This is a genomic window from Pseudoalteromonas apostichopi (assembly GCF_030297135.1).
Taxonomy (GTDB): domain Bacteria; phylum Pseudomonadota; class Gammaproteobacteria; order Enterobacterales; family Alteromonadaceae; genus Pseudoalteromonas; species Pseudoalteromonas apostichopi.
Genome location: NZ_AP028065.1, coordinates 2,324,330 through 2,382,000 on the forward strand (window position 1 = coordinate 2,324,330; position 57,671 = coordinate 2,382,000).

General features: G+C 41.8%; 53 protein-coding genes and 3 rRNA genes (2 of these 56 running past the window's edge). 29 read left to right on the forward strand and 27 right to left on the reverse strand.

Annotated features, from left to right (window positions below):
* The 3 genes from rpoZ to QUE86_RS10495 form a co-directional block, all read right to left on the reverse strand.
* A protein-coding gene (gene rpoZ, locus QUE86_RS10485) for a DNA-directed RNA polymerase subunit omega (RefSeq protein WP_054554225.1) crosses the window boundary here: on the reverse strand, positions 1-170 show its 5' portion. 106 nt of this gene lie to the left of the window's left edge; only the first 170 of its 276 coding nucleotides appear in the window; its start codon is at positions 168-170; the stop codon falls past the left edge of the window.
* 101 nt (positions 171-271) lie between these two features.
* Positions 272-892 carry a guanylate kinase gene (gene gmk, locus QUE86_RS10490; protein WP_130049727.1) on the reverse strand — a complete coding sequence of 207 codons (621 nt, stop codon included), beginning with the start codon at positions 890-892 and terminating at the stop codon, positions 272-274.
* A 168-nt stretch (positions 893-1,060) separates the two neighbouring features.
* The gene (locus QUE86_RS10495; protein WP_286257082.1) at positions 1,061-1,921 is read right to left on the reverse strand and encodes a YicC/YloC family endoribonuclease; all 861 of its coding nucleotides are present in this window, start codon (positions 1,919-1,921) and stop codon (positions 1,061-1,063) included.
* Between the two features lie 181 nt (positions 1,922-2,102).
* Here QUE86_RS10495 and rph point away from each other — a divergent pair, with 181 nt between their 5' ends.
* From rph to rrf, 5 genes are all read left to right on the forward strand, one after another.
* Entirely contained in the window at positions 2,103-2,816 is a 714-nt protein-coding gene (rph, locus tag QUE86_RS10500) for a ribonuclease PH (RefSeq protein WP_130049721.1), read from the forward strand.
* A gap of 22 nt (positions 2,817-2,838) precedes the next feature.
* Positions 2,839-3,483, forward strand: coding sequence for an orotate phosphoribosyltransferase (gene pyrE / locus QUE86_RS10505; RefSeq protein WP_054554229.1), 645 nt, complete (start codon positions 2,839-2,841; stop codon positions 3,481-3,483).
* 609 nt (positions 3,484-4,092) lie between these two features.
* Positions 4,093-5,633 (forward strand): 16S ribosomal RNA (locus tag QUE86_RS10510).
* A 277-nt stretch (positions 5,634-5,910) separates the two neighbouring features.
* Positions 5,911-8,793, forward strand: a 23S ribosomal RNA gene (locus QUE86_RS10515).
* A gap of 124 nt (positions 8,794-8,917) precedes the next feature.
* Positions 8,918-9,032, forward strand: a 5S ribosomal RNA gene (gene rrf, locus QUE86_RS10520).
* Together the 16S, 23S and 5S rRNA genes form the textbook arrangement of a ribosomal RNA operon.
* Positions 9,033-9,316: 284 nt before the next feature.
* Here rrf and QUE86_RS10525 read toward each other — a convergent pair.
* The 4 genes from QUE86_RS10525 to gpmM are packed head-to-tail and all read right to left on the reverse strand — an operon-like array spanning position 9,317 to position 14,102.
* Positions 9,317-10,075 (reverse strand): divergent polysaccharide deacetylase family protein, encoded by a 759-nt coding sequence (locus QUE86_RS10525; protein ID WP_167658225.1) that lies wholly within the window; start codon positions 10,073-10,075, stop codon positions 9,317-9,319.
* A 35-nt stretch (positions 10,076-10,110) separates the two neighbouring features.
* Positions 10,111-11,379 carry a S41 family peptidase gene (locus tag QUE86_RS10530; protein ID WP_286257088.1) on the reverse strand — a complete coding sequence of 423 codons (1,269 nt, stop codon included), beginning with the start codon at positions 11,377-11,379 and terminating at the stop codon, positions 10,111-10,113.
* Positions 11,380-11,414: 35 nt separating this feature from the next.
* On the reverse strand, positions 11,415-12,554 hold the full coding sequence (locus QUE86_RS10535; RefSeq protein ID WP_130049718.1) for a murein hydrolase activator EnvC family protein: 1,140 nt from the start codon (positions 12,552-12,554) through the stop codon (positions 11,415-11,417).
* A gap of 3 nt (positions 12,555-12,557) precedes the next feature.
* The gene (gene gpmM, locus QUE86_RS10540) at positions 12,558-14,102 is read right to left on the reverse strand and encodes a 2,3-bisphosphoglycerate-independent phosphoglycerate mutase (protein WP_286257090.1); all 1,545 of its coding nucleotides are present in this window, start codon (positions 14,100-14,102) and stop codon (positions 12,558-12,560) included.
* Positions 14,103-14,294: 192 nt separating this feature from the next.
* On the opposite strand from gpmM, the gene QUE86_RS10545 reads away from it, so the two are divergent.
* Genes QUE86_RS10545 through gpsA form a run of 4 tightly spaced genes read left to right on the forward strand, consistent with a single transcriptional unit; the run spans position 14,295 to position 16,559 of the window.
* Entirely contained in the window at positions 14,295-14,726 is a 432-nt protein-coding gene (locus tag QUE86_RS10545; RefSeq protein WP_130049716.1) for a rhodanese-like domain-containing protein, read from the forward strand.
* 34 nt (positions 14,727-14,760) lie between these two features.
* The gene (grxC, locus tag QUE86_RS10550) at positions 14,761-15,018 is read left to right on the forward strand and encodes a glutaredoxin 3 (protein ID WP_130049715.1); all 258 of its coding nucleotides are present in this window, start codon (positions 14,761-14,763) and stop codon (positions 15,016-15,018) included.
* Between the two features lie 41 nt (positions 15,019-15,059).
* Positions 15,060-15,548, forward strand: coding sequence for a protein-export chaperone SecB (gene secB, locus QUE86_RS10555; protein ID WP_058586639.1), 489 nt, complete (start codon positions 15,060-15,062; stop codon positions 15,546-15,548).
* Between the two features lie 3 nt (positions 15,549-15,551).
* On the forward strand, positions 15,552-16,559 hold the full coding sequence (gene gpsA / locus QUE86_RS10560) for an NAD(P)H-dependent glycerol-3-phosphate dehydrogenase (RefSeq protein ID WP_130049714.1): 1,008 nt from the start codon (positions 15,552-15,554) through the stop codon (positions 16,557-16,559).
* Between the two features lie 82 nt (positions 16,560-16,641).
* On the opposite strand, the gene QUE86_RS10565 is transcribed toward gpsA, so the two are convergent.
* Complete coding sequence (locus tag QUE86_RS10565) at positions 16,642-18,339, reverse strand: putative bifunctional diguanylate cyclase/phosphodiesterase (RefSeq protein WP_167658222.1); 1,698 nt, start codon at positions 18,337-18,339, stop codon at positions 16,642-16,644.
* Positions 18,340-18,630: 291 nt separating this feature from the next.
* Positions 18,631-19,095: a tRNA (uridine(34)/cytosine(34)/5-carboxymethylaminomethyluridine(34)-2'-O)-methyltransferase TrmL gene (gene trmL, locus QUE86_RS10570; protein ID WP_054550977.1), complete on the reverse strand. Its 465-nt coding sequence runs from the start codon at positions 19,093-19,095 to the stop codon at positions 18,631-18,633.
* Between the two features lie 102 nt (positions 19,096-19,197).
* Between trmL and QUE86_RS10575 the strand changes: the two genes are divergently transcribed.
* Positions 19,198-20,106: a cation diffusion facilitator family transporter gene (locus QUE86_RS10575; protein ID WP_130049712.1), complete on the forward strand. Its 909-nt coding sequence runs from the start codon at positions 19,198-19,200 to the stop codon at positions 20,104-20,106.
* Here QUE86_RS10575 and QUE86_RS10580 read toward each other — a convergent pair.
* Genes QUE86_RS10580 through QUE86_RS10590 form a run of 3 tightly spaced genes read right to left on the reverse strand, consistent with a single transcriptional unit; the run spans position 20,085 to position 23,103 of the window.
* The gene (locus QUE86_RS10580) at positions 20,085-21,026 is read right to left on the reverse strand and encodes an alpha/beta fold hydrolase (protein WP_130049711.1); all 942 of its coding nucleotides are present in this window, start codon (positions 21,024-21,026) and stop codon (positions 20,085-20,087) included. The genes QUE86_RS10575 and QUE86_RS10580 overlap by 22 nt on opposite strands.
* The gene (locus QUE86_RS10585) at positions 21,027-22,412 is read right to left on the reverse strand and encodes an ATP-binding protein (RefSeq protein ID WP_130049710.1); all 1,386 of its coding nucleotides are present in this window, start codon (positions 22,410-22,412) and stop codon (positions 21,027-21,029) included. It lies immediately after the preceding gene.
* 1 nt (position 22,413) lies between these two features.
* Positions 22,414-23,103 carry a response regulator gene (locus QUE86_RS10590; RefSeq protein ID WP_130049709.1) on the reverse strand — a complete coding sequence of 230 codons (690 nt, stop codon included), beginning with the start codon at positions 23,101-23,103 and terminating at the stop codon, positions 22,414-22,416.
* A gap of 171 nt (positions 23,104-23,274) precedes the next feature.
* Here QUE86_RS10590 and QUE86_RS10595 point away from each other — a divergent pair, with 171 nt between their 5' ends.
* The gene (locus QUE86_RS10595; RefSeq protein ID WP_286257108.1) at positions 23,275-23,793 is read left to right on the forward strand and encodes a Spy/CpxP family protein refolding chaperone; all 519 of its coding nucleotides are present in this window, start codon (positions 23,275-23,277) and stop codon (positions 23,791-23,793) included.
* Between the two features lie 62 nt (positions 23,794-23,855).
* On the opposite strand, the gene yacG is transcribed toward QUE86_RS10595, so the two are convergent.
* The 5 genes from yacG to QUE86_RS10620 form a co-directional block, all read right to left on the reverse strand.
* The gene (gene yacG, locus QUE86_RS10600) at positions 23,856-24,089 is read right to left on the reverse strand and encodes a DNA gyrase inhibitor YacG (RefSeq protein WP_130049707.1); all 234 of its coding nucleotides are present in this window, start codon (positions 24,087-24,089) and stop codon (positions 23,856-23,858) included.
* A gap of 74 nt (positions 24,090-24,163) precedes the next feature.
* A complete protein-coding gene (gene pilB / locus QUE86_RS10605) occupies positions 24,164-25,840 on the reverse strand; it encodes a type IV-A pilus assembly ATPase PilB (protein WP_130049706.1) in 1,677 nt (558 codons plus the stop codon).
* A 195-nt stretch (positions 25,841-26,035) separates the two neighbouring features.
* The gene (gene coaE / locus QUE86_RS10610) at positions 26,036-26,635 is read right to left on the reverse strand and encodes a dephospho-CoA kinase (protein WP_286257111.1); all 600 of its coding nucleotides are present in this window, start codon (positions 26,633-26,635) and stop codon (positions 26,036-26,038) included.
* Between the two features lie 2 nt (positions 26,636-26,637).
* Positions 26,638-27,534 carry a prepilin peptidase gene (locus QUE86_RS10615; RefSeq protein WP_130049704.1) on the reverse strand — a complete coding sequence of 299 codons (897 nt, stop codon included), beginning with the start codon at positions 27,532-27,534 and terminating at the stop codon, positions 26,638-26,640.
* 123 nt (positions 27,535-27,657) lie between these two features.
* Positions 27,658-28,884: a type II secretion system F family protein gene (locus QUE86_RS10620; RefSeq protein ID WP_286257113.1), complete on the reverse strand. Its 1,227-nt coding sequence runs from the start codon at positions 28,882-28,884 to the stop codon at positions 27,658-27,660.
* A 128-nt stretch (positions 28,885-29,012) separates the two neighbouring features.
* On the opposite strand from QUE86_RS10620, the gene QUE86_RS10625 reads away from it, so the two are divergent.
* A complete protein-coding gene (locus tag QUE86_RS10625; RefSeq protein WP_286257115.1) occupies positions 29,013-29,621 on the forward strand; it encodes a fimbrial assembly protein in 609 nt (202 codons plus the stop codon).
* On the opposite strand, the gene QUE86_RS10630 is transcribed toward QUE86_RS10625, so the two are convergent.
* The 3 genes from QUE86_RS10630 to nadC form a co-directional block, all read right to left on the reverse strand.
* Positions 29,618-30,043 carry a pilin gene (locus tag QUE86_RS10630; protein WP_286257118.1) on the reverse strand — a complete coding sequence of 142 codons (426 nt, stop codon included), beginning with the start codon at positions 30,041-30,043 and terminating at the stop codon, positions 29,618-29,620. The two genes, QUE86_RS10625 and QUE86_RS10630, sit on opposite strands and share 4 nt — an antisense overlap.
* 11 nt (positions 30,044-30,054) lie before the next feature.
* Positions 30,055-30,474 (reverse strand): pilin, encoded by a 420-nt coding sequence (locus tag QUE86_RS10635; protein WP_286257120.1) that lies wholly within the window; start codon positions 30,472-30,474, stop codon positions 30,055-30,057.
* Between the two features lie 493 nt (positions 30,475-30,967).
* Positions 30,968-31,816, reverse strand: a complete 849-nt coding sequence (gene nadC / locus QUE86_RS10640; RefSeq protein WP_286257121.1) for a carboxylating nicotinate-nucleotide diphosphorylase — start codon at positions 31,814-31,816, stop codon at positions 30,968-30,970.
* Positions 31,817-32,003: 187 nt separating this feature from the next.
* On the opposite strand from nadC, the gene ampD reads away from it, so the two are divergent.
* From ampD to QUE86_RS10695, 11 genes are all read left to right on the forward strand, one after another.
* Entirely contained in the window at positions 32,004-32,546 is a 543-nt protein-coding gene (gene ampD, locus QUE86_RS10645; RefSeq protein WP_130049700.1) for a 1,6-anhydro-N-acetylmuramyl-L-alanine amidase AmpD, read from the forward strand.
* A gap of 22 nt (positions 32,547-32,568) precedes the next feature.
* Positions 32,569-33,420: a beta-lactamase regulator AmpE gene (ampE, locus tag QUE86_RS10650; protein WP_178926591.1), complete on the forward strand. Its 852-nt coding sequence runs from the start codon at positions 32,569-32,571 to the stop codon at positions 33,418-33,420.
* A 378-nt stretch (positions 33,421-33,798) separates the two neighbouring features.
* On the forward strand, positions 33,799-34,548 hold the full coding sequence (pdhR, locus tag QUE86_RS10655; protein ID WP_130049698.1) for a pyruvate dehydrogenase complex transcriptional repressor PdhR: 750 nt from the start codon (positions 33,799-33,801) through the stop codon (positions 34,546-34,548).
* Positions 34,549-34,633: 85 nt separating this feature from the next.
* Positions 34,634-37,300 (forward strand): pyruvate dehydrogenase (acetyl-transferring), homodimeric type, encoded by a 2,667-nt coding sequence (gene aceE, locus QUE86_RS10660; RefSeq protein ID WP_239977179.1) that lies wholly within the window; start codon positions 34,634-34,636, stop codon positions 37,298-37,300.
* Between the two features lie 9 nt (positions 37,301-37,309).
* Entirely contained in the window at positions 37,310-39,184 is a 1,875-nt protein-coding gene (gene aceF, locus QUE86_RS10665) for a pyruvate dehydrogenase complex dihydrolipoyllysine-residue acetyltransferase (protein ID WP_286257125.1), read from the forward strand.
* 188 nt (positions 39,185-39,372) lie between these two features.
* Positions 39,373-40,797, forward strand: coding sequence for a dihydrolipoyl dehydrogenase (gene lpdA / locus QUE86_RS10670; protein WP_054562783.1), 1,425 nt, complete (start codon positions 39,373-39,375; stop codon positions 40,795-40,797).
* A gap of 190 nt (positions 40,798-40,987) precedes the next feature.
* A complete protein-coding gene (locus QUE86_RS10675) occupies positions 40,988-41,629 on the forward strand; it encodes a tRNA-uridine aminocarboxypropyltransferase (protein WP_130052202.1) in 642 nt (213 codons plus the stop codon).
* Between the two features lie 782 nt (positions 41,630-42,411).
* Positions 42,412-43,416: a Fe(3+) ABC transporter substrate-binding protein gene (locus QUE86_RS10680; protein ID WP_130049695.1), complete on the forward strand. Its 1,005-nt coding sequence runs from the start codon at positions 42,412-42,414 to the stop codon at positions 43,414-43,416.
* Positions 43,417-43,485: 69 nt separating this feature from the next.
* A complete protein-coding gene (locus QUE86_RS10685) occupies positions 43,486-45,120 on the forward strand; it encodes an ABC transporter permease (protein WP_239977181.1) in 1,635 nt (544 codons plus the stop codon).
* Positions 45,117-46,160 (forward strand): ABC transporter ATP-binding protein, encoded by a 1,044-nt coding sequence (locus QUE86_RS10690; RefSeq protein ID WP_130049693.1) that lies wholly within the window; start codon positions 45,117-45,119, stop codon positions 46,158-46,160. Before QUE86_RS10685 ends, QUE86_RS10690 begins: the two co-directional genes overlap by 4 nt.
* Positions 46,161-46,212: 52 nt before the next feature.
* Entirely contained in the window at positions 46,213-47,112 is a 900-nt protein-coding gene (locus tag QUE86_RS10695; RefSeq protein ID WP_130049692.1) for a Dyp-type peroxidase, read from the forward strand.
* Here QUE86_RS10695 and argR read toward each other — a convergent pair.
* Positions 47,109-47,576, reverse strand: a complete 468-nt coding sequence (gene argR / locus QUE86_RS10700) for a transcriptional regulator ArgR (protein ID WP_054551012.1) — start codon at positions 47,574-47,576, stop codon at positions 47,109-47,111. The genes QUE86_RS10695 and argR overlap by 4 nt on opposite strands.
* Positions 47,577-47,801: 225 nt before the next feature.
* On the opposite strand from argR, the gene mdh reads away from it, so the two are divergent.
* A complete protein-coding gene (gene mdh, locus QUE86_RS10705; RefSeq protein WP_248529290.1) occupies positions 47,802-48,737 on the forward strand; it encodes a malate dehydrogenase in 936 nt (311 codons plus the stop codon).
* A gap of 106 nt (positions 48,738-48,843) precedes the next feature.
* Here mdh and ispB read toward each other — a convergent pair whose 3' ends face one another.
* On the reverse strand, positions 48,844-49,815 hold the full coding sequence (ispB, locus tag QUE86_RS10710; RefSeq protein WP_054562777.1) for an octaprenyl diphosphate synthase: 972 nt from the start codon (positions 49,813-49,815) through the stop codon (positions 48,844-48,846).
* A 410-nt stretch (positions 49,816-50,225) separates the two neighbouring features.
* Here ispB and rplU point away from each other — a divergent pair, with 410 nt between their 5' ends.
* From rplU to QUE86_RS10735, 5 genes are all read left to right on the forward strand, one after another.
* The gene (rplU, locus tag QUE86_RS10715) at positions 50,226-50,537 is read left to right on the forward strand and encodes a 50S ribosomal protein L21 (RefSeq protein ID WP_036965957.1); all 312 of its coding nucleotides are present in this window, start codon (positions 50,226-50,228) and stop codon (positions 50,535-50,537) included.
* A 16-nt stretch (positions 50,538-50,553) separates the two neighbouring features.
* Entirely contained in the window at positions 50,554-50,811 is a 258-nt protein-coding gene (gene rpmA, locus QUE86_RS10720) for a 50S ribosomal protein L27 (RefSeq protein WP_054551015.1), read from the forward strand.
* Positions 50,812-50,973: 162 nt separating this feature from the next.
* A complete protein-coding gene (gene cgtA, locus QUE86_RS10725; RefSeq protein WP_130049689.1) occupies positions 50,974-52,128 on the forward strand; it encodes an Obg family GTPase CgtA in 1,155 nt (384 codons plus the stop codon).
* Between the two features lie 79 nt (positions 52,129-52,207).
* The gene (folA, locus tag QUE86_RS10730) at positions 52,208-52,687 is read left to right on the forward strand and encodes a type 3 dihydrofolate reductase (RefSeq protein WP_130052201.1); all 480 of its coding nucleotides are present in this window, start codon (positions 52,208-52,210) and stop codon (positions 52,685-52,687) included.
* Positions 52,688-52,766: 79 nt separating this feature from the next.
* Positions 52,767-53,144: a DUF3718 domain-containing protein gene (locus QUE86_RS10735; RefSeq protein WP_130049688.1), complete on the forward strand. Its 378-nt coding sequence runs from the start codon at positions 52,767-52,769 to the stop codon at positions 53,142-53,144.
* A gap of 260 nt (positions 53,145-53,404) precedes the next feature.
* Here the strand turns inward: QUE86_RS10735 and QUE86_RS10740 are convergent, their stop codons facing one another.
* From QUE86_RS10740 to pdxA, 5 genes are all read right to left on the reverse strand, one after another.
* Positions 53,405-55,420 carry a methyl-accepting chemotaxis protein gene (locus QUE86_RS10740; RefSeq protein WP_256855012.1) on the reverse strand — a complete coding sequence of 672 codons (2,016 nt, stop codon included), beginning with the start codon at positions 55,418-55,420 and terminating at the stop codon, positions 53,405-53,407.
* A gap of 141 nt (positions 55,421-55,561) precedes the next feature.
* Positions 55,562-56,377, reverse strand: coding sequence for a symmetrical bis(5'-nucleosyl)-tetraphosphatase (locus tag QUE86_RS10745; protein WP_130049686.1), 816 nt, complete (start codon positions 56,375-56,377; stop codon positions 55,562-55,564).
* A gap of 6 nt (positions 56,378-56,383) precedes the next feature.
* A complete protein-coding gene (gene apaG, locus QUE86_RS10750; protein ID WP_130049685.1) occupies positions 56,384-56,773 on the reverse strand; it encodes a Co2+/Mg2+ efflux protein ApaG in 390 nt (129 codons plus the stop codon).
* Positions 56,757-57,563 carry a 16S rRNA (adenine(1518)-N(6)/adenine(1519)-N(6))-dimethyltransferase RsmA gene (rsmA, locus tag QUE86_RS10755; RefSeq protein ID WP_130049684.1) on the reverse strand — a complete coding sequence of 269 codons (807 nt, stop codon included), beginning with the start codon at positions 57,561-57,563 and terminating at the stop codon, positions 56,757-56,759. The genes apaG and rsmA overlap by 17 nt, the downstream gene beginning before the upstream one ends.
* Positions 57,560-57,671 carry the 3' portion of a 4-hydroxythreonine-4-phosphate dehydrogenase PdxA gene (gene pdxA / locus QUE86_RS10760; protein ID WP_130049683.1) on the reverse strand. It continues 881 nt past the right edge of the window, so only the last 112 of its 993 coding nucleotides appear in the window; its start codon lies off the right edge, out of view; its stop codon occupies positions 57,560-57,562. Before pdxA ends, rsmA begins: the two co-directional genes overlap by 4 nt.

Consider the following 57,671-nt stretch of genomic DNA (forward strand, 5'->3'; position numbering starts at 1 on the left):
CCTTTCTCAATTTCACGTAAAGCAATAACCGTTGGTTTGTCATTTTCAGCATCAACGAGTGGATCTTTACCACCAACCGCGATTTGGCGGGCACGACGAGCCGCAACTAAAATTAAGTCAAAACGATTACCAATTGCATCTACTGCATCTTCAACAGTTACGCGAGCCATCTCAGCACTCCAAATAAATTCTTAAGCAAAGGCGTAGTTTACTGTACCAAGTTAAATTCGCCAATAGCTTGTGGTTAATTTTTATCTTATTCTTAAAAGTATTATTTAAGTAAGTTCTCTAATAACGCCTGATGGCGCAAAGTTTGGCTTTTTAACGATAAACGTTTAGCCATGACAATGGTTTCGATTTCAGCAAGCGCAGTATCAAAGTCATCGTTCACAACAACATAGTCATACTCATTATAGTGTGATGTTTCTGATTGTGCTTTCGCCATTCTTCCTGCGATTACCTCAGCAGAGTCTTGACCACGGTTATTTAAACGTGATTCTAGTTCTTCTTTTGATGGTGGAAGTATGAAGATAGTCTCAACATCATCTACTAATTTACGAATTTGCTGAGCACCTTGCCAATCAATATCTAAAAATACATCAATACCTGCAGCAAGTTGGCTTTCGATTGCTTGCTTAGACGTACCATAGTAGTTATCAAAAACTTGCGCCCATTCAAAAAAGTCATTTTTCTCAATTAGCGCTTTGAAGTCATCCACAGAAACAAAATGATAGTGCACACCGTTTTCTTCACCCGGACGAGGTGAGCGAGTGGTGTGCGAAACCGATACTTTCATATCGCCGTGTTTCTTTAATAAAGCACCAATTAAGCTTGATTTACCAGCCCCTGATGGAGCTGACAAGATAAATAAATTTCCGCGAGTTTGCGCCATGATTTGTCTCTAATAAAAAATAAACAGGCTCGGACTATCACTAATCCAAGCCTTTAATTCATCTATTGTACTTTATTTCGCTAAAAGTGCTCAAGTTTGCCTGCTTTTAGCCTCATGAAAAAAAAGACCCAGCAGGTGCTGGGTCTTATAAAAAGCTATATCACGCGTTTATTCTATATTCTGAATTTGTTCGCGCATCTGCTCAATTAACACTTTTAGCTCTACTGCAGCGTTAGTGATGTCACTGTTGATAGATTTTGATGCTAACGTGTTTGCTTCACGGTTAAACTCTTGCATCATGAAATCAAGACGTCGACCACATGCGCCGCCTTTAGTTAAGATTTTTTTGGTTTCTTTAACATGCGACTTTAATCGGTCAAGTTCTTCAGCAACATCTTGTTTTTGTGCAAGGTAAATAAGTTCTTGCTCAAGGCGAGATTCGTCGATGTCTGTTTTTAGTTCTTCAAGCTTTAGGTTTAGTTTTTCACGTTGCCATTTAGCGATTTCTGGTAAGTGGCTTTCAACAATAGCAACCTGCTCTAAAATTGCATCAAGGCGAGTCGCAATCATTTCTTGTAAGTTCGCACCTTCATCGCCGCGAGCTTGTTTGAAATCTTCAATGACTTCATCGAACCCAGCAATCAGTGCTGTATTTACGCTATCCATATCTAGCTCTTCGGCTTCCATAACGCCAGGCCAACGTAAAATATCAACAGGGTTGATGTCACCGTTACTTTGGCTTTGCACCCATTGTGCGCTTTTAATTAATTGCTCTGCGAGTGATTCGTTAATCGTTAACTCACCAACATGCGCTGGATTTGCAGCAAACTTTAAGAAAACTTCAACTTTACCGCGCTGTAAATGTTTACGTAAACGCTCTCGAATAACTGGCTCCATGCCACGAAATTGCTCAGGTGCGCGGATAAAAGTCTCAAGGTAACGTTGGTTAACTGAACGAATTTCCCAAGTGCCAGTGCCCCATTCGCCTTTAATTTCGCGGCGCGCATAAGCTGTCATGCTGTGGATCATGGATGATTTCCTAGTGTTATTGAATTTACAAAGTTGACTGATTATACCGAATCAGCTTTTAACCTCTAGCGTAAATTTTCTGAAATGTGTTTTTCTGATGTAGTTAATTATGTAAATGAACATGGCATCTAGCACCACATCGACTTATAATGTGGCAAATTCAGAATTAAGGGGATCGTTAATGCGTCCAAGCGAAAGAACACCTAACCAAATTAGACCGGTTACATTTACACGTAATTACACTATGCATGCTGAAGGTTCAGTATTAGTAGAGTTTGGAAACACTAAAGTTTTGTGTACAGCAACTGTTGAAGCAGGTGTACCACGCTTTATGAAAGGCCAAGGTAAAGGTTGGGTTACGGCTGAATACGGTATGTTACCTCGTTCAACACATACTCGTAATGGTCGTGAGGCAGCGCGCGGTAAGCAGGGCGGTCGTACTATGGAAATTCAACGCTTAATCGCACGTGCACTGCGTGCAGCGGTTGACTTAAAAGCGTTAGGCGAAAATACCATTACTATCGATTGTGATGTGATTCAAGCTGATGGTGGTACGCGCACAGCATCAATCAGTGGCGCGTGCGTTGCATTAGTTGATGCGCTAACTTATATGCGTAGTAAAGGTATGATCAATTCAAACCCACTTAAGCATATGATTGCTGCAATCTCTGTAGGTGTATATAAAGGCCAGCCAATTAGTGACCTTGAGTATCTAGAAGATTCTGAAGCCGAAACAGATATGAACGTGATTTTGACTGAAACTGGCAAAATCATCGAAATCCAAGGTACAGCTGAAGGCGAACCTTTCTCATTCGAGGAACTAGATGAGCTACTTACATTAGCTAAGCACTCAATTCGTGAAATTATCGACGTTCAAAAGCAAGCATTAGCATAATAAAGAAGTAGGTTTATTAGTTATGAAAGATTATCAAAAAGAGTTTATTGAATTCGCACTTGAAAAGCAGGTGCTTAAGTTTGGTGAGTTTACTTTAAAGTCTGGTCGCACTAGTCCTTATTTCTTCAACGCTGGTTTATTTAATACAGGTCGTGACCTTGCACGTTTAGGTCGCTTCTATGCAGCTGCACTTGAAGATGCAGGTATTGATTACGATGTGTTATTTGGCCCTGCTTATAAAGGTATTCCAATTGCGACGACTACAGCCGTGGCTTTAGCTGATCACCACGACAAAGATGTACCTTACTGTTTCAACCGTAAAGAGAAAAAAGCACACGGTGAAGGTGGCACATTAGTAGGTTCTGAACTTAAAGGTAAGATCATGTTAGTCGATGATGTGATCACTGCGGGTACAGCTATTCGTGAGTCTATGGAAATTATTGCAGATAATGGTGCAGACTTAAGTGGTGTTTTAATTGCACTTGACCGTCAAGAGAAAGGTAAAGCTGAGTTATCTGCTATTCAAGAAGTAGAGCGTGACTTCGGCACTAAAGTTATCTCGATTGTAAAACTAGCTGACTTAATTAGTTACCTAGAAGCGAAAGGCACAATGGATGAGCATTTAGCCGCAGTAAAAGCATACCGTGATCAATACGGCATTGCATAACAGCTAAAAATGCAAACTATATAAAAAGCCCTGCTATGTTGCTGGGCTTTTTTGTTTTTGGACATTTGTGCTTTTATAGCCTTAAATACGGCTAAAAAGTTACTGAAGCGTTAATAAAGTTTCTCTTTTGTGCTGTTTAGATTAAAAAGAACTCAAAAGGTAGTTTTTTTAAAGTTTTCTCAAAAAAGTGCTTGCGTTAATTCGCCGTATCCCTATAATGCGCATCCACCGACACGGCGGACTGCTTACAAAAAAGCAAAACGACGAGTTGGTTGAGTCAAGTAAAACTGAGTTTTGAAAAAATAAACTTTTCTCAAAATTAAGTGTTGACAAAAATAACGGCTTGCGTAGAATGCACAGCCCTTGAGACGCGAAAGTATCTCAAACGTTCTTTAACAATATAAAGCAATCATCTGTGTGGGCACTCGTACAGATTGAGTTCTAACAGCAGATTCTAGTTCGCTAGATGACGCAAACAAATTTAGAGTCTCAATTGAACTGAGTGACCAACGGAAACAAGTTTACTTGTTTCAGCACAGTCAATTCGATATCGAAAGATATCAAAATTCAGAATTCATTGAGCATGTCCTTCGGGACAGAAAAAACTTTTAATTGAAGAGTTTGATCATGGCTCAGATTGAACGCTGGCGGCAGGCCTAACACATGCAAGTCGAGCGGAAACGAAGAGGTGCTTGCACCTCTGGCGTCGAGCGGCGGACGGGTGAGTAATGCTTGGGAATATGCCTTATGGTGGGGGACAACAGTTGGAAACGACTGCTAATACCGCATGATGTCTACGGACCAAAGTGGGGGACCTTCGGGCCTCACGCCATAAGATTAGCCCAAGTGGGATTAGCTAGTTGGTGAGGTAATGGCTCACCAAGGCGACGATCCCTAGCTGGTTTGAGAGGATGATCAGCCACACTGGGACTGAGACACGGCCCAGACTCCTACGGGAGGCAGCAGTGGGGAATATTGCACAATGGGCGCAAGCCTGATGCAGCCATGCCGCGTGTGTGAAGAAGGCCTTCGGGTTGTAAAGCACTTTCAGTAAGGAGGAAAGGTTAAGTGTTAATAGCACTTAGCTGTGACGTTACTTACAGAAGAAGCACCGGCTAACTCCGTGCCAGCAGCCGCGGTAATACGGAGGGTGCGAGCGTTAATCGGAATTACTGGGCGTAAAGCGTACGCAGGCGGTTTGTTAAGCGAGATGTGAAAGCCCCGGGCTCAACCTGGGAACTGCATTTCGAACTGGCAAACTAGAGTGTGATAGAGGGTGGTAGAATTTCAGGTGTAGCGGTGAAATGCGTAGAGATCTGAAGGAATACCGATGGCGAAGGCAGCCACCTGGGTCAACACTGACGCTCATGTACGAAAGCGTGGGGAGCAAACAGGATTAGATACCCTGGTAGTCCACGCCGTAAACGATGTCTACTAGAAGCTCGGGTCTTCGGACTTGTTTTTCAAAGCTAACGCATTAAGTAGACCGCCTGGGGAGTACGGCCGCAAGGTTAAAACTCAAATGAATTGACGGGGGCCCGCACAAGCGGTGGAGCATGTGGTTTAATTCGATGCAACGCGAAGAACCTTACCTACACTTGACATACAGAGAACTTACCAGAGATGGTTTGGTGCCTTCGGGAACTCTGATACAGGTGCTGCATGGCTGTCGTCAGCTCGTGTTGTGAGATGTTGGGTTAAGTCCCGCAACGAGCGCAACCCCTATCCTTAGTTGCCAGCGATTCGGTCGGGAACTCTAAGGAGACTGCCGGTGATAAACCGGAGGAAGGTGGGGACGACGTCAAGTCATCATGGCCCTTACGTGTAGGGCTACACACGTGCTACAATGGCGCATACAGAGTGCTGCGAACCTGCGAGGGTAAGCGAATCACTTAAAGTGCGTCGTAGTCCGGATTGGAGTCTGCAACTCGACTCCATGAAGTCGGAATCGCTAGTAATCGCATATCAGAATGATGCGGTGAATACGTTCCCGGGCCTTGTACACACCGCCCGTCACACCATGGGAGTGGGTTGCTCCAGAAGTGGATAGTCTAACCTTCGGGAGGACGTTCACCACGGAGTGATTCATGACTGGGGTGAAGTCGTAACAAGGTAGCCCTAGGGGAACCTGGGGCTGGATCACCTCCTTATACGATTTAGAACTTATTTGTTCGTAGTGTCCACACAGATGATTGTTAGTTAGCTAAACCACTTGGTTTAACTAATTAATATGCTCTTTAAAAATTTGGAAAGCTGATATTAAAATTCTTATAGATATTCGTATCTATAAAGAGTTTTCAAAAGTAAAAATATGCCATTAATCGAAAGATTAATTGGTATCTACTTTAGTATTCTCATCATTATTTGATGAATTAACTTCTGGCGAAGTTAACAGCTGTCACTAACAAAGACCCGTTTGGGTTGTATGGTTAAGTGACTAAGCGTACACGGTGGATGCCTTGGCAGTTGGAGGCGATGAAGGACGTATTAACTTGCGATAAGCCTAGTCAAGCTAGTAAAAAGCGCTTGAGACTAGGATTTCCGAATGGGGAAACCCACCTGCTTGCAGGTATCGTTAACTGAATACATAGGTTAACGAGGCGAACGCGGAGAACTGAAACATCTAAGTACCCGTAGGAACAGAAATCAACCGAGATTCCGGAAGTAGCGGCGAGCGAAACCGGACCAGCCCTTAAGCTTATTATGTGTTAGTGAAACATTCTGGAAAGTTTGACGATACAGGGTGATAGTCCCGTACACGAAAATGCATCTTAAGTGAAATCGAGTAGGTCGGAGCACGTGAAACTTTGACTGAATATAGGTGGACCATCATCTAAGGCTAAATACTCCCAACTGACCGATAGTGAACCAGTACCGTGAGGGAAAGGCGAAAAGAACCCCTGTGAGGGGAGTGAAATAGAACCTGAAACCGTGTACGTACAAGCAGTAGGAGCCCCTCGAGGGTGACTGCGTACCTTTTGTATAATGGGTCAGCGACTTATATTTTGTAGCGAGGTTAACCGATTAGGGTAGCCGTAGTGAAAGCGAGCGTTAACTGCGCGTTTAGTTGCAAGGTATAGACCCGAAACCCGGTGATCTAGCCATGGGCAGGTTGAAGGTTGAGTAACATCAACTGGAGGACCGAACCCACTAACGTTGAAAAGTTAGGGGATGACCTGTGGCTAGGAGTGAAAGGCTAATCAAACCGGGAGATAGCTGGTTCTCCCCGAAATCTATTTAGGTAGAGCCTCGGACGAATACTTACGGGGGTAGAGCACTGTTAAGGCTAGGGGGTCATCCCGACTTACCAACCCTTTGCAAACTCCGAATACCGTAAAGTACTATCCGGGAGACACACGGCGGGTGCTAACGTCCGTCGTGAAGAGGGAAACAACCCAGACCGCCAGCTAAGGTCCCAAAGTCATAGTTAAGTGGGAAACGATGTGGAAAGGCCCAGACAGCCAGGAGGTTGGCTTAGAAGCAGCCATCCTTTAAAGAAAGCGTAATAGCTCACTGGTCGAGTCGGTCTGCGCGGAAGATGTAACGGGGCTAAACTATGCACCGAAGCTGCGGATTCAAACTTTGTTTGAGTGGTAGGGGAGCGTTCTGTAAGCCGTTGAAGGTGTACCGGGAGGTATGCTGGAGGTATCAGAAGTGCGAATGCTGACATGAGTAACGATAATGCGGGTGAAAAACCCGCACGCCGGAAGACCAAGGGTTCCTATCCCATGTTAATCAGGGTAGGGTAAGTCGACCCCTAAGGCGAGGCCGAAAGGCGTAGTCGATGGGAAACGGGTTAATATTCCCGTACTTGGTATAATTGCGATGGGGGGACGGAGCAGGCTAAACAAGCATGGCGTTGGTTGTCCATGTGAAAGTGAGTAGGTTGAGAGTTTAGGAAAATCCGGACTCTTAAGACTGAGACACGAGACGAGCACCCAAGGGTGTGAAGTTGTTGATGCCATACTTCCAGGAAAAGCCTCTAAGCTTCAGATTATACCGAATCGTACCCCAAACCGACACAGGTGGTCAGGTAGAGAATACTAAGGCGCTTGAGAGAACTCGGGTGAAGGAACTAGGCAAAATCGTACCGTAACTTCGGGAGAAGGTACGCTCCTATCTGTGATGAGACTTGCTCTTTAAGCGGACGGGAGCCGCAGTGACCAGGTGGCTGGGACTGTTTATTAAAAACACAGCACTGTGCAAAATCGCAAGATGACGTATACGGTGTGACACCTGCCCGGTGCCGGAAGGTTAATTGATGGGGTTAGTTTTCGGACGAAGCTCTTGATCGAAGCCCCGGTAAACGGCGGCCGTAACTATAACGGTCCTAAGGTAGCGAAATTCCTTGTCGGGTAAGTTCCGACCTGCACGAATGGTGTAACCATGGCCACGCTGTCTCCACCCGAGACTCAGTGAAATTGAAATCGCAGTGAAGATGCTGTGTACCCGCGGCTAGACGGAAAGACCCCGTGAACCTTTACTACAGCTTGGCACTGAACATTGAACCTACATGTGTAGGATAGGTGGGAGGCTTTGAAGCAGAGACGCTAGTCTTTGTGGAGCCGTCCTTGAAATACCACCCTTGTAGTTTTGATGTTCTAACGTTGGTCCCTAATCGGGATTACGGACAGTGCCTGGTGGGTAGTTTGACTGGGGCGGTCTCCTCCCAAAGAGTAACGGAGGAGCACGAAGGTTGGCTAAGTACGGTCGGACATCGTACGGTTAGTGTAATGGTAGAAGCCAGCTTAACTGCGAGACAGACACGTCGAGCAGGTACGAAAGTAGGTCATAGTGATCCGGTGGTTCTGAATGGAAGGGCCATCGCTCAACGGATAAAAGGTACTCCGGGGATAACAGGCTGATACCGCCCAAGAGTTCATATCGACGGCGGTGTTTGGCACCTCGATGTCGGCTCATCACATCCTGGGGCTGAAGTCGGTCCCAAGGGTATGGCTGTTCGCCATTTAAAGTGGTACGCGAGCTGGGTTTAGAACGTCGTGAGACAGTTCGGTCCCTATCTGCCGTGGGCGTTTGAGAATTGAGAGGGGTTGCTCCTAGTACGAGAGGACCGGAGTGAACGAACCGCTGGTGTTCGGGTTGTCATGCCAATGGCACTGCCCGGTAGCTACGTTCGGAACTGATAAGCGCTGAAAGCATCTAAGCGCGAAGCAGGCCTCGAGATGAGTTCTCACTAGACTTTTAAAGTCTCTGAAGGGCCGTTGAAGACTACAACGTTGATAGGCAGGATGTGGAAGTGGTGCGAGCCATTAAGCTAACCTGTACTAATTACCCGTGAGGCTTAACCATACAACGCCAAACGCGTTTTATGACAGCGTAACAGACAGAAGTTAAGAAACTAAAGTAGACATTTACTTGATATCAGAATTCCGAATTTTAGTTGATTGCCAAGGCGATTAACGACCCAAATTTGCTTGGTGACAATAGCGTTTTGGACCCACCTGACCCCATGCCGAACTCAGTAGTGAAACGAAACAGCGCCGATGATAGTGTGGCATTTGCCATGTGAAAGTAGGACATTGCCAGGCTCCAAATTAAAGAAAGCCCGATTCGAAAGAGTCGGGCTTTTTTGCGTTTGGAGCTGTCAGCTTTCAGCCGTCAGCCGTCAGCTGAAATGTGGGGGTGTTTTTTACAGAGTCTCCCTCAGCAACAAAACCTTGTAGGAGGCACGTCAGTGCCGAATCTAGGCCATAACCAATATATTCATGGTTGAAGCCATTGCTACAACTACACTCTTCCTAGAACCTAGAAGCTAGAACTTAGAGCCTTTATGACTTACTCTTTCTAACTCGCAAATCGTGTTTTGTTCAGCTTACTCCCCTTGTCTTTGTTCTGCCTTGGCTAATTGAATGTATTTGGTTTCTACTAGCTGTGAGAGTGGAACAAGTTCGAAGCCTTGCTGTTGTAGTTTTGGGAGTGCTTGCTGTAGAAATGCAACGGTTTCTGGGTAGGGGTGTGCAATAGCGATTGCATAGTTGAAGTGCTCAGCTTTGGTCTTTAGTTCTTCAAGTTGATGTTGTAGCTGGCTTTGGGTGACATTGTTATCAAGGAATACATGACGAGATACGTTTGCGACACCATAAAGGTTGGCAACATTTTGCGCTTCACTTTGGCTAGTTGTTCGACTATCTAAGAAGTACAAACCACGCTTTTTTAGGACTTCCATGGTCCATTTCATAGGCTCAGTAAGCTGTGTTAGCTCAGACCCCATATGATTATTGACACCTTTTACTTGTGGCAATGAGGCTAACGCATGGCCGAGAGTAGTTTGTAACTCGGACTTAGTCATGGTATCTGTTAGGGCACCTGGACCAAGCGCTTTGCTTTTATCAAGCGCTTGCATTGGAACATGTAAAAGCAATTCTTTATGAGTTTTACTGGCACGCTCTGCAAAAATTTGCGAATAGGGGGTATGGGGCAAGATTGAGAATGTCACTTGCCCTGGTAATTTTAATATTTCAAGATCGCGCTGATGATTACCTATATCATCGATTACTATGGCTATTTGCTTTGCTTGGCAGAATAGCGGTAGGCAACATACGGCGAGTAATAAGCCTGTTCGTAGATTCACTTTTTGTAATTATTATATCCATTGTGAGCATTTACTTACTGCATAATAACTAGCTGCTTTGCTGTAAGTTGCTTTTTGTCTTGTCTATCTAGAAGTGAGCTAAAAAGCGCCAATTCTTGAATGTTTTTTATTATAACGTCTTGGTCAATTTCTGAAAGCATTGTTTGATTAATACTCACATCTGGGGGAATCCCTTTACCATCGATTGATTGACCTGCAGGTGTATAATAGCGTGCTGTGGTCAGTTTTAATGCCGTATTACCGTTACCTAGTGGAATAAGCGACTGCACAGAGCCTTTACCAAATGAGGTTTCGCCAATTAGCACTGCTCGTTGATTATCTCTTAATGCTGCTGCGAGTATTTCAGCCGCAGATGCTGAGTTCTCGTTAATAAGTAGGGCGATAGGGGCACCATTGAGTATGTCACCCTTATGCGCTTGATACTTTTGATTGGCTTCGTTGAAGCGACCTCTGGTTGAAACAATAGTGCCGTTATCTAAAAACAGATCAGCGACTTCAATGGCCCCTTGTAATGTACCACCAGGATTGTCACGTAAATCAATTATTAGCCCAGAAAGTGGAAAGCTATTGGTGACTTGCATTTTTGCAAGTTCTCTAGCAACATCGTGCAGTGTGTGATTGTTAAATGCATTGATACTGATTAGTGCAACGCCTGTATCTGCTAAATAGCCACTAACGCTCTGCAAATTAATTTGTTGGCGTTTAATCGAGAAGTTGAGCTCAGCTTCTTTCTCCCTTTTAACTGCTACATCGACAGCGCTTTGCCCGCTTTCACGAATTAATTTCGCTACTTCTTCAATGCTTTTATCTATAATTGGCTGTTGATTTATACCAATAACTTCATCATTTACTTGTAAACCAGCAACTGCTGCAGGTGATTTATCAATGATGTTGACTATAAATACTCGACCATCTTCTACTTTGACTTCGATACCTAGTCCTGTGTATCGACCATTAGTGCTACTGAAGATGGCATCGAGCTCATTCTCATCCAGATACTTTGAATAAGGGTCAAGGCGTTCGAACAATTCTTCGACTTGTAAATTATCTGGCTGGTTAACAAATGAATTTTGTAGTTTAAGATCATCTACATAATACGTATGAATATTAAAAAGGATTTCGTTTAATTCATGATGCTGAAGAGACTGTAACGAGGGCTTAGAATTAGCCTGAAACGATTGCAGCATCAGCCAGAGAAAGGTTATAAGCATCATTAAAGACAGCTGAGTGAAAAACTTAGCTGGGGAAAAGTGTGCTTTGCAAGAATGTTTAGTTTTTAGCATCAGCTGCTCCTCATAGAGTGCAGCTATTTAATCAATTAAATGCGTCTGCACCATTTTACAGGATTTACTGCGCGTCCTTTGTGGCGTATTTCGAAGTATAGACCAGGATCCGGTTGTCCGCCGCTTTGACCTACTAAAGCAATTGTCTCCCCTTCTCTAACAAGGTCGCCAACATCGCGAAGTAGAGTTTGTGCGTGGCCATATAAGCTCATGAAACCATCGCCATGATCAATAGCGATAACCCAACCAAAGCCATTTAGCCAGTCAGCGTAAACAACTTGGCCGTTCTGTACGCTTTTTACATTACTGCCTTCTTTAGCGCTGATAAGCACGCCTTTCCAATCTATGTTGCCGTGCTTACGTTGCCCAAAGCGATGGCGTAATGACCCTTTAGTTGGCCAGTCAAGTTTGCCTTTACTACTTTGTAAGCCTAGTAGTTCTACTTTTTGGTTTCGTTCTTGTTCTAGCTCTTCTATTGCGGTTATTAGGGTTTGCTCGTTTTCTTTTAGATAATCAATTGAGCTCTTCGTTTCTTTTAATGCTGATTGTAGTTTATTGAGGTTAGTTTTACGTTCTTGCTGTGCATTGACTAAGGCTTGCTGACGTCTTTTTTGTTCGTCATATAAAGCAACTAGGCGTTGTTTAGTTTTTTCAAGTTCAGCTTGGTTGTCTGCAATTTCTTGCTGCAGTGCTTTGAGCTCTTCAATTTGTTCGATGCGTGCTTTATTTAAGTAATTATAATAACTTAGTGTACGTTCAATTTTGGCAGTGTCTTGCTGGTTAAGCAGCATTTTTGAATAGTCATGGCTACCAGCCATGTAAGCACTTTTTAACTGTGCAGCTAATAAGGTTTGTCGCTGTGCTTGTTGGGCTTTCAGCTTTTGTGCCTTTGCTTGCTGTTCACGCTGTTGTTGCTCGTTTTCTTTAACCGATTGGGCTGCAAGATTTAATGCTTTTGCATTTTTAGCAATGTCGAGTTCATGGGCGCGGAGATCTTTGCGCATTTGGGCAATTGACTTGCGTTGACCTTTAAGTTCAGCCTCTGTTTTTTGTAAAGCAGATTGAATATCTGATAGGTCTTTTTTGGTTTGATCTTCATTAGCAACAACCGAAGTTGCTACTAATGAAGTCAGTATTAAACCAATTTTAAGGAAGTGGTTAATACATTTACTCATAGCTTATTTCAGCGTCATGATTGGTTTACCAGTCATTTCACTTGGCTGCTCTAAGCCGAGTAGGTGGAGTATGGTTGGTGCCACGTCACTTAATGTCTTACCATCATGCGGTGTTGCATCACGGCCAACATAGATAAATGGCACAGGCTCACTTGTATGTGCAGTATGTGCTTGCCCCGTTGCTGGGTTAGCCATTTGTTCAGCATTGCCATGATCGGCTGTGATCAGAGCTTCACCGCCATGTTCTTCAAGTGCTGCAACCACACGACCAATACAGTGATCAACTGCTTCACAAGCTTTAACTGCAGCTTCAAATACACCTGAGTGACCTACCATGTCTCCGTTAGGGTAGTTACAGATGATAGCATCGTATTTACCGCTAGCGATTGCTTCAACAAGTTTATCGGTCAGCATTTCAGAGTTCATTTCTGGTTGCAGATCATAGGTTGCTACTTGAGGTGATGGGATCAGTTCGCGAGTCTCACCAACAAATTCATCTTCACGGCCACCGCTGAAGAAGAAGGTAACGTGTGCGTATTTTTCTGTTTCAGAAATACGTAGCTGTGTTTTACCTTGTTTCTCTAACCATTCGCCCAATACGTTTGTTAAAGGTTCCGGTGCAAATGCAATCGGCGCTTTGATGTCTGCTGCATACTCAGTCATCATTACAAAAGCGCTTAACTTAGGTGATTTTTTCTTATCAAAACCACTGAAGTCAGCATCAACAAAGGCACGAGTCATTTCACGTGCTCGGTCAGCTCTGAAGTTAGCAAAAATAACTGTATCACCGTCATTAATTTCAGCAGCTGATTGGCCCTCTGGCACAACAGTTGTTGCAGCAACAAATTCATCGTTTTCGTCACGTGCATAAGCGGCTTCAAGTGCGGTAACGCCATCTGTATAGCTGTATTCAGCAATGCCACTAACCATAACGTCATAAGCAAGCTCGACACGGTTCCAACGGTTATCACGATCCATTGCATAGTAACGACCAACAAGCGTAGCTAAACGGCCGCAGCCAAGTTCTGTAAATACGGCTTCGATTCGTTCAATTGATGCTTTTGCACTGCGTGGCGGCGTGTCACGGCCGTCTAAGAAACCGTGAAAGTAAACTTCTTTTGCACCGCGCTTGGCTGCAAGTTCAATCGTTGCGACAATGTGATCTTCATGACTATGAACACCACCTGGGCTTAAAAGACCCATAATATGAACGGCTTTGCCAGCCTTTACAGCTTTGTCAATATTATCAACAAGTGCTGGGTTGCTATCGAACTCACCATCATCAATCGCTTTAGTAATGCGAGTGAAATCTTGGTAAACAATACGGCCAGCACCTAAATTTACGTGGCCTACTTCAGAGTTACCCATTTGTCCTGCAGGTAAACCAACATCAAGTCCCGAACCTGAAATTAATGTATGTGGGCGGGTTGCCCAAAGGTTATCGAGTACTGGGGTATTAGCAGCAAGAATAGCGTTACTTTCTGTGTCTTCACGGTATCCCCAACCGTCTAAGATCATTAATACCAATGGTTTTTTATGCTCTGTCATTATAGCTCCTGAAGATTGGCACTTATATATCACTAGCATACCGTGTTTTATGGTTTTGATCAGCTATCAATATGTCATATTAAAATATTTCACGCCCTAGCATTTTCAATTCAAGCACGTATACTTGCGTGGCAAATTTTAATTAACCCATGGCTATGCGCTGTGGTACCTAAATTTCTTAGTGGAAAACGCATGGATCAATATATTGAATTTATCTCAAATCATCCGGTTTTGAGCATTATCTGGTTGGCATTAGTCGCAATGCTGATCAGCAGTTGGTTTAAAAGTAAATTTTCGGCTATTCGTCAAATCAATCCACAGCAACTTACTTTGCTAATTAACCGTGATGATGGTCAAGTCGTTGATATACGTGCACAAAAAGAGTTTAACTCTGGCCGTATTGCAGGCGCAACTCACTTAAATCCAGAAAAAGCAAAGCAATCTGATTTTTCAAGCCTTGAAAAGTTTAAGACTAAACCCATTATACTAGTATGTACCACGGGCATGACTGCCTCAGGTATCGCAACTGCAATGCATAAAGCAGGTTTTGAGCGTGTTTATGTATTAGCGGGCGGTATGGGCGCTTGGCAATCAGCTAGCTTACCAACAACGACCGGTCGTTAAACAAAGCAGCTAACAGCCCGATAGAGGAATTATTATGAGTAAAGTTGTTCTTTACACCAAAGCATACTGTCCATTCTGCCAACGCGCTTTGGCGTTATTAGAGAGCAAAGGTGTAAACTACACTAATATCGATATTGGTGTTCACCCTGAGCGTCGTGATGAAATGATAGACAAAGCTAATGGTGGTTACACGGTTCCGCAAATTTTCATTAATGATGAACATATCGGCGGTTGTGACGACATGATGGCAATTGAAGCGCAAGGTCTTTTAGACGCAAAGCTTAACGCTTAATAAATTTTAAATATAAAAACGAATACAAGTTAGGAATTACAATGAACGAAGAAAATCAAAACGCAGCAGCAGAACAACAAGCAGGCGCTCAATTCTCAATTCAACGCATTTATACTAAAGATGTTTCTTTTGAGACACCTAATTCACCTGCTATTTTCCAAAAAGAGTGGACCCCTGAAGTTAAGCTAGACTTAGATACTCGTTCTAACAAATTAGAAGAAGGTGTATTTGAAGTTGTTCTTGCTTTAACTGTGACGGCTTCAATCGGTGAAGAAACAGCTTTCCTTTGTGAAATCCAACAAGCGGGTATTTTCACTATCGGTGAAGTTGAAGAAGTTCAGCTTGCGCACATGTTAGGTGCTTTCTGCCCGAACGTACTTTTCCCTTACGCTCGTGAAGCAGTATCAAACCTAGTTAACCGTGGTACTTTCCCACAATTAAACTTAGCGCCAGTTAACTTTGACGCACTATTTGCTCAATACATGCAACAACGTGCTGCTCAAGACCAACAGGCAACTGCAGACGCATAAGCTATGAGTACAGCACAATCAGCTGTTACAGTATTAGGGGCGGGGTCTTATGGCACCGCCCTTGCTATTTGCTTTGCCAGAAATGGTCACCCAGTTACCTTGTGGGGCCGCAATAGCGATGACGTTGCTACGCTTGCAGCTGAGCGGAAGAATCAACGTTATGTTCCTGATGTTAGCTTTCCTGAAACGCTTCAATTAGAAGCTAATTTAGAAACGGCAGTTAAAGCAAGCAAGATCATTCTTGTTGTTGTGCCAAGTCATGCGTTTGCAGGCACGCTTCAAAAAATTAAACCTTGGTTGTCAGAAGGTGCCGAAGTTGCATGGGCTACTAAAGGTTTAGAACCTAATACTGGCCGTTTATTGCAAGAAGTAGCAGTGCAAGAGCTTGGGGATGATATCCCATTGGCTGTGCTTTCTGGGCCTACTTTTGCTAAAGAAATGGCAATGGGCTTACCAACGGCTATTTCGGTATCGTCGACTTCTAAAGATTTTGCAAAGCAGCTGGCAGACCTTTTACACTGTGGACGTTCATTTAGGGTGTATAACAATGATGATTTCATTGGTATACAACTTGGCGGCGCGGTTAAAAATGTGATTGCAATTGGCGCAGGTATGTCTGACGGCTTTGGTTTTGGTGCTAATGCACGAACAGCCTTGATCACTCGTGGTTTAGCTGAGCTTTGTCGTTTAGGTTGTGCATTAGGTGCTCGTTCAGATACCTTTATGGGGATGGCTGGCCTTGGTGACTTAATCTTAACCTGTACAGATAACCAATCTCGTAACCGTCGTTTTGGTCTTGCGCTTGGTAAAGGTGAAGGGGTTGAAGCTGCGATTGAATCAATAGGTCAGGTCGTAGAAGGCTATAGAAATACCAAGGAAGTGTACCTACTTGCTGAGCGTACAGGCATAGAAATGCCAATTACGGAGCAAATTTACAAAGTGCTTTATGAAAATAAAGATGTAAAAGAAGCTGCGATGGCGTTGCTTGGCCGTGAGCAAAAATCCGAATAAACAATCTTAAAAATTCAGATTGTGCACTGTAAAATAAAAAACGCGATTCATGAATCGCGTTTTTTATTTGCAATTTTAACTGCTAGCTAGATTGCTGGTTCTCTAACGTGTCATTAATAAATTCGCTGACTTGCTCGGCTTTTAATGGTTTACAGTAATAATAACCTTGCTGGAAATGACAACCCATAATATGCAGCATATAGGCCTGCTCCTCAGTTTCCACTCCTTCAGCAACCACATTTATATCCAAATATTTAGCTAGTCGCACTATGGTGGCAGTGATATTGCGATCTTGTTCATTCTTATCGATGTCTTTTACGAATGACTTGTCGATTTTGAGCGTATCTATTGGAAAACGCTTTAGGTAACTTAGCGATGAATGGCCAGTGCCAAAGTCATCAAGCGCGATATGTACACCAATTGATTTAATCCGTTTCATTTGCTGTTCTGCAAACTCAGGGTTATCCATCATGGCGCTTTCAGTGATTTCAAGTTCTAAGCAATGTGCAGGCACGTCAAATTTAGCCAAGTTGTCGATTAGCGTTTCGATAAGGCTGCTTTGTTGAAAGTGTAAGGCTGAAATATTAATAGCTACATTACCAAATGAAATGCTTTGCTTTCGCCACTGAGCCAGCTGATTAAGAAGTTGCTCCATCAGTAATTGGGTGAGCGGAATAATTGCCCCATTTTGTTCTGCGAGAGGAATAAACTCATCAGGAATAATGATGCTGCCATCCTCTTGTGGCCAACGAACTAAAGCCTCAAAGCCGTACAATTGGTTGTGCTGAGCATCAAACTTAGGTTGAAAGTAAAGCTCAAACTCATTGTTGGTAATCGCTCTAAATAAAGCGCTTTCTTTGGTTAATTCGGTTGGGTCGAGCGTGTGGCGGTCTTTATCAAAAAACTGATAAGTATTACGGCCCATTTTCTTAGCATGATTTAGGGCACTATTTGCGCTGCGCATTAAGTTTTCACAGTTGTATGCATTGTCTGGGTAGATAGCAAGGCCACAACACGCTGTTAGCGAGGTTTCAAAACCATCTAACATAAAAGGGGTCTTAAATTGTTGTAGTACGATGTCTGCGGTCTTTTTGGCGAAGAACACCGTTTTGCCAGAGTATAGGTAGGGCGGCACCAGTACCGCGAATTCATCAGCACCAATTCTTGCAATAGTAAAGCCTGAATTTAGGGAGTCGGTTAAACGACAGGCGACTTCTTTTAACAGAACATCGCCAATCGTGTGGCCCAGTGAGTCATTAATTTTTTTGAAATTGTCTATGTCGATAAAGATGATCAACAGGCTTGGGTAAGTGTCATTACAGGCTTTAATTGCTTTTTCAAGTGATTCTATAAAAATGGCGCGGTTTGATAAGCCTGTTATGCTGTCTTTGGTAGTGAGCTTGAGCATAGCTCGCTCGTTATTCTTACGAGCTGTCACATCAGAAAACATACCAACGTATCTTACAGAGCTTTTCGCAAAGCGTGGTGTGGTCACTTTTGTTATACACAAATCAATGGCGTAGGGTTGCCCATCTCTACGTAAATTCCAAATTTCGCCAGACCAATAACCGTCATTACTTAACTCCTGTTGTATGATTTCTTCGAGTTGCTTATCGCGACCAGCTTGCGTTAATGCTTTGAATTTTTTGCCAAGTACATCGTTTTTTTTATAACCCGATATTTCACTAAATGCGTTATTGATTTCTATGATCCGAAACTGCTCATCGCTGACCCAAATTCCATCTTTAGACTGAGAGAGTAGGGCATCCAATAGCGTCATCTTTTGATTTCTTTGATAATAGATGACCGCTCCAATAAGGATGACAATAGCTAAAAGAATCAGCAGTAAAAGGGGCGCTATGTTTGGGGCTTGCGAGATAGTGGGATTTGAAACAGCAGTAGAAGCAGCACTAGAAAAGTGCTGCATCAGCAAAATGATACTGCCTACTTGGGCGAAAAAGCGCATTAAAATCCATCTTTAGGGAACAAACTAACCTATTTAGGTTAGTCCATAAAAAATGGTCGTGCTAAACAATTAGTAAATATTTATTACGAGCGTTTTTTCAATAAGTTATTGACCGTTCACAAACCCCAGTTGACGCCAAGACTCATAAACAAATACAGCCACAGAGTTAGATAAGTTCATGCTACGGCTATCTTTTTGCATCGGAATGCGAACTCGCTGCTCTTTAGGTAATGATTGAATGAGCTCATCAGGTAGGCCGCGGGTTTCTGGACCAAACACTAAACAATCGCCTGGTTGGTATTGCGCTTGGTGGTGAAATTGGCTGCCTTTAGTGGTACACGCATAGACTTTTTTCGGCTGGCACTTTTCAAGATATGCTTCAAACGACGCATGGCGCTGTACATGGCTAAATTCATGATAATCAAGACCAGCACGTTTGACCCGTTTATCATCCCACTCAAAACCAAGTGGTTCAATTAGGTGCAGCGCATAACCCGTGTTCGCGCATAAGCGAATGATATTACCCGTGTTCGGTGGAATTTCTGGTTGGTACAACACAATATCAAGCATTTGAATCTCATTTAAAAAGGATTAGATCTGCTGCTGAGTATACACGAACTAGAATGAAAAGATGATATACTCAGTCTAGTTACTCTCTGAAGGTAAGTTGTTGTGCAGCATCGTAGTTATGAGTTTTGGGTTAGAACAGCCAGTCTAGTCACCATTGTAATGGTGAGTTTGATGATTGCGGCAAAAAGCTGGGCTTGGCTTGCATCAGGCTCAGCCTCGATGCTCGGTTCATTGACTGATTCGTTAATGGATATCACTGCATCACTGATGAGCTTTTTAGTCCTAGGTTATGCATTACGTCCTGCTGATGATGATCATCGCTTTGGTCACGGCAAAGCTGAAGCGTTAGCTGGGCTTGCACAAGCCGCTTTTATTGCCGGCTCGGGTTGTTTCTTAGCTTTTCATGCTGTTGAGCGCTTATTTAACCCTGTTATTTTAAAGCACTCTGATCTCGGTATTTGGGTTAGTATTTTTGCTATCGTTTGTACGCTTGTGGTGGTATTTGTTCAAACAAAAGTGATTAATCACACTGAGTCAATTGCGATAAAAGCAGACTCTATTCATTATAAAGGCGATTTAATCTTAAACTTGGCTGTATTACTGGCAATCGTATTAGCTAAGTACGGTGTCGCTTATGCCGATCCATTGTTTGCTATTGGTGTGGCTGTTTATTTGCTTTATAACAGCTGGGATATTGCTCGCGAAAGTGCTGACCACTTAATGGATAAAGAGCTTCCTGATGAAGAGAAACAACAAATATTGGAGATTGTGAATAGTCATCAAGACGTGTTTGGCGCCCATGATATCCGTACTCGCCAAGGTGGTAAAATTAAGTTTATTCAGATGCATTTAGAGCTTGAAGATTCATTATCATTGATCAGGGCGCATCAAGTTGCAGATGAAGTAGAGGCCTTAATTCAAACACATTTTGATTGTGAAATGGATATTCTCATGCACCTAGACCCGCTTTCAGTGGTTAATAAAACACGTCAAAGTGCAGCACAAAACTGATAAAAATCACTGAGTACAGCCTGCCTTATCTCGTCGCGTTCACATAACAGTTCGTGGCGTGCACCAGCATAGCTTTTTAGTTGTGCCTGTTTTTGTTTATGTGTAAGTGCAAACTGAGCGGCGTTATCGACCACTGTATCTTGCTCAGCACTGGCGATAAACAAAGGAATATCGACTTTTTTATCGACTAAAGAGGCGATAAAATCAAACGATGCATTGAGCCAACCATAGGTTACCCCACCTAACTGTAAATCATTTTCTGCAGCATACAGCTCTCTGAACAGTTTATAGCGAATTTCACTACTGGTTAGCTCATTGGCTGCAAAGTCGACCGGTAAGTAGTCGCTTTGGCCAAATGCATAACTGTGGCTAAGACCAATTAAAGATGCAATTTTAGCAGCCAGTTTTGCTACAGGCTTTGGTGTCCCTTTGGTATAAATATCAAACATGGGCGCTGACAAAAATGCCCCCGAAAATTGATGTTGATATCGTGACAGGTAATCATAGGCAATGGCGCTCCCCATTGAGTGTCCGAGCAGTACTTGTTTTCCTTGCCAGTGTTGCTTCACTACTGTATCTATAAACATAGCAAAGTCATCAGCATAATCAGTAAAGCGGTTTACATAGCCTTTATGTGTGTTTTCTAAATGGCGATAAGAGCGGCCTTGTCCTTGGTGATCAACACTAAAAACAGCAAAGCCATTTTGATATAGTTCCCATAGCAACTCTTTGTATTTAACCAAAGACTCTATTCGACCACTACTAATAACAACAGCGGTTTTTGCTTGGCGAGGAATAGCATAACCGTAATAAAGCTTACCATGAGCTGTACTCAGAAAGTCTTGCTGTAATTGCTCAGAAAAGAACTTATTAATATTAGGTATGTTACTGACAAGGCTTGCTTCGCTGCTATAAAACATTTACTCACTCTTAAAAGGAAGGCGGATGTTTACACAAAGTCCACCGTGCTCTTGGTTTTCAAGTGTTAGTGTACCATCATGTACTGAGATAGCATTCTTTGCAATTGCAAGACCTAAACCGGTACCACCTGTACTCCTATCGCGGGAATGCTCTTGACGAAAGAAAGGCTCACAAAGTCTTGCAAGGTTACTTTCTTCAACCCCTTTACCGTCATCACAAATAGTGATGTAGATAGCATCTGATTCAATTAAACCTATTGAAATAGAGTGCTCAGCGTATTTAATCGCATTACGTAGAACATTCTCGAGGGCGCTGGCAATTAAGGTTTCGTCACATTTGATGTCGGCTGTTAGTGCCCCATTGACAATGAGCTCTTTATTATTTTGCTTGGCTTCAAATTTAGCATCGTTTAGTACGTGATCAACAATCACTTGCAGAGATTGTTTACTTAACGCCAGTGTTTGGCTTTTAGCCTCTAAGCGAGATACTTGGAGGACATCAGCAATCATTTTATCGAGCTGATTTGCCTCTTTTTCAATGCGTTCTAAATAAGCGTTTTGTGCGTCATCGGCTTGCATTTGCGCAAGTCCTGTGGCCATTTTTAAACGCGTTAATGGTGAGCGTAGTTCATGGGAAATATCTGCGAGTAATCGCTTTTGGGCGCTAATAAGCTGCTCAAGTTGCACTGCCATGGTATTAAAGTCTCGGCCAAGTACACCTAGCTCATCTTGACGAGTAGGGGATACATCGGCACGGGCAGTTAAATCACCATGAGCCAGTTTTTTTGCGGTTTCTTTTAGACTATTAATAGGGGCAATTAAATTACGGCTAAAGAAGAAACTAAGCATTAATGAAGCAATTAAAGCAATGAGTAGTTTTAGCCAAATTGGCATCAGCCATAAGCTGACAAAAAACGGTTTTTTGCGTTTTTCATCAATCTCGTAGAGATAAAATTTACCTTCAGGTACATTCAATACTACAGGCCCATAGGCTTGATATTCATCGGTAAAAATAATTTGCGGACGCATATATTTGGTAAAGTTAAGCAAGCTCAAATCAATGTCTTTGGATACCGGTTCGCTGAGCATCTCAACACCATGCACCTCACCATTTAAGTACAATAATTTATGTTTGGATAAGCGCGGATGAGATAGTACCTCTTGAGTAGATTTACCGTGTTTAGCAACTATGCGTTCAATACTTTTAGCGGTGTACTCAAGATTTTTAAGCATCGGTCCACGCAGGTCATCATTGCCTACATTGCTCGTTAACTGGCTTAAAAACACCAATATAGTGATAGTGGCTATGACAGTAACCCAAAACCAGGCAAAGATTTTTAAAAATAAATAGTGGCGGGGATGCTTTAGCCAGCTCGGTGTTTGCATATTATTCGCCTTGTATTAATACATAACCACTGCCACGCATGGTTTTGATCCGTTCATTACTCACGTGTTCTGCAATCTTTTTACGAATGTTACTCACATGCATATCGATTGAGCGGTCAAAAGGGGCGAGGCGTCTACCCAGGACTTGCTCACTTATTTGTTCTTTACTTATCACTTCACCTGCATGCTGTACGAGCATAGTAAGAATTTCATATTCAGTGCCTGTTAGGCTCAGTACGATGTCGTTTACCGAAGCCTCTCGCGTTGCGAAATTGATATTGATACTGTTTACACTCAATGAGCTGGCATGTTGACTCGATAAGCTATTGATATGCTCTATACGACGGGTTATTGCTTTAACGCGGGCTAGCAGCTCTCTGTGGTTAAATGGCTTAGGAATATAATCATCTGCGCCCAGTTCTAAACCAAAGATGCGATCAAAGTCTTCGCCTTTCGCGGTTAGCATGATCACAGGGGTAAGCTTATGCTGTCTTAATTGTTTTAACACCTCAAAGCCATCCATAGATGGCAACATAACATCAAGCAATATGAGCTCATAGCTATGCTTAATAGCTTGTTTTAGGCCCTCAGCACCATCATGAACACACTCTACTGTAAAACCTTGTGCTGATAAGTACTCGCTGAGTAATTCACACAATCCTGTATCGTCGTCGATCATCAATAGTTTCATTTTGACACCTAGCTATTTACTTCTTTAAGGCTATTTTACTCACTAAATTGTGTAAAGGTGAATCTTTACACAACCTTTACACTGGTTTGCGTTCCTTTGCATTGAGTTAGATATAGTTATCACATTGGTCGGAAACGACAGTAGAGCACAACCCAACAAAAGGTAATGATTATGACTATTTCAAAAAAGCTTTCTAAATTCGTACTTGTTTGTGGTTTAGCAGCAGCCAGTGTAGGTGCTACTTCAGCAATGGCGAAAGGTGACTTTAACCGTGGTATGAACCCACAGGCTCGTTTTTTACTTTCTGAGCGCGGCATTGATAAGTTACAACTTAGCGAAGATCAGCAAACGCAACTAAAAGCGATTTTTGCTGAGCAAAAATCGCAATTTGCAGCACTTCGCGGTGATAAAGATGCAATGAAAGCCTCTCGTGCAGCACACAAAGAGAAAATGGATGCGTTATTAGCAACGAAAGCATTTGACGAAAATGCCGCATTGGAGCTGATTAAAGCTCGCCAAGAAAAAGGCCAGCAGTTTGCAATGCTGAAAATGAAATCTGACCATGCAGTTTGGCAAGTTTTGAATGCGGAGCAGCGCGAAAGTTATCAAAAAATCAAACAGCACCTTCGTAAAAAAGGTCACAAAAAGGGCCATTATGGCCTGAATAAAGGCGAGCGTTCAGAAGGTTAAAAGTAAATGTATATGAAAATGCGGCAAATGCCGCATTTTTTGTATTACACTGCAATCAGACTTTATTCTTTAAAGAATGCATCATCATTTTTAGCCAGCATCGCTTCGATGTCTTCAATCATATCTTGGCTTAGCTCATTGGCATTGTTGATAGGACTAGAAATTTTATTATTTTCAAACGACCACTCGCCTAAATCAATTAGCTGGCAGCGTTTTGAACAAAATGGGCGATGCGGACTCTGCTCCGACCATTCGACTTTTGATTTACATGTTGGGCAGTTTACAACTGTTGGCATGGAATAACTCTTAAATAAGCACTTTAGTCAGATCTTACTGAACAGTTAGCTGATAATCCAGTAACGAATTTGTTTTAAAAACTCGTTACTCGGTTTATTTCTTTCAATGAGGTAACTCCATCGGCAGCTTTTTTAAGACCAGATAAACGCAGATTATTAAAGCCTGAACGAAGCGCTACTTCAGCAATTTCTAGCGAATTACCACCACGCATAATGATTTGCGCGATTTCAGGGGTAATTTGCATTACCTCGTAAACACCAACTCGACCCTTATAGCCATCTGTACAACTATCACAACCATTTGGTGCAAATAACTGGACTTCACTGAGCTTATCTTTATCAAAACCTTGGCGAATCAGCTCTTCTTCAGGAAGTGTTTCTGGCGTTTTACACTTAGGGCAAAGACGTCTCGCTAGACGCTGAGCAATAATAAGGCTGATTGAGCTAGCTACGTTGTAAGCTGGTACACCCATGTTCAAAAGACGGGTGAGGGTTTCAGGTGCTGAGTTTGTATGCAGGGTAGATAATACCAAGTGACCTGTTTGTGCCGCTTTAATAGCAATTTCAGCTGTTTCAAGGTCACGGATCTCACCAACCATCACCACATCAGGATCTTGTCGTAAAAAGGCTTTTAATGCATTGGCAAAGGTCATATCTGCTTTCGGATTAATCTGTACTTGGTTAATCCCTTCAAGGTTTATCTCAACAGGATCTTCGGCTGTACTGATGTTACGTTCTGGCTGGTTGAGAATATTCAAACCTGTATACAATGATACTGTTTTACCAGAACCAGTAGGACCCGTTACTAAGATCATGCCTTGTGGTTGATCAAGTGCATCCATATACAGCTTTTTCTGCTCTGGTTCATAACCAAGAACATCGATACCCAGCATAGCACTTGATGAGTCGAGAATACGCATAACGATTTTCTCGCCCCAAAGGGTCGGTAATGTACTGACACGGAAATCGATACTTTTTCGTTCAGTAATTTTAAGCTTAATACGGCCGTCTTGAGGTTTACGTTTTTCTGCGATATCAAGTCGTGACATTACCTTGATCCGCGCCGATAAACGGCTGGCTAAGCTATTGGGTGGGCTTGCCATTTCATGCAAAATACCATCGATACGGAAACGCACACGGTAGCGGTGTTCATAAGGTTCAAAATGCAGATCCGAGGCACCTTTTTTAATCGCATCCATCAAAATTTTATTGATGTAAACAATAATAGGTGCATCGTCTTTGTCTTCATCTTTAGGTGCTAAGTTTTGTGGGCTCTCTGATTCTAAATCCCCAAGTTCTTTGAATTCGCTTTCACTTAGATGCAAGCTTCCTGCAGCATCAAGTAATTGCTCAATTTTGTTTTCAAGTTGAAGATAATCAACAACGACCACTTCGCATGAAAGACCGGTACTAAATTCAAAGTTTTCAAATGCACCGTAGTCGGTCGGATCTGAGGCGGCAATATAGAGCTTACGGCCTTTTTTTACTAACGGCAGAATATGGTGTTCACGAATGAGTTTGTCTTTAATAAGCTCTTCAGAAATATACGCTACATCAAAATCTCTTATATCAAAATAAGGCACACGAAAGAGGTCTGTACATTGCTCCGCAAGTTCATGCCCATCCATTCCACATGTTTTAGAAATAAGCTCGGCAGTAGAGCTGTATTCGCGCTGCTTTGATTTTACGGTCTCTGCATCAATACGACCGAGTGTAATAAATTTTCTAAGTAGCGGTGAGTTTATATTCATTGAACACCTAGTTTGATCCTTTATTTGCCACAATCTAACAGAAAAAGTAAGGCTATTACATCAGTCTTGTCTGATTTAGGAAAAATTGCAAAATAATTTCACCATAAACTCAGTCATTTAGAATGCTTGCTGGTACTTTTGTATTGGTTTTGGGTCGGCTTTGTTTAATGAAAATCTATAAACAAAATCAATAGCCTAGTTCGAGTGTGGCAGGTACTTTTTATGTAGCTTTAGCACATCAATTTTTACCTCTTCAAGAGGGCGGTTGTTATCTAATATATCCGTTGCTTTTTTTTGCTTGTCAGCTCTAGACATTTGTGAGGCTATGATTTGCTTAGCTAATTCAGTAGATACATTATCACGAGCTGTAGTTCTTGTTATTTGCACTTCAACCGGAACATCAATTAGTAAGGTGTGATCGCAGTATTTTTCTAGGCCATTTTCAAAAAGTAAGGGAGCAACTAAGATGACATACTGGCTGGTGGCTTGCTTTAATTGCGTGATCATTGACTCCCTAATAAGTGGGTGTAATAAGCTGTTTAGCCATTGCTTTTCTGATTCATTTGCAAAGATAATCGTTCTTAGTTTTGCACGATCAAGCGTGCCTTCGCTAGTAAGTATTTCATTACCAAAATGTTCAGTAATTTTTTTGAGGCCAATAGAGCCTGGCTCGACGACTTCTCTGGCTACGATATCGGCATCAACAACTTCAATACCAAGCTCTTCAAACATGGCGCTTACTGCACTTTTGCCTGAACCAATACCACCGGTTAACCCTAAAACCCAGTTTGCCATAATTAGTAACCTAAATAGTTAAAGTAATAGCTTTGAATTTGCTGACCCCAAAGCAAAGTTACCCAACCTGCTATGGCAAGGTAGGGTCCAAAAGGGATTGGCGTGGTTTTGTCCTTACCTTGAATAAAGATTTGCGCAATGCCGATGATAGCACCGACGACACTTGATAATAGCACTATGGTTAATATATCTTGCCAACCTAGTAGCGCACCGAACACGGCTAATAGTTTAAAGTCACCATAACCCATGCCTTCTTTACCAGTGGCAAGCTTAAATAACCAGTAGACACTCCATAAGCTTAAATAACCAACCGCGGCACCTATTATGGCATCGGTTGGGGCAATGGTAATATCAATAGTAGCGGCAATCAGCGCTAGCCAAACCAATGGGAGGGTTAGCTGGTCAGGCAGCAACATGTGATCTATATCGATAAAGGTTAAAGCGACTAAAACCCAAGTAATCACTATATAAAGAAGAGCAAGCTTCGTTGGGCCAAAAACAGCAGCAACAATTAAACTTAAAACTGCTGTAAGCATTTCAACAATAGGGTAACGAACAGATATAACGGTTTTACAATTTGCACAGCGACCCTTTAATAATAACCAACTTAGCACAGGGATATTTTGCCAAGCTTTGATCGGTGCTTTGCATTTAGGGCAGGTCGAATTTGGCTTTACCAGATTAAATGGCGCTTGTTCTGTCTGTTGTTTTGAATTGAGCTCACCGGCCAATAAGACACGGCATTCAGTTTGCCATTCTCTTTTCATCATCAGTGGTAAACGATAAATCACCACATTTAAAAAGCTACCAATACATAGGCTGACTAAGCCGACGGTCAAAAAATAAAACCACTGCTGAGTTTGCATCGCAGTGGTTATATCAAGAAAAAAGTTTTCCATTAAAATACCTAACTTCTGGCCATTTACAGGCCGATTTTACTTCGCTGTGTTGAACTATTCTTATTATTCATTTTATCTTGCAAGCTATCAATCAGCGTTCAGAGTTTTGCTTACAGCTATATTTTAAATCACCGATCCTAATTGGAAGATTGGTAAGTACATAGCAACAATTAATCCACCTACAAGTACGCCCAAAACAACCATAATTAAAGGCTCTAATAAGCTAGCTAAACCATCAACGGCATCATCGACTTCTTGTTCATAAATAGTGGCTACTTTGGCAAGCATACCATCTAGTGAGCCTGACTCTTCACCAATGGCCACCATTTGTACGACCATATCAGGGAAAATTTTAGTATTACGCATCGCCCAGTTCATTAAATTACCTGAGCTCACTTCGGCTTTAATTTCTAAAATGGCATAGCGGTAAACTGCATTACCCGATGCGCCCGCAGCAGAATCGAGCGCATCAACCAGCGGCACACCGGCAGCAAAGGTGGTTGATAAAGTGCGAGCATACCTTGCAACTGCCGCTTTATTTAAAATCATGCCGATAACGGGCAGTTTTAATATGGCTCTATCATTAGCGTCTCTGAGCTTTTGGCTTCTGAATAAGGCTTCTTTGTATGCATAGCCAAATGCCACAATAATTATGAGTATTATCCACCAGTATTCTTGCATAAATTCAGAGATACCAATCACCATGAGGGTAAATGCTGGTAACTCAGCGCCAAAGCCATTAAAAATATCTTGGAATTGCGGTACCACAAATATCAAAAGAATAGACGTTACGATCAATGCAACAACAAGAATTGCAATGGGATAAAACATGGCCTTTTTAATTTTTGATTTTAAAGCCTCTGCTTTTTCTTTATAAAGGGCGACGCGGTCATAAATTTTATCAAGGGCACCTGACTGCTCACCAGATGCCACTAAATCACAATATAAATCATCAAAGTAACGAGGATGTTTACGTAGCGCTTGTGAGAGAGGAATACCAGCTTTTACATCATCAGCAATACCTTCCATGAGCTTAGCAACACTTTTATTTTTCGCGCCAGAGGCAATCATTTCAACAGATTGTATAAGTGGTACGCCAGCTGTCAGCATAGTTGCAATTTGCCTAGAAATTAGCGCGATATCCTTAGAGGTGATTTTCTGTACGCGAGAACCAAACAAAGGTTTTGCTTTGCGTTTAACTTTTGAAGGTGTAATACCTTGTTTTCGCAACTGCGCTTTTACCAATGCAATACTTTGTCCTGAAAGCTCACCTTCTAATTTTTTGCCTCGAGCACTTACACCAACCCATTCAAAAGTATCTAAAGATTGCTTTTCTTGAACTTTACTCATTGTAAATCCATATTTTACTGATTGATGTTTAATAGCTTAATAGTAGCGGCCTTTTGAGGCTGAAACAATTGATAAGGTGATGTTATCTTGCTTAAATACGAAGATTCAGAGGATTCGAGTCTTAGAAAGTGCAAAATACATTAAAGGTTTACAGAACAAAGTTTGTTTGGAGTTTTATTCATTTTCTTGTGGGTGGACTTTTTTTGCTCCTAGTAGCTACTTGGCTTTTCTTTAGCTGGTTTGATAATGGGCGATATTTACTCACGGATTTAGTAAGTATTACAGTTATTATCCTTTCTATAGATCTTATCATAGGCCCAATATTTAACTTTTGGTTGTTATCGCCCCTTAAATCGAAGCGTGAAAATACAATTAATTTTAGTTGTATTCTTATTATGCAAGTTGTATCGCTAGGTTATGGTATTACTCAGATTGATGGTCAACGTTTGGCCTATATAGTTAAATGGCAGAATTCTTATTTCACAGTTCTTAAGAGTGAAGATCGAAGAGCAAAACATGAGGAAGCTTTATATCACTTCAATGAGCCTACAGTGCAAAGTAATGAAAGGGCTTTTTACGAAATGATGATAAAAAATGCCATACCACCGATTGAAATGTACGAATATTTTGTGGAAATTTCGGCATCGAACGAATGTAAAGAGTCACCTTGCGAAGTGATTACAAAATCAGGGCTTGTTAAATTAGAAAATACAGAAAATGGTATGGTCTTTTATTAACAAGTACCACCGCTAATACAGGTGCTTGTTTGCGACAACTTCCATAATAATTGACCTGCAGTTAATTGCCCCTGCATTATATAAGTATCACCATTTGATTTAGATGCATCAGGAGTTGCTGTTGAGGTAATAATAAAACTACCCGAATTCGTGATTTCAATGTTCGCTACATGCTTAGGAGAAGTGAAGTCAGTTTTTTTACGGCCTAGCTTAGTAAAACTATCGCATTTAGATAAATCAACATGCCTGTGGTAGCAAATTTCAACTGCTCTTTGAACAGCATTACTGGTGAGCACAACTTCAGTAAATTTTGATCGTTTGAAGTGATTATTGTAAGCAGGAAGAGCCAATGATAGCAGTAAGCCTAATATTGCCACCGTTACCATTAACTCTATTAATGTAAAGCCATTGGACTTGTTCATTTGGGAGTGTATTAACAAACGCCTTCTTTGATACATGTCCCTGTTTGGGCCCAAGTTAATGTTCCGCTAACTTCCTTAGGGGTAAGAATGTAAGTCGCACTGTCAACTGTTGCTTTACCTTTTGCAGTTATAGCTGCTGTAGTTGGTGCTATAGTAACAGTATCAACATGTTCACCTGCTGCTGCACCAGTCGCATCTAATCCTATTTCTTCAGCTGTGTCACACTTGGTTAAATCACCAGCACCACGTGTCTGGTAGCATACATCCACAAGACCTTTAGCTGAAGATGCAGCTAAAACTACTTCAGAGAAGCGTGCTTTTTTAGTGTAAGTTTGGTATTGCGGTAGTGCGATAGCTGCAAGGATACCGATGATTGCAATTACAATCATTAATTCAATTAGGGTGAAACCCTGTTGCTTTTGTTGTGTCATTTTCTTCCTCTCCTAAAGGATATGTTTTTTGTAAGTTTAGCTGTAACTTCAGCATTGTAAAACCAAGGCTCAATTTACAGGATAAATCTTACAGTTTTACTTAAAATAAATTTGAGTAAAGCTTGATTATTAAAAAAGTTTTTCATGAACGTCCTATGTTCAGAGTTCATAAAATTACTTTAGCATTATTAAGCTTTTTTGGAAGCCATTTTCCTGTTCAATAAGCAGTTTTTCAGAACTTTCCTACCTTTGTTTGATGTAAAATAAGCTTAGATCTAGTTCTTTGTACTATTTATAAACACCGCATCTCTTTAGGAACTTATTGAATTGATTGCAATCTTGTGTAGGTTCAGGACATGGGTATACAAAATAATTAAAAACGCTGAATGAATGTTGGTTTTTTGTTACTAGCTCAGGCTTTTTACGTATTTAATGCTTTTTTTAATTTCTTGTCAATGAATTAGGTAAAGCATTAAATACGTAAAGGAGAGTTTTAGCCGTTAAATCTCATTGAAAGGTCGATTGATTGTAAGTTTTTTGTAAGTGCACCACTTGAAATAAAGTCTACACCTGCCTGTGAATAGGCTTTTAAGGTTTCAAGTGTCATGTTGCCAGATACCTCAAGCTTTGCGCGCTTATCTGTAAGCACGACTGCTTGTTGAATTTGCTCTACGGTAAAGTTATCAAGCATGATGATATCAGCGCCTGCTGTGATGGCTTGTTCAAGCTCATCAAGTGATTCCACTTCCACTTCAACTGGCTTTGTGGGGTGGTTGATTTTAGCTTGAGCGACGGCTTTATCAATTCCACCACAGGCAGCAATGTGGTTTTCCTTAATTAGGAAGGCATCAAACAAGCCGATGCGATGATTCGCGCCGCCACCACACTTTACAGCATATTTTTGTAGGGCACGTAAGCCTGGAATGGTTTTGCGCGTATCGAGTAGTTGCGTGGTCGTGCCTTCAAGTTCTTTTACATAATGAGCGGTTGTTGTTGCTGTACCACAGAGGGTTTGTACAAAGTTAAGGGCAGTTCGCTCTGCAGTTAAAATAGCCCGAGCTGAGCCAGATGCAGTGAAGAGCGTAGAATTTGCTGTGACTCTGTCGCCGTCATTTACTAGTACCTCAACTTTTACTGAAGGGTCGACTTGGTTAAATACTTCTAAAATAATGTCTTTACCACAAAATACACAGTCTTCACGGGTAATTACCTTGGCATTGGCTAGCTCGTTTTCTGGAATTAGTTGCGCGGTAATATCACCGTCATTTGCGCTTTGGTAATCTAAATCTTCATCAAGGGCAAGTTTTACCAGTTGGCTAATTAAAGTGTGAGGGACTGACATGTCAAAAGCTCATTGTTTATTAATAAATTGGCGAAATTTTACTATGTTTAACTACTTAATAGAAGACAAAGATTGCCCACATTTATGTAACCTTAGCCTCACTTTAAGCGAGTAAATTAAAGCAACTAGACCCTGAGTTTTTAACCCTTTACACTATTTAACTTTATTGTCATCGTTAGTTTTTAATATGCATATAAATGAATTAGGGCAATTAAACAATGTGTTACAAAGGCCTTGTACACATTTTGATGAGCGCCCTGAAAACGAAGTATCATTACTTGTTATTCATAATATCTCATTGCCAGCGGGGCAGTTTGCAACGCCCTATGTTGATGATTTATTTATGGGGGCAATTGATTGTACGGCACATGAAACCTTTGTTGATTTAAAAGGGTTAAGAGTGTCTGCTCATTGCTTTATTCGTCGCACGGGTGAAATTATTCAGTACGTGCCTTTTGAGAAGCGAGCTTGGCATGCGGGTATCTCAATGTTTGAAGGCAGAGAGCAGTGTAATGACTTTAGTGTGGGCATTGAGCTTGAAGGCACAGATACGCAAGCGTATACCCAAGCACAATATAATGCATTACACTTAGTGACTAAGGCGTTAATGGATAAGTATCCTGCAATAAACCGTTCACGCATTGTTGGCCATTGTGATATTGCTCCCGGCAGAAAAACTGATCCGGGTAGTAGTTTTGATTGGCAGTACTATTTTGATTTAGTGTTTTAGTTGAAAGGATATAGGTAAAAGCATGATCTTAATTTCAATAATTATTGCTTTGGTGATTGAGCGTTTAGGAGCTCGAGCTGATTACTGGCAAATCGGTTTTTATGCCAATACCTATTTAAAGCATTCGCAAAAGCAACTGTCAGAAAAGGGGTTGTTTAATTCGCCAATTGGTTTTTTGATATGGTTAATGTTACCTGTACTTGCCGCGGGGTTAGTTTATCAACTCTCTGATTTTATTATCTGGCAGTTGGCTGTGAATGTTGCTGTGCTGCTGGTTTGTTTTGGCTGTGCTAAGCAACGTGCTTTGTATAAGTCTTACTTAAATGCCTTAACACGAAACGATCAAGAAGCGGCTACCTTATATGCATTACAAATGGGCCAAAAGAAAACAGAAGATGAGCCGCTTGGTGAGACCTTTGGCCAAACTTTAGCTTGGTTAAATTTTCGCTTTTATTGTGCCGTTATTTTTTGGTTTGTGGTTTTAGGTGTACCTGGTGCGGTTCTTTATGCGCTGGTTCGTACTTTTGCTGACAAAGTAAGAGATGATCACCATGTTCCCTACGCTAAGCGTTTTAAACTAATCCATAGTTTATTGTTCTGGCTTGACTGGTTACCAGCACGGGTTGCGAGCTTTGGTTATTTAGTGATTGGTAACTTTAATAAAGGTACTAGTTGTTGGCTGAAGTATGTGCTCGACTTTTCAGTGAGTAACCGAAAAGTTGTTACGCAAACCGCTCTTGCCGCTGAGCAAATCGAGCAACAACATTTTGGCTGTACTTATGAAGCCACTTGCATGATGAAGCTTGTAAAAAGAAATGTCTTGTTCTTTTTAGTGATCATTGCAGCGTTAACCCTGTTTGGTGGCTTGGCGTAGGCGCGATTTTATATCGCGTTTTGATTTATAGGTGTGTACGAGTTTTGTCGCGGGGTAAACCCGCTGCTACAAAGCTACTCAATTCAACTAACATCTAAAACCTGACCTCTAACAGCTCAGTTGTCTAATCTGGTCTGACCATTTATTTTTTATTGTTTTTTCCTTTAGAAAAAGCCACTTTAATCCATACTGTTTAATCTTTAGACGAATTGCGTTAGGGTGTAACCGGGCGCTGAGTGTAGTGAAATTGACAGAAATTCGGGTTTTTGATAACGTATGCGATAAATTTGGTATGACCAATTTACCTTTTTGGTCAAAGCACAAGGCTAAGTACCCGATATTTATGGGGTTAGCGCATAATAATGCGGACGTTAATAAATGTCTTTAAAGATTAAAGCAGCAAAGTTATCTGATGTAATTTTACAACAACTTGAGAATATGATTCTTGAGGGGTCGTTAGCGCCAGGCGAAAAGCTGCCTCCTGAACGTGAATTAGCGAAACAATTTGAAGTATCGCGACCATCATTACGAGAGGCAATTCAAAAACTTGAAGCCAAGGGATTAGTAACGCGTCGCCAAGGCGGTGGAACGTTTGTAAAAAATCAGCTTGAAGAGGGGCTCACTGATCCGCTTTTTGATTTGATTAGTAAGCATCCAGAGTCACAATTTGATTTACTAGAATTTCGTCATGCCCTTGAAGGAATTGCTGCATACTATGCGGCTATGCGCGGTACGACAAATGACTTTAAAAAAGTAAAACAAAGCTTTGACAATATTGCGCTCGTTAATGACGACCTTGTGCAAAAAGCAAAAGCAATTAACGCATTTCATTTTAGTGTGGCAGAAGCATCTCATAACGTTGTGTTACTACATTTAGTACGTGGCATGCAGGCATTGCTTGAGCAAAATGTATTACAGAATTTAACTGTACTGTTAAAAAAACCACAGATCAGCCAACAGCTCGCAGAACATAGACGACTGTTGATGGATGCGGTTATTGAAGGAAACCCAGAGCAAGCTCGTCTTGCTAGTAATGCTCACTTAGCCTTTATCGAAGAAGCCTTACTTGAGGCTGGCAAAGAGCATTCGCGGATTGAACGTAGTTTAAGACGCACCAAACAACATTAAGCAAGTGATTAGCTAAGTTTAGTTAACAACTTAATTTTAAGATTTATTAAAATAATTAGTATTTTAAACATAAGGAAACCTCCATATGTCTGAAGTCAATAAAATTGACGTAGACGCGCTAGAAACACAAGAGTGGTTACAAGCCCTTGAGTCTGTTGTGCGTGAAGAAGGTGTTGAACGTGCTCAATTCTTACTAGAGCAAGTGTTAGAGCAAGCCCGTTTAGACGGTGTTGATATGCCTACTGGCACAACCACTAACTACGTTAATACCATTCCGGTAGATCAAGAACCTGCTTACCCAGGTGACGTAAACATTGAACGTCGTATTCGTTCAATTATCCGTTGGAATGCGATCATGATCGTATTACGTGCGTCGAAAAAAGATCTAGACTTAGGCGGCCATATGGCTTCTTACCAGTCTTCAGCTGCATTCTATGAAGTATGTTTTAACCACTTCTTTAAAGCACCAAACGATGTAGATGGCGGTGACTTAGTTTATTACCAAGGCCACATCTCTCCTGGTATTTATGCTCGTGCATTCGTTGAAGGTCGTTTAACAGCTGAGCAGCTTGATAACTTCCGTCAAGAAGTTGATGGTAACGGTCTTCCTTCATACCCACACCCTAAATTAATGCCTGAGTTTTGGCAGTTCCCTACAGTATCGATGGGTCTTGGTCCAATTGCATCAATCTACCAAGCTCGTTTCTTAAAATATTTAGATGGTCGTGGCTTAAAAGATACTAAAAACCAACGTGTATACGCTTTCTTAGGCGATGGTGAGATGGATGAGCCAGAATCACGCGGTGCAATCTCATTCGCAGCTCGTGAGAAATTAGATAATCTATGTTACCTAATCAACTGTAACTTACAGCGTTTAGATGGCCCAGTAATGGGTAACGGTAAGATCATTCAAGAGCTTGAAGGCCTATTCAAAGGTGCTGGCTGGAACGTAATTAAAGTTGTATGGGGTAGCGGTTGGGATATCTTACTAGCTAAAGATACAACAGGTAAATTGCTTCAGTTAATGAACGAAACCATTGACGGTGATTACCAAACATATAAAGCAAAAGATGGTGCGTACGTACGTGAGCACTTCTTTGGTCGTTACCCTGAAACAGCAGCGCTTGTTGCTGATATGACTGATGAAGAGATCTTCGCGCTTAAGCGTGGCGGCCATGAGCCATCAAAACTTTACGCTGCATTCAAAAAAGCGGAAGAAACCAAAGATCGTCCAACAGTAATCCTAGCGAAAACTGTAAAAGGTTACGGCATGGGTGACGCTGCTGAAGGTAAAAACATCGCACACCAAGTTAAGAAAATGGATATGACCCATGTTGAACACTTACGTTCACGTTTAGGTCTACAAGACTTAGTTTCAGACGAAGAAATTAAAGACTTACCATACTTAACTCTTGAAGAAGGCTCTGAAGAGTATAAGTACCTTCATGCACGCCGTGAAGCGCTACAAGGTTACACGCCTAAGCGTATTCCAAAGTTTTCTGAAAGCCTAACATTGCCAGAAGTTGACGCGTTCAAGCCGCTACTTGAAGAGCAAAAACGTGACATCTCTACAACAATGGGCTTTGTACGTGCACTTAACGTGTTACTAAAAGATAAAGGCATTGGTAAAAACATCGTTCCTATTATCGCCGATGAAGCACGTACCTTTGGTATGGAAGGTTTATTCCGTCAAATTGGTATTTATAACCCGCATGGCCAAAACTACACACCTCAAGACCGTGATATCGTTTCTTACTATAAAGAAGCTACATCAGGTCAAGTACTACAAGAAGGTATCAACGAGTTAGGTGCAATGTCATCATGGGTTGCTGCTGCAACATCATACAGCACTAACGATTTACCAATGATCCCATTCTACATCTACTACTCAATGTTTGGTTTCCAACGTGTAGGTGATATGGCGTGGATGGCTGGTGACCAACAAGCTCGTGGTTTCTTACTAGGTGCTACTGCAGGTCGTACAACGCTAAACGGTGAAGGTTTACAGCACGAAGATGGTCACAGCCACATTCTTGCTAACACGGTTCCTAACTGTATTTCTTATGACCCGACATTCGCATACGAAGTAGCGGTAATCATGCAAGACGGTATCCGTCGCATGTACGGTGAAGACCAAGAAAACGTGTTCTATTACCTAACGCTAATGAACGAAAACTACCATCAACCAGCTATGCCTGAAGGCGCTGAAGAAGGTATTCGTAAAGGTATCTACAAACTTGAAACTGTGGCTGGCGAGAAAGCAAAAGTACAGTTACTAGGTTCAGGTACTATCATGATGGAAGTGCGTAAAGCAGCACAAATCCTGAGCGAAGAGTATGGCATTGGTTCTGATGTATTCTCTGTAACTTCATTCAATGAGTTAACACGTGACGGTCAAGATGCTGAGCGTTTCAACATGCTTAACCCTGAAGCAGAACAGAAGACTGCTTACATCACCAACGCATTAACAGATGCCGTGACTGTAGCTGCAACAGACTATATGAAGAACTATGCTGAGCAAGTTCGTTCATTTGTACCAAGCAGCAACTATAAAGTGTTGGGTACTGATGGTTACGGTCGTTCTGATAGCCGTGAAAACTTGCGTCGTCACTTCGAAGTGAATGCTGGTTATGTTGTGGTTGCAACACTATCTGAGCTTGCTAAACGTGGTGAAGTTGAGAAGTCAGTGGTTGTTGAAGCAATCAAGAAATTTGACATCGACACAAACAAAGTTAACCCGCTATACGCATAAGAGGTTCCAATGAGTATTGAAATTAATGTACCAGATATCGGTGGCGATGAAGTTGAAGTAACCGAAATCCTTGTTAGCGTTGGCGATAAGGTTGAGGTTGACCAATCGTTACTAACGGTTGAAGGCGACAAAGCATCAATGGAAGTACCTGCTGCACAAGCAGGTACGGTTAAAGAAATTAAAGTAGCTGAAGGTGATACAGTAACCACAGGTTCACTTATCATGATCTTCGAAGGTGAAGAGCAAGCTTCTGCACCTTCTGAAACAAAAGAAGCTGCTAAAGCAGAACCTGCTCAGCAATCTTCAGGTTCAGCTACACAAGAAGTCACTGTACCAGATATCGGCGATGATGAAGTTGAAGTAACTGAAATCATGGTTGCGGTAGGTGACACGGTTGAAGAAGAGCAATCTTTATTAAGCGTTGAAGGCGATAAAGCGTCAATGGAAGTACCAGCGCCAATCGCAGGGACTGTAAAAGAGATCAAAATCGCGACTGGCGATAAAGTAAAAACGGGCTCTTTAATCTTTGTGTTTGAAACTGCATCAAGTGGCTCAGAAGCACCAGCTGCAGAATCAGCTCCAGCTGAAGCGGCTCCAGCTGAATCAAGCACTAAAGAAGTAAATGTGCCTGATATTGGTGGTGATGAAGTAGAAGTAACCGAAGTGATGGTTGCTGTTGGCGATAAGGTTGAAGAAGATCAATCAATCTTAAACGTTGAAGGCGATAAAGCATCAATGGAAGTACCAGCACCATTTGCCGGTACTGTTAAAGAAATCAAAGTAGCAGCTGGGGATAAAGTATCAACTGGCTCACTTATCTTTGTATTTGAAGTAGCGGGTAGTGCACCAGCTGCAGCGGCATCAGCTCCTGCACCTGCAGCAAAAGCGCCTGCGGCTGAAAAGCCTGCATCAGCACCTGCAAGCAACGAAGGTTTTGCAGATAACAAAGCCTATGCACATGCATCGCCAGTTGTACGTCGTTTAGCGCGTGAGTTTGGTATTAACTTAGCAAACGTAAAAGGCACGGGTCGTAAGAATCGTGTTGTGAAAGAAGACGTACAAAACTACGTGAAAGACCTTGTGAAGAAAGTTGAGTCAGGTCAGCTTTCTGCAGGTAAAGGTAATGCCGGTGGCGGTGAGTTAGGTCTTATTCCTTGGCCGAAAGTAGACTTTGCTAAGTTTGGTGAGATCGAAGAGAAGAAACTTTCTCGTATTCAGAAGCTATCTGGTGCTAACTTACACCGTAACTGGGTACAAATCCCACATGTTACACAGTTTGATGAAGCGGATATCACAAGCCTAGAAGCATTCCGTAAAGAGCAAAATGCCCTTGCAGAGAAGAAAAAGCTAGGTGTTAAAATCACGCCGCTTGTGTTCGTAATGAAAGCTGCTGCGAAAGCACTTGCTGAATTCCCAACGTTTAACTCTTCTCTATCTGAAGACGGCGAAAGCTTAATCTTGAAGAAGTACATCAACATTGGTGTTGCAGTTGATACGCCAAATGGCTTAGTTGTTCCTGTTTTCAAAGATGTTGATAAGAAAGGCATCATTGAGCTTTCTCGCGAATTGATGGATATTTCTAAGAAAGCACGTGAAGGCAAATTAACTTCATCTGATATGCAAGGCGGTTGTTTCACAATCTCAAGCCTCGGTGGTATCGGTGGTACAGCGTTCACACCAATTGTGAATGCGCCAGAAGTTGCTATCTTAGGTGTATCTAAATCAGAAATGAAGCCTAAGTGGAATGGCAAAGAGTTTGAGCCTAAATTAATGGTTCCATTATCAATGTCATACGACCATAGGGTTATTGACGGTGCACTAGCGGCACGCTTTACTGTGACACTAGCAAGCTATATGAGCGATATCCGTCAATTGGTGATGTAATCGTTTCATAATTTATAAGAATCAAATCCCAGCAAGTTGTTTTTTGCTGGGATTTTTACCATTGGCAATGATACAATCTTTGCCATAGAACAATCTTGGTATAGATATCTGCTCTCCCTTTCTGCCTTGCAGAAACATGGCAGTTAAACTTAAGGGCAGTGTCCCGTTCAAACATTTAAGGTAATAGCATGAGCAACGAATTAAAAACTCAAGTTGTTGTACTAGGCGGTGGTCCTGGTGGTTATTCTGCGGCTTTCCGTGCTGCTGACTTGGGCTTAGAAGTTACATTAGTAGAATCTCGCAACACGTTAGGCGGTGTATGTCTAAATGTGGGTTGTATTCCTTCAAAAGCACTTTTACACGTAGCTAAAGTGATTGATGACGCAGCTGAAATGTCATCTCACGGCGTTACTTTTGGTAAGCCTGAAATCGACCTAGACAAAATCCGTGATTGGAAAGAGTCTGTAATCGGCCAATTAACTGGCGGCCTAGACGGCATGGCTAAAATGCGTAAAGTGAAAGTAGTTAGCGGCTACGGTAAATTCACTGGTAGCAACACCCTTGCTGTTGAAGGTGAAGACGGTACAACAACGATCACTTTTGATAATGCTATTATTGCTGCAGGCTCTCAACCTGTTAACTTACCTTTCATCCCTGAAGATGACCGTGTAATTGATTCAACGGGTGCTTTAGAGCTTAAAGACGTTCCTGAGAAACTACTTGTTTTAGGTGGTGGTATCATCGGTCTTGAGATGGGTACTGTATACCGTGCGCTAGGTTCTGAAATCGACGTAGTTGAGTTTGCTGATCAATTAGTACCAGCAGCTGATAAAGACGTTATTAAGATTTACCAAAAATACGTTAAGAACAAGTTCAACGTAATGCTTTCTACTAAAGTTGTTGGCGTTGAAGCGAAAGAAGACGGTCTATACGTTTCATTCGAAGGTAAAAACGCACCGGCTGACGCAGTACGTTACGACAAAGTACTTGTTGCTGTGGGTCGTACACCTAACGGTAAATTACTTGACGCTGACAAAGCGGGCGTTAACGTTGATGAGCGTGGTTTCATCAATGTTGATAAACAGCTTAAAACAAACGTTGATCACATCTTCGCTATCGGTGATATCGTTGGTCAACCAATGCTTGCGCACAAAGCGGTTCACGAAGCTCACGTTGCTGCAGAAGTTATTTCTGGCCAGAAACATTTCTTCGATCCTAAGTGCATTCCTTCAATCGCATACACAGATCCTGAAATTGCATGGGTTGGTGTAACAGAGAAAGAAGCTAAAGAGCAAGGTTTAAGCATCGAAACTGCAGTATTCCCTTGGGCAGCTTCTGGTCGTGCGATTGCTTCTGCACGTACTGAAGGTCAAACTAAGCTAATCTTCGATAAAGACTCAGGTCGTGTTATCGGTGGTGCTATGGTTGGTATCAACGCAGGTGAAATGTTAGGCGAAATCGGCCTAGCAGTTGAAATGGGCGCAGACGGTGAAGACCTAGCGTTAACTATTCACGCTCACCCAACGTTAAACGAATCAATCGGTCTAGCTGCTGAAATCTTCGAAGGTTCAATCACTGACCTTCCAAATAAAAAAGCAGTTAAAAAGAAGTAAGTTCTTTTGACGAATAGCTTAAAAACCCAGCTTCTGCTGGGTTTTTTGTTTTAGTTTAGAGCTAAAACAAACCACTCAGACTAATATCTATTCCCCTTATTTTTAGCTACAATACGCGCCGTTCAATTTTCTGGTAAATACAGTGGCTACTATCTCAAATAACTCCGTGTTAGTACTTCGTGCTTTACAAATGGCTGAGTCTCGTCGTGAATTTAAAGCGCGAGGAGCTAAATTAACGCGTTGTGAGCGCTGTTTATTAGCTGAGCATTATTGTATCTGCGAAGGAGTAGAGCAGGCTGAGTGTGAATCGGCGGTCTGCTTACTTATGTATCACAATGAGAGTTTTAAGCCATCTAATACTGGGCGTTTAATTGCTGAGATCGTTCCAGATAACCACGCTTTTAAATGGGATAGAACGAACCCAGATGATGCTTTGTTAAGCTTGTTAGCAGATCCACAGTATCAGCCTATGGTTATTTTTCCTGCTAGTGATGTTGAAGATGAAACCCGTGTGATCACTGAAGTAGTGCCTGAGGATGGTAAACGTCCATTGTTTATCTTTTTAGACGGTACATGGCGCGAAGCAAAGAAAATGATCCGTAAAAGCCCTTATCTAGATAACTTACCTGTGCTTTCTATTACGCCTGAAAAGCTCTCAGATTATCGATTGCGTGTTGCCCCACATGAGCATCAATTAGGCACCGCTGAGGTTGCTATTATGGTGCTTGAGCTAGCTGGTGAAATGGATGCTACGAAAAAGCTAGAGGAACATTTTTTTAAGTTCAGAGATGCATACTTGCTTGGTAAGAGAAATAAAGGGCGTCCAGAGTAGTTCCCTTTGGATAAAAGAAAAGCGCGAACTATCTCTAGTCGCGCTTGCGGAATCTTCTTAATTTTTTGCATCCTGCAATTGAATCTAATCAACTCCCTAAACTTTGCCACTCCATGCGATTACACTTTACTTATTGGTTCTGTGTAATATAAGGCAATCCCGCCTTGTTTCCTTGTAAGTCCATTACATCCTTGCTGGTAATTACTTTACCCTTCCCTTACGTGTCATCCAGACACTATCCTTTTATTTGCAAATCCGTTGCGATGCCCTAACGGCCTGTCCTTTGTTCCACTTTTTTAACTTCCTGTATAACAACATTCTGCTGTTATTCCATTCCACATCATCCTGATGCTGTCCGTAGGTTGTCACTCCTTTGCGTTACTCTTCCTGAGCCTGTCCTTAATTCCTTATTCTCCAAATGAACCTTATTCCGCGGTTTTATGAGTAATGCTTCCTTATCCATCTACTCATTAAGCTTCTTGCTTAGTTGATGTAAATAATTATAGAGAAATGGTCAAAGCTGAGTAGGTCAAAATCCTACTTAATCTATTGGTTATTTTATTGTCATTTAATATATATTATTAAATTTCAATTGGTTATGTGTTTTTTGGCAGTGTTTTCTGGTGCTTTTTACTCAATTGCTGCCATATAGGTGAGACATCTCTTACATGTAAATTCCTAAATGGCAGCTAGGTTGATTGAAATATGAGTTTAAACGGGTGCACTTTGCGCTAACTCTAGGTAAAATATTTTGATAATTGTTATTATTTAGGTGCTATAAAATGAAGAAAACAGCCTTAGTATTAGTTAGCGCATTATTGAGCGTGCCGGCATTTGCTGCAGACGTAGTAAATATTTACTCGTTTCGCCAGCCATTCTTAATTCAGCCTATTTTGGATGATTTCACTAAGCAAACTGGCATTAAAACTAATGTGGTATTTGCGAAAAAAGGTCTGATTGAGCGTGTAAAGCGTGAAGGCAAGCACAGTAAAGCTGATTTAGTATTAACCTCAAATTTTAGTGCACTTATTCAATTAGAAGATTTAGGTTTAACACAATCAATTAATAGTGATGTGGTAAATGCGAATGTGCCAAGCACCTTTCGCGATGCGGATGGTCAGTGGATAGCGCTTACTAAACGTGTACGTAATGTATACTCTGCAAAAGAGCGTATTGGTGCTCTTTCTGAGTTAACATATGAAGATTTAGCCGATCCAAAGTACAAAGGCAAAATTTGCACGCGCTCAGGCAAACACCCATACAATTTAGGTTTAGTTGCTTCGATGGTTGCTCACCATGGCGAAGTAAAAACTAAGCAATGGCTAGAAGGTGTTAAAGCTAATTTAGCGCGTAAGCCGCAAGGTAATGACAGAGCACAAGTAAAAGCTGTGAAAGAAGGCTTATGTGATCTGGCGTTAGGCAACAGCTACTATTTCGGTAAAATGCTGCAAGATGAGCAGCAAAAGTCTTGGGCAGAAGCTGTTTATATTAACTTCCCTAATCAAACTAACCGTGGTTCTCATATTAACGTATCGGGCGTTGTTATGACCCGTTACGCTAAAAACCCTGAAAATGCCTTGAAACTGATTGAGTATATGACCGACAATAAGGCGCAAAATATGTATGCTTCAGTTAATATGGAATACCCAGTAAAGCAAGGGGTTGCATTATCTGAGATGGTTGCATCATGGGGGGAATTTAAAGAAGACAGTCTTCCTCTTGATGAGATCAGCAAATATCGCCCTGTGGCACTGAAGCTAATTGACGAAGTAAAATTTGATTTATAACGAGAACACACCTCGTTTTATAAAAGCTGTTTTTTAACAGCTTTTATTTTATCTGGTATTAATCCACTTATGCATGTGAAGTTTTCGCTGTCGCGTTGGCAGCTTATAGCCTGGCTTATTGGCCTGTTGCTTGTTACGCCATTAGGCTTTTTGTTATTTGAATCTCTGCAAGGGGATTCAGACGTATTTCAGCACCTATTTGACACGGTGCTTTGGGATTATACCCGTAATACGCTATTACTCATTGTCGGAGTGGGACTATTAAGCTGCGTTATTGCTTTACCGTTAGCTTGGTTAACTGCCTATTGTGATTTTCCGGGACGTAAGCAGTTTGAGTGGGCTTTAATGCTGCCATTAGCAATGCCAACGTACCTCATAGCTTATGTGTATACTGACTTACTTGATTATGCTGGGCCAATTCAAATAGCGCTAAGAGAGTGGTTTGGTTGGCAATCACCAGATGATTATTGGTTTTTTGATATTCGTACGTTAACCGGGGCCATTATTATGATTGCTCTGGTACTCTATCCATACTTATTCCTTATTTTTAAAACAGCGCTTAGAGAGCAGTCTTTTAAATTAGTACAAGCTAGTCAGTTGATGGGGTTATCGCCATTTAAAAGTTTCTTAAGAGTTAGTTTGCCCCTTGGTCGAGGGGCTATTGTGGCAGGAATAACATTAATCAGCATGGAAGCAATGGCTGACTTTGCCACCGTTAATTATTTTGCGGTGAGTACATTAACGACTGCTGTTTACGATACTTGGCTTGGCTATTACTCATTGACGGCTGCAGCGAAAATCTCTGGCATTATGCTACTCATTTTGTTTTTAACCATCATGGTGGAGCGCTTTAGCCGACGTAATCAAGCTGTATATGAACGTCAGTCAAGTATCAACAGCGCAACATTATATCGCTTAAAAGGCTGTGCTGCATGGGCTGCAAGCTTAGCTTGCATGTTAGTTCTGTTACTTGCTTTTATACTGCCTGTTGGGGTGTTAATTAAGTACGCCATTGCGTATTCCGATGAAGCATGGAATGGGGCATTTTTTAATTACGCTTGGCAGAGTTTTAAAGTCGCTGTTGTGGTGAGTATTGCAACCATCCTATTGAGCTTGTTGGTATTGTTTTATCAGCGAATTGCTAAACAAGCTTACTCTTTACTTCCTGGACGTTTAGCAAGTACAGGTTATGCCTTGCCAGGTACAGTGTTGGCCATTGCCGTATTACTCCCATTAACTCAGCTAGATGATGCATTAAATAACTGGCTTGAGCCTTTTGGTTTATCGCCTGGGTTACTTTTGAGTGGCACTTTATTTGCCATGATCTTTGCTTATGTTGTGCGTTTTTATGCGATTGCGCATGGTGCGCTTGAAAGTAGCTTTCTGCGTATTAGTCCATCGCTAGATATGGCTAGTCAATCAATGGGCAAAGGACCCTTACAAACCTTATGGCGGGTACATTTACCGTTGTTAAAACGAGGGATTCTTACTGCTGGTTTGTTAGTATTTATTGAGTGCATGAAAGAGTTGCCAGCTGCTTTATTACTTCGGCCTTTTAATTTTGAAACGCTTGCGACCCATGTTTTTCAGTATGTTAGTGATGAGCAGTTAGAGCTTGCGTCTATTTCAGCTTTGTTTATCGTGTTAGTTGGGTTAATTCCTTTGTATTTCGTTAATCGTTCGATGGAGCAAAATCACTCATGAGTCATTTGATAATTCAAGACCTAGCTTATCAGTACAATGGCACTAAGGTATTGAGTGAACTCAATCTTAATGTTGAGCAAGATGAAATTGTTTGTTTGCTTGGCGCAAGTGGCTGTGGCAAAACCACCACCTTAAAGGCAATCGCGGGGATTTTACAGCCCGAGCAAGGCTATATGAGCATAGATTCAAATGTGGTCAATGATAGCGGACTATTTGTTGCACCTGAAAAGCGTAATATCGGCATGATGTTTCAAGACTATGCGTTATTCCCTCATCTAACGGTTAGTGACAACATTGCGTTTGGCCTCAGTAATATGAGCAAAGCACAAAAGCGTGAGCGCGTGGACGAAATGCTCAGCCTTGTTAAATTAGATGGTTGTGCTGGGCGTTACCCTCATCAACTTTCAGGTGGTCAGCAGCAACGAGTCGCGATTGCTCGTGCTCTTGCTTATAAGCCAAGCTTATTATTACTTGATGAGCCATTTTCGAATATTGATACACAAGTACGATTTGAGCTTATTGCAGATATACGTCGCATTATTAAAGATCAGCAGGTATCTGCGGTATTTGTTACCCACTCGAAGGAAGAAGCTTTCGCCTTTGCTGACACACTTGCGGTTATGCATGGTGGAAAAATCGCCCAACAGGGCTCCGCGGAGCAGTTATTTAGCCAACCTAACTCAAAGGTGGTTGCAGAGTTTCTTGGTACGGGCATATACTTAACGGCGAAAGTATTAACGCCAACTGAATACGAAACGGCGTTTGGTGTGGTTCACTCATTGACGGCGAACAATGTAGATTGTCAGCAAGGTCAAGTGTACATAAGACCGCACTATATTCAGTTGTGTGAAGCTGCTCACAGTGACGCAAACAGTTTAACAATCTTGCAAAGACGCTTTATCGGTACGCGTTATGTGTATCGTATCAATATTGCAGGGCAAGAGTGTGAAGTTGCCGCAGAGCAAGATCGCGTGTTAGCTGTTGAGCAGCCTGTAAAAATAAAAATAATGCCGCACACAGTCAATTTTTTTCATGATTAATCAATCTTGAATCCTTGGCTAGGTGCAAATAACGAGAAGCTAAGGATTCACTATGGCGCAAGCGCAATCTGGGATTTGTGCTGAAGCAAACTTACATGGTTTGCACCTGTTTTTTAATGTTTACGATGGCCATGATGAGTCATTACGTAAAAAACTAAAACGCGTCAGCGTTATTCAAGATGAGTTTGCAGATCAGTTCTCTGAAGCCATGCTGTCGTGCGTGGTTGCCCTTGGTGCTCAGTATTGGCCGCATATCCTGCCCGAATTTATTCCAAGTCAATTACAAAGCTTTCCTAATGTGACTCATAGTGAGCATGTGATCAGTGCACAGCCTTTTGACTTGTTTGTACAAATTCGCTCAGACCGCGAAGATGTAAACCATCTATTTGCTCTGCAAATTCTAAAGTTATTAACACCGGATGTAGAGCTGGTGGAGCAGGTACGTAATTTTCGGTTTTTAGATGGGCGTGATTTTAATGGCTTTATTTATGCTGGTGATACCCCTCATGGTCGTCAAAAGCGTAGCACGGCTCTTATCAACAAACCGGGGCACTTTGAAGACCAAGGCAGCTATATTCATGTGCAGCGTTTTGTGCATGACTTGAGTGTCTGGCAGCATTTGTCGTTGTTCGAGCAAGAACAAATCATGGGGCGTACGCGTCTTGATAATACCTTGATTGTGCCTGCTGTAGAAACTAGTCATGCGGTTCGCAGTGAACTAAAAGATGAGCACGGTCAGCCACTATTACTTAATCAAAGCATGCCATTTGGTGATGTGCATAAACAGGGGATTTTGATGGTTTCGTGTGCGGCGCAAGGGGATGCGTTTGAGCAGGTATTAAAGAGCCGGTTGGGGCAGGGCGATTGCTATGATCATTGGCTCGATTTTACTCAAGCCGATATGGGATCTGCGTTTTTCGCCCCGTCAGTAAACTTTTTAAAGCAGCTTTAAACTGTATCGAATAAAGTGCGCACGCGATCAAGCGTGACATCGATTTCTGAAATCTTCGCAGGGGCGATAAAAATAGTGTCGTCGCCTGCAATAGTGCCTAGTACACCATCCGCCTTACCTAGAGAATCAAGTAATCGAGCAATTAATTGAGCTGCGCCTGGGCTAGTACGAATAATGATCATCATTTCGTTATGCATAATATCGATAACAAGCTGACGCAGCGGGCTTTTCGCTGTTGGTACACCCATTTCAGCCGGTAAACAATAAACCATTTCTTGCTTTGCATTACGGGTACGTACAGCACCGAACTTGCTTAACATGCGAGAGACTTTACTTTGGCTAATATTATCAAAGCCTTGCTCTTTCAATGCTTCGACAATCTCACCTTGTGAGCCGAAGTTTTCTTCTTTTAATAGCGCTTTAAACGCTTTGATTAGTGCTTCTTGTTTGTCTTGTGGTTGCATGTTGCCGTTTCTTTATTCATAAAATGTGGAGTAATTCTACACAACTCTGCATATTTATGCAGTATTAGTTTACAAAGTCGTCCAAAATGCTGTGTCTTTACAGCTAAGTTTACAACTATGGTCGAAATTATACGCGAAATAAGCAGGATAAATTTGTTTTTAGTCGCTAATTTCATTATCTTTAGGGCCACAAATATTTCCTACCTCAAATTACGGAGAATTCCAATGAAAGTTGCTGTTTTAGGCGCAGCTGGCGGTATCGGCCAAGCATTGTCTTTATTATTAAAAACAAGTTTACCTGCAGGTTCTGAATTATCGTTATATGATGTTGCCCCTGTTGTTCCTGGTGTAGCGGTTGATCTTTCTCACATCCCAACAGACGTTAAAGTTGAAGGCTTTGGTGCTGACAACTTAGACGCAGCATTAGCTGGTTGTGATATCGTTCTTATCCCAGCGGGTATGCCACGTAAGCCTGGTATGGACCGTGCGGACCTTTTCAACGTAAACGCAGGTATCATCAAAACATTAGCTGAAGGCATCGTTAAAAACTGTCCTAAAGCGTTAGTAGGTATTATCACTAACCCAGTAAACGGCACTGTGCCAATCGTTGCTGAAGTATTCAAAAAAGCGGGTACTTACGATGCTAACCGTGTATTCGGTATCACAACGCTTGACGTGATCCGTTCAGAAGCTTTTGTAGCTGAACTTAAAGGTTTAAGCGCAACTGACGTTAAAGTTCCAGTTATCGGTGGTCACTCAGGTACTACAATCCTTCCTCTTCTTTCTCAAGTTGAAGGTGTTACTTTCACTGATGAAGAAGTTGCAGCATTAACACCACGTATCCAAAACGCAGGTACTGAAGTTGTTAACGCTAAAGCCGGTGGCGGTTCAGCAACTCTTTCAATGGGTGCAGCAGCAGCGCGCTTCTGTATGTCTTTAGTGAAAGGCCTACAAGGTGAAGAAGTTGTTGATTATGCATACGTTGCAGTTGAAAACGGTGACGCAGCATACTTCGCACACCCAGTACGTCTAGGTAAAAACGGCGTTGAAGAAATCCTTTCTTACGGTGAGTTAAGTGCATTCGAAGAGCAAGCTAAAAACGACATGCTAGCTACACTTAACAAAGACATCCAAGAAGGTGTTGATTTCATCAACGGTTAATTCCGCCAGATGATAGGCGCTTTGCTTATTCGTTAACTTAGTAAAAGCGCTGAAAACAAAAAAGCCTGCAAATGCAGGCTTTTTTAATGGCTCGAATAAATAGAGTTTAATGATCGCGGGCAACGGCGATGCGGGCCAAACTCTCTAATGCTTGTTTGTAAGGTGTGTCTGGTAAGAAAGCAATACAAGCAATCGCTTTGTCAGCTTCTTGTTCTGCTTTTTGCATCGCAAACTCAAGCGCTTTAGTGTCAGCTAGTGCTGCTAGAATGCTCTCTAAGTGATCCATACCATTACCAAGCTCAATAGCTTCTCGTACCAGCTTAACTTGCTCGGGAGTGCCTTTTTGCATTGCGTAGATAAGCGGTAGGGTAGGTTTACCTTCAGCTAAATCATCGCCAATGTTTTTACCAAGTTGCTCGGCATCGGCGTTGTAATCAAGGACATCATCTACTAGTTGGAATGCGGTCCCAAGATGCATTCCGTATAAGTTTAATGCTTCAAGGGTTTGTTCATCTTGCTCAGTAATAATTGCGGCAAGGCCTGTTGCAGCTTCGAACAATTTGGCTGTTTTGCTGTAAATAACCTGCATGTAGCTTTGTTCTGTGGTGTCAGGGTCGTTACAGTTCATTAGCTGTAATACTTCACCTTCAGCGATGACATTCGTTGCATCAGCCAAAATTTGCATAATTGGCATTTTTCCAAGGCCAACCATTAGCTGAAACGAACGTGTATAGATAAAATCACCCACCAATACGCTTGCTGCATTACCGAACTCAGCATTTGCTGTAGGGGTGCCGCGGCGCAAATGTGACTCGTCGACAACGTCGTCATGCAATAAAGTAGCGGTATGAATAAATTCGATGATAGTGGCAAGCGTAATGTGGTCTTTACCCTCATAACCGAGTGCTTTTGCCGCTAAAATGGCCAACATAGGACGAACGCGTTTACCGCCGCTGTTTACTATGTATAAACCGAGTTGGTTAACCAAAGCGACATCTGAACGCATTTGGGCATGTATAAGTTGATTGACGTCATCCATTTCATTTTCGATTAACGTCTGGATAGCTTTTATATCCATTGATCTCCGAGCCAATATTTATGGGTATACGGGGCTGATTGTACAACAAAAAAAGCACTTGCTCGATATTTTGTGATGATTCATTAAAAAAACACTGTAAAGTTTTTTATTTGAGATCAATTTTGCCAAGATAAATTTATAACCTTGATTAATAAGTGATCAGCTTTTTGAATTTTCAAGGTGCGTATTATTAGCGTAATTTAATTGTCATGAGATCGTAAAAACCGCTTGGCATGTGGTGTTTTTAAGATAGAATAGAGAAAAATATTGAATTGCTCTCAATGCAGCTATTTTTTATTCATTTTATCGAAAAAGAGGCTTGCTAGTTTTTGCACATTAGCGTAAACTTCGCGCCCTATTGAAGAATATTTTAGTTGCGTCGATTTGAGGGCGCACAGACGGAGTTAATTATGTACGCGGTTTTCCAAAGTGGTGGTAAACAGCACCGTGTGACTGAAGGTCAAACAATTCGTCTTGAGAAATTAGACGTTGAAACTGGTGCAGCAGTTGAATTTGATTCAGTACTTTTAGTTGCTGATGGTGAGAAAATCGAGATCGGTGTACCGTTCGTAAACGGTGGTAAAGTAACAGCTGAGGTTGTTTCACACGGTCGCGGTGAGAAAGTTAAGATTGTTAAATTTAGACGTCGTAAGCATTCTCGTAAGCAAATGGGCCATCGTCAATGGTTCACTGAAGTTAAAATCACTGGCATTAGCGCTTAATTAGAGGTACTGAGAAATGGCACATAAAAAAGCAGCTGGTAGTACTCGTAACGGTCGCGATTCAGAAAGCAAACGCCTAGGTGTTAAGCGTTTTGGTGGCGAATCAGTTCTAGCGGGTAGCATCATTGTTCGTCAACGTGGTACTCGTTTCCACGCTGGCGCAAACGTAGGTATCGGTAAAGACCACACTATCTTCGCAAAAGCAGATGGTAAAGTTCAATTCGAACAGAAAGGTCCTTTAAACCGTAAATACGTAAATATCGTAGCTGAGTAATCATCTCGATATTTGAAAAACCCCGCCTTTGCGGGGTTTTTTGTTTTAAGGCGCATAATAGTGCGTATAAATATATACCTAAGCACCTTGGCATTGGGTGCTGAATAGGGCACTTAGGTATATAATAGAGTTATTAACAAGCCAATCTTAAAGTGAGTAATCATGAAGTTTGTAGATGAAGTAGAAATTCGTTGTGACGCGGGTGATGGCGGCAGCGGTGTCGTATCTTTCCGACGTGAAAAATATGTACCAGATGGCGGTCCTGATGGCGGCGACGGCGGCGATGGCGGCAGCGTTTATCTACAAGCCGATGAAAACTTAAATACGTTAATTGATTACCAATTTGAGCGTTTTCATAAAGCAGAGCGCGGCACAAATGGTCAAAGCCGTAACATGACTGGTAAAAAAGGCGCTGATTTAACGCTTAAAGTACCTGTGGGTACACGTATCATTGATGTTGATACTGAAGAGTCATTAGGTGATTTGACCAAGCATGGTCAAAAGGTTGTTGTTGCAAAAGGTGGTTTCCATGGCTTGGGGAATGCACGTTTTAAATCAAGTACAAACCGTGCGCCTCGTCAAAAAACACTAGGCACACCTGGTGAAGTTCGCAGCTTACGCCTAGAGCTAATGCTACTTGCGGATGTTGGCTTACTTGGTTTACCAAATGCCGGCAAATCAACGTTTATCCGCAGTGTTTCTGCAGCTAAACCAAAAGTGGCTGATTACCCGTTTACGACGCTTATTCCTAATCTTGGTGTAGTACGCCCAGACGCTAATAAGTCATTTGTAATTGCTGATATCCCTGGTCTAATCGAAGGGGCTTCAGATGGTGCTGGCCTGGGTATTCGCTTCTTAAAGCACTTAGAGCGTTGTCGTGTATTACTGCATATCATTGATGTTATGCCTGTTGATGGCACAAATCCGGTTGATAATGCCTTTGCGATTATTAATGAGCTGCACCAATACAGCCCTAAACTTGCTGAAAAGCCGCGCTGGTTAGTGTTTAACAAAATTGACCTATTACCAGAAGGTGAAGCTGAAGCCCTGTGTAATGAAATTGCCGAAGAGCTAGGTGAAGAGGCTAATGTTTACCGTATCTCTGCTGCGAATAAACAAAATACTCAAGCACTTTGTCATGACATTATGGCGCTACTTGATAGTATGCCGAAAGAGAAATTCGCTGAAGAAGAGAAAGAAGAAGTTGAATTTAAGTGGGATACTTATCATCAGAAAGCGACCTCTCAAGACGATGATGATTGGGATGACGACTGGGATGATGATGACTACGATGTAGAAGTTATCTACCAACGATAAAATTTAAAACTGAAAAGGAGCCATGCGCTCCTTTTTTATTAATAAGAAAAAAGTATTAAGGTTTAGTGTGAAAATTTCAATGATTGCTGCTATGGCAAATAACCGAGTAATTGGTCAAGACAACCAAATGCCATGGCATTTACCTGCCGATCTGCAACACTTTAAAAAAGTAACCATGGCAAAGCCTGTGATCATGGGCCGTAAAACGTTTGAATCAATAGGCCGCCCTTTGCCAGGCCGTCAAAATATTATTATCACGCGTAATGCTGATTATACCGCAGAGGGTATTGAGGTGGTTACTTCACCTGAGGCTGCGCTGGAATTGGTTGCTGATGTTGAAGAAGTAATGATTATAGGCGGTGGAAATATATACGAACAATTTCTATCTCAAGCAGATCGTCTATACTTAACATTCATCGACCTTGAAGTGGCCGGTGATACGCAGTTTCCAGATTACGAAAGTGTTGCTAATTGGACAGTTGTAGAGCAAGAACAGCATCAGCCTGATAACAAAAACTCTTACTCGTATACCTTTGTAACGCTGTATAAAAATTCGTAACATTATTGCGGTAAAAATAATTAGTTGGTACAATATTACACAATCTTGGTAAGAAAAAAGTATTACATAAGGGCAAAATATGATGAAGTTACCAAACATGTTACTTGCAGCGGTTGTTGTTTCAGCGTCAGTTGCGTATACAGCACCAGCAAAAGCTGATGATCAATTAGCGGTTTCAATCTGTGAATACATCGCTGCTGATGATAAAAACCGTCTACGTAGTAAGCTGAAAAGCTCACGTGTGAAAATCCGTAATATCTTTGATGCTGTAAAATGTAATGGCAACAATATGCTTCGTCATGCAATTGAAAGCGGTGCTGCTGATGCTGGTGAATACATCGTTAAGAACTTATCTAAAAGTTCTTTAGAAGACGGTGCAGACATCGCATGGGCTGAATCAAACGGTCACGGTGGTTCACCACTAATTGCTGTTATTAAAGAGCGCGCAGGCCTTTAACTTAAACGCCAATAGAATTTAAGAAACCGCACTCGTTGCGGTTTTTTTATGCCTGAAAAACGCGTCGCTAAATTAATACCTAGTCGCAATAGAACTTAATTATTATGTATTAAAAAATGCATCTACATGGGCGTAGGGGGCAGGCGAATATTAAGAGTAATTACCTCCAAAGATCACTCAATTAAGCGAACTGGTATGAATATATAAAAAAACCGTGTTTGCTTACGCAAACACGGCTTATATTCTTGTCTTACCGCTTCTTAAACTTTAAACGCATCTACCGATAAACGAAGTTCTTCTGCTAACTTAGCAACTTCTGAACTCGAAATATTGGTTTGGTTTGCGCCTTCAGCTGTTTGCTCTGCGATTGCAACAATCGACTCTAAGCGTTCGCTAATTTCTTGCGATACTTGCTGTTGCTCATGAGCAGCTGTTGAGATCTCCTCACTTACGTTATGAGCTTGCGCAACGGCTGCGGTGATTGAGTCAAGAGCTGTATTTGCAAGGTCTGATTGCTCAACACACGACTCAGCTTGTTGCTTACCTTTCGACATTGCCGCTACAGCAGCCTCAGCGCCAACTTGAAGCGATTCAATCATAGCTTGAATCTCTTGGGTCGACTCTTGAGTCTTGCTTGCAAGAGAGCGTACTTCGTCAGCTACTACGGCGAAGCCTCGGCCTTGCTCACCGGCACGGGCTGCTTCAATGGCTGCATTAAGCGCGAGTAGGTTAGTTTGCTCAGCAATGCCACGAATAACATCTAGGATACCACCGATTGATGCGCTATCTTTGTGTAGTTTATTGATAACTTGTGATGCATCATCCACTTCACGAGCAAGTTGTTCAATAGTCGCTTTATTTTGCGAAGAAATACCTTTAACACGGTCAGCTTCTTTATCTGCGTTCTTGATTTCACTTAGTGCTTGTTGAGCGCTACTGCTTACTGCTTGTGATGTGCTGCTCATTTCAGTGGTTGCTGTCGCAGCTTGTTCAACTTGCGCTTGTTGATTACGAATAGCTTGGCTAGATTCTTCAGTGATTGCTGAAGTCTCTTCAGAGGCTGCAGCAAGCTGTGTAGAGCGAGAGATAATACCTTGAATAAGCGTACGTAAACTTTCGATTAGCGTATTACAACTGCGTGATAGCTCACCGAACTCGTCTTTAGCAGAGTCGTCTAGGCGTTGAGTCATATCGCCGCTAGCAACAATATCAAGAATACGGTTTACTTCAGAAAGTGGTTTAGTAATACGGCTAACAGTAATTGCTGCAACAGCAATAGCAATTAAAGTGGCGATAACCATGGCAATCCAAGTCCAAATCGTTGCAGTAGATACGTTACCACTTACATCTTGTTGTAAGTCAAAGGCAAGAACCGTAGCTTGGTCAACAAGCTCTTTAAGTTGCTTTAGAGCTTCAGTGGTTGATTTTTCTGCATTAGCCAGCTCAGATTGAGTTTGTGCAATTGCATCAATGAGACGTTTTTTATTTGCTGATAAACTGTTGTTGCCGCGAACGTTGTCAGCAAGACTTTCAAAATAACCATTTAGGTCATTATATAAATCCGCATTATTATCAATGATAGCTGGACGGATAAGGCCAAGGCTTCGTTCAACTTCTTCTAGGTAATAAGTTTGTTCGTTTTTGATGATATCTAAGGTATTAAGCGTTTTAACCGTTAGCATGTCTGTGCTATTAGTTACTACTGATTGGAAGTTATTTTCCATGTTATTGGCAGCTTGATAAGCACGCGAGTGGTTTTCTTCAAGACCATCAATATCAATAATATCAAGTACAACAGAGTTAGCATCTTCAGCACTTATCTCGATGTTTTCAAGCTGGGTGCGCAGTGTTTTGTTGAGCTCAAGTTGAGTTTGTTTGTCTGCAAAAAGGTTATCGACAGATTTAGCAAAGCGTTTATAAGTTTGTTCAACTTCTTGGCTGCTTTGTTTCAGTTTCGGATCGTTACTAACTACCTGTTGTAAATCTTGGTAGGAGTTATCGTAACGCTTTTTCTGTTCGTTAAAGTTTTTTCTAAGTGCAGCTAATTCATCTTGTGATGTAGTGTAAAAGCTCGCTTGCGCTGACTTACTCATCAAAATGAATTCAACTTGCAACTCATAACTTTTGTCGAGAGCCGGTAATGACAGCTGATTAACTCGCTGTGTCGATTGATCAATGTTGGTAATTCTGATCAACGAGTTACCACCAATAAATAGCAGGAGTAACGTAATAACAATAAAGCCACCCCAAATTCGCTGTCTAACGGTCAAGTTCATATGTAATTCCAGAAAATAGTACTAATCAATACTTATCGGCAAGGTTGCCAATTAGTTAAGTAATTAAATTTAATTAGCTTTAAATTAAATCAACTTTAATTTATATAAATCTAACAGATGTTCAGCTATTTTTCAGTTTATTTAGATAAAAGAGTGGGATTTTTCGACAAAACAGTCTTTTTTGCTGAGTTCCATGAGTGTCATTGCGCCTCCCCATACACAGCCAGTGTCGAGGGCATGAATATTTTCGGCGTTTACTTTACCTTCTAAAGCGGCCCAGTGACCAAATGTGATCTGTTGATTGAGTTCAGAAATATTCGGATGCTCAAACCAAGGTAGTATTGAGCTATCTTCACTAACGCTGGTTTTATTGCTGAAATCTAGCTCACCGAGCAAATTTACAAAACGCATACGAGTGAAGTAATTAACAATATAACGAAACTTGGCTTCATTACTCATCGTTGATTGCCATTCTAATGGATGGGAGTCATACATATTGGCAAAGTAATGATTGGCATCACTACCTTGATAGCAACTTTCTGCAAAGCGAGCGCGCTTTAATGCTTTTTTAATTGACCAATTTGGGTTTAAGCCGGCATGGCTTATTAGCATGTCGTAGCGTTCAAGCCACAAGGCTAAAGGCTGTTGTTGCAAAAAATGAATATATTCAGAGCGTTTTGGACTAGAAAAAACAGCATCAAGCTTATCTTTAGGATTTGCTGGTTTATTTAAATAATGACAGGCAATAAGGTGTAAGTCATGATTACCGAGGGTAATGGTCACACTGCCTTGCATTTTATAAAGACGCTCGAGGCAGGCGAGTGAGTCAGGGCCTCGAGCGACAATATCGCCAACTAAGTAAAGGTGATCTTGGCTTGGGTTGAAGTTGACACGTTTGAGTAACGTATCAAATTCACAGTAACAGCCTTGTAAGTCACCAATTGCGTAATCAGCCATTGTTACCTAGTGCAAAATGTTTGGACAGGCTAAACGAAAAACGTCGATTGGCGCTTCAAACTCAGTACCAAACTCGTTACGCATGGTGTAGTGACCTTGCATTGTGCCAACCGGGGTATCAAGTACAGCACCACTGGTGTATTTATAGCTTTCGCCAGGAGCAATAGTGGGTGTTTCACCAACAACACCTTCGCCTTGTACCTCAACTTCTTTACCATTGGCATCGGTAATTAACCAATAACGACTTAAAAGCTTAGCGCTACATAAGCTGTGGTTTTTAATGGTGATTGAGTAAGCAAAAACGTATTTATCTTGTTCAGGCTCTGATTGACCTTCTACATAGAAGGTTTCAACCGAAACCTTAATTGGAGAACCTAAATTACTGCTTGTTGTCATAAATCCAATTAGCTATATCAATAAATTGTTGTAAAGATAGGCTTTCTGCACGAAGAGTGATATCAATACCTATACCTGTTAGTTCTTCAGCTGTAAGTAAGTTAGATAAGCTATTACGCAGTGTCTTACGACGTTGGTTAAAAGCTTCTAAACAAACGGTGTTTAATAACTTAGTACTTTTAGCTGAACGTTGTTCTGGCTTTTTAGGGATCAAGCGGATAACCGCTGAATCTACCTTAGGTGCAGGCTTAAAGCATTCAGGTGGCACATCAATCACTGGCATTGCGTGGCAGTAATACTGTGTCATCACACTTAAACGACCAAAGGCTTTACTGCCAGGGCCTGCAACCATACGTTTGACAACTTCTTTTTGCAGCATAAAGTGCATGTGCTCAACATTATCTGCGAACTCAAATAAATGGAATAGCAGCGGGGTCGAAACGTTGTAAGGTAAGTTACCAAAAATCTTTAACTTTTCGTCAGACTTGATCAGAGAGCTGAAATCGAACTTCATTGCATCGCCTTGATGCACTGTTAATTTAGGCCCTAAAAATGGGTGGCTCGTTAAACGTTCTGCTAAGTCTTTATCTAGCTCAACAACAGTTAGATGGCCACTTAATTCAGCTACAGGCTCAGTGATTGCACCAAGGCCTGGGCCGATTTCTACTAAATTGTCTTCAGGTTTAGGATCAATAGCCGTGACGATTTTGTCGATGATCATGTCATCGTTTAAAAAGTTTTGACCAAAACGCTTACGAGCGCGGTGTCCTAAATGTACTTTATCTGTCATTGATTCTGTGCTTTTTCATGGGCGAGCTTAATTGCTTCGCGGATCGCTAATTCAAAACTACCTACATCAGCAGTACCAGTGCCAGCTAAATCTAGTGCCGTACCATGG

What these genes read in the sequence shown, in the direction of transcription:
- QUE86_RS10530 (WP_286257088.1), bottom strand. Translation starts at nt 11,379, where the DNA reads ATGCTAAAAACTAAACATTCTTGCAAAGCACACTTTTCCCCAGCTAAG.
- QUE86_RS10565 (WP_167658222.1), bottom strand. Translation starts at nt 18,339, where the DNA reads ATGACGCTATTGGATGCCCTACTCTCTCAGTCTAAAGATGGAATTTGG.
- pilB (WP_130049706.1), bottom strand. Translation starts at nt 25,840, where the DNA reads ATGAATATAAACTCACCGCTACTTAGAAAATTTATTACACTCGGTCGT.
- aceF (WP_286257125.1), top strand. Translation starts at nt 37,310, where the DNA reads ATGAGTATTGAAATTAATGTACCAGATATCGGTGGCGATGAAGTTGAA.
- yacG (WP_130049707.1), bottom strand. Translation starts at nt 24,089, where the DNA reads ATGCCAACAGTTGTAAACTGCCCAACATGTAAATCAAAAGTCGAATGG.
- QUE86_RS10495 (WP_286257082.1), bottom strand. Translation starts at nt 1,921, where the DNA reads ATGATCCACAGCATGACAGCTTATGCGCGCCGCGAAATTAAAGGCGAA.
- QUE86_RS10735 (WP_130049688.1), top strand. Translation starts at nt 52,767, where the DNA reads ATGATGAAGTTACCAAACATGTTACTTGCAGCGGTTGTTGTTTCAGCG.
- QUE86_RS10695 (WP_130049692.1), top strand. Translation starts at nt 46,213, where the DNA reads ATGGCGCAAGCGCAATCTGGGATTTGTGCTGAAGCAAACTTACATGGT.
- QUE86_RS10545 (WP_130049716.1), top strand. Translation starts at nt 14,295, where the DNA reads ATGGATCAATATATTGAATTTATCTCAAATCATCCGGTTTTGAGCATT.
- QUE86_RS10675 (WP_130052202.1), top strand. Translation starts at nt 40,988, where the DNA reads ATGGCTGAGTCTCGTCGTGAATTTAAAGCGCGAGGAGCTAAATTAACG.
- rph (WP_130049721.1), top strand. Translation starts at nt 2,103, where the DNA reads ATGCGTCCAAGCGAAAGAACACCTAACCAAATTAGACCGGTTACATTT.
- gmk (WP_130049727.1), bottom strand. Translation starts at nt 892, where the DNA reads ATGGCGCAAACTCGCGGAAATTTATTTATCTTGTCAGCTCCATCAGGG.
- QUE86_RS10620 (WP_286257113.1), bottom strand. Translation starts at nt 28,884, where the DNA reads ATGAGTAAAGTTCAAGAAAAGCAATCTTTAGATACTTTTGAATGGGTT.
- gpmM (WP_286257090.1), bottom strand. Translation starts at nt 14,102, where the DNA reads ATGACAGAGCATAAAAAACCATTGGTATTAATGATCTTAGACGGTTGG.
- QUE86_RS10690 (WP_130049693.1), top strand. Translation starts at nt 45,117, where the DNA reads ATGAGTCATTTGATAATTCAAGACCTAGCTTATCAGTACAATGGCACT.
- lpdA (WP_054562783.1), top strand. Translation starts at nt 39,373, where the DNA reads ATGAGCAACGAATTAAAAACTCAAGTTGTTGTACTAGGCGGTGGTCCT.
- ampD (WP_130049700.1), top strand. Translation starts at nt 32,004, where the DNA reads ATGCATATAAATGAATTAGGGCAATTAAACAATGTGTTACAAAGGCCT.
- QUE86_RS10635 (WP_286257120.1), bottom strand. Translation starts at nt 30,474, where the DNA reads ATGACACAACAAAAGCAACAGGGTTTCACCCTAATTGAATTAATGATT.
- coaE (WP_286257111.1), bottom strand. Translation starts at nt 26,635, where the DNA reads ATGGCAAACTGGGTTTTAGGGTTAACCGGTGGTATTGGTTCAGGCAAA.
- gpsA (WP_130049714.1), top strand. Translation starts at nt 15,552, where the DNA reads ATGAGTACAGCACAATCAGCTGTTACAGTATTAGGGGCGGGGTCTTAT.
- grxC (WP_130049715.1), top strand. Translation starts at nt 14,761, where the DNA reads ATGAGTAAAGTTGTTCTTTACACCAAAGCATACTGTCCATTCTGCCAA.
- aceE (WP_239977179.1), top strand. Translation starts at nt 34,634, where the DNA reads ATGTCTGAAGTCAATAAAATTGACGTAGACGCGCTAGAAACACAAGAG.
- ampE (WP_178926591.1), top strand. Translation starts at nt 32,569, where the DNA reads ATGATCTTAATTTCAATAATTATTGCTTTGGTGATTGAGCGTTTAGGA.
- QUE86_RS10535 (WP_130049718.1), bottom strand. Translation starts at nt 12,554, where the DNA reads ATGAGTAAATGTATTAACCACTTCCTTAAAATTGGTTTAATACTGACT.
- QUE86_RS10580 (WP_130049711.1), bottom strand. Translation starts at nt 21,026, where the DNA reads ATGTTTTATAGCAGCGAAGCAAGCCTTGTCAGTAACATACCTAATATT.
- rsmA (WP_130049684.1), bottom strand. Translation starts at nt 57,563, where the DNA reads ATGACAGATAAAGTACATTTAGGACACCGCGCTCGTAAGCGTTTTGGT.
- mdh (WP_248529290.1), top strand. Translation starts at nt 47,802, where the DNA reads ATGAAAGTTGCTGTTTTAGGCGCAGCTGGCGGTATCGGCCAAGCATTG.
- QUE86_RS10685 (WP_239977181.1), top strand. Translation starts at nt 43,486, where the DNA reads ATGCATGTGAAGTTTTCGCTGTCGCGTTGGCAGCTTATAGCCTGGCTT.
- argR (WP_054551012.1), bottom strand. Translation starts at nt 47,576, where the DNA reads ATGCAACCACAAGACAAACAAGAAGCACTAATCAAAGCGTTTAAAGCG.
- rplU (WP_036965957.1), top strand. Translation starts at nt 50,226, where the DNA reads ATGTACGCGGTTTTCCAAAGTGGTGGTAAACAGCACCGTGTGACTGAA.
- nadC (WP_286257121.1), bottom strand. Translation starts at nt 31,816, where the DNA reads ATGTCAGTCCCTCACACTTTAATTAGCCAACTGGTAAAACTTGCCCTT.
- QUE86_RS10595 (WP_286257108.1), top strand. Translation starts at nt 23,275, where the DNA reads ATGACTATTTCAAAAAAGCTTTCTAAATTCGTACTTGTTTGTGGTTTA.
- rpmA (WP_054551015.1), top strand. Translation starts at nt 50,554, where the DNA reads ATGGCACATAAAAAAGCAGCTGGTAGTACTCGTAACGGTCGCGATTCA.
- cgtA (WP_130049689.1), top strand. Translation starts at nt 50,974, where the DNA reads ATGAAGTTTGTAGATGAAGTAGAAATTCGTTGTGACGCGGGTGATGGC.
- secB (WP_058586639.1), top strand. Translation starts at nt 15,060, where the DNA reads ATGAACGAAGAAAATCAAAACGCAGCAGCAGAACAACAAGCAGGCGCT.
- QUE86_RS10615 (WP_130049704.1), bottom strand. Translation starts at nt 27,534, where the DNA reads ATGGAAAACTTTTTTCTTGATATAACCACTGCGATGCAAACTCAGCAG.
- QUE86_RS10680 (WP_130049695.1), top strand. Translation starts at nt 42,412, where the DNA reads ATGAAGAAAACAGCCTTAGTATTAGTTAGCGCATTATTGAGCGTGCCG.
- QUE86_RS10740 (WP_256855012.1), bottom strand. Translation starts at nt 55,420, where the DNA reads ATGAACTTGACCGTTAGACAGCGAATTTGGGGTGGCTTTATTGTTATT.
- apaG (WP_130049685.1), bottom strand. Translation starts at nt 56,773, where the DNA reads ATGACAACAAGCAGTAATTTAGGTTCTCCAATTAAGGTTTCGGTTGAA.
- QUE86_RS10585 (WP_130049710.1), bottom strand. Translation starts at nt 22,412, where the DNA reads ATGCAAACACCGAGCTGGCTAAAGCATCCCCGCCACTATTTATTTTTA.
- QUE86_RS10630 (WP_286257118.1), bottom strand. Translation starts at nt 30,043, where the DNA reads ATGAACAAGTCCAATGGCTTTACATTAATAGAGTTAATGGTAACGGTG.
- pyrE (WP_054554229.1), top strand. Translation starts at nt 2,839, where the DNA reads ATGAAAGATTATCAAAAAGAGTTTATTGAATTCGCACTTGAAAAGCAG.
- QUE86_RS10745 (WP_130049686.1), bottom strand. Translation starts at nt 56,377, where the DNA reads ATGGCTGATTACGCAATTGGTGACTTACAAGGCTGTTACTGTGAATTT.
- folA (WP_130052201.1), top strand. Translation starts at nt 52,208, where the DNA reads ATGATTGCTGCTATGGCAAATAACCGAGTAATTGGTCAAGACAACCAA.
- pdhR (WP_130049698.1), top strand. Translation starts at nt 33,799, where the DNA reads ATGTCTTTAAAGATTAAAGCAGCAAAGTTATCTGATGTAATTTTACAA.
- ispB (WP_054562777.1), bottom strand. Translation starts at nt 49,815, where the DNA reads ATGGATATAAAAGCTATCCAGACGTTAATCGAAAATGAAATGGATGAC.
- trmL (WP_054550977.1), bottom strand. Translation starts at nt 19,095, where the DNA reads ATGCTTGATATTGTGTTGTACCAACCAGAAATTCCACCGAACACGGGT.
- QUE86_RS10590 (WP_130049709.1), bottom strand. Translation starts at nt 23,103, where the DNA reads ATGAAACTATTGATGATCGACGACGATACAGGATTGTGTGAATTACTC.